This window comes from Paraburkholderia sp. (genome assembly GCF_035948235.1).
Classification (GTDB): domain Bacteria; phylum Pseudomonadota; class Gammaproteobacteria; order Burkholderiales; family Burkholderiaceae; genus Paraburkholderia.
This window is the reverse complement of record NZ_DASZJJ010000180.1, coordinates 1-55,967: the sequence shown is the minus strand read 5'-3', so window position 1 is coordinate 55,967 and position 55,967 is coordinate 1. Positions and strand designations below refer to the sequence as shown.

At 65.2% G+C, this 55,967-nt stretch carries 56 protein-coding genes (1 of these 56 running past the window's edge); 43 read left to right on the top strand and 13 right to left on the bottom strand.

The annotated features are described in order from the left end of the window. Positions 1-983: the 5' portion of an IclR family transcriptional regulator gene (locus VG320_RS15740; RefSeq protein ID WP_327201015.1), read on the bottom strand. It extends 22 nt beyond the left edge of the window; the window shows 983 of its 1,005 coding nt (coding positions 1-983); the start codon lies at positions 981-983; its stop codon lies beyond the left edge, outside the window. A 14-nt stretch (positions 984-997) separates the two neighbouring features. On the opposite strand from VG320_RS15740, the gene VG320_RS15735 reads away from it, so the two are divergent. The 6 genes from VG320_RS15735 to rfaE2 all read left to right on the top strand — a co-directional run bounded on the left by VG320_RS15735 (position 998) and on the right by rfaE2 (position 7,072). After that, the gene (locus VG320_RS15735) at positions 998-1,990 is read left to right on the top strand and encodes a fumarylacetoacetate hydrolase family protein (RefSeq protein WP_327201014.1); all 993 of its coding nucleotides are present in this window, start codon (positions 998-1,000) and stop codon (positions 1,988-1,990) included. 93 nt (positions 1,991-2,083) lie between these two features. Continuing rightward, positions 2,084-2,908 (top strand): enoyl-CoA hydratase/isomerase family protein, encoded by an 825-nt coding sequence (locus VG320_RS15730; protein ID WP_327201013.1) that lies wholly within the window; start codon positions 2,084-2,086, stop codon positions 2,906-2,908. A gap of 107 nt (positions 2,909-3,015) precedes the next feature. Next, on the top strand, positions 3,016-3,750 hold the full coding sequence (locus VG320_RS15725; protein ID WP_327201012.1) for a PhaM family polyhydroxyalkanoate granule multifunctional regulatory protein: 735 nt from the start codon (positions 3,016-3,018) through the stop codon (positions 3,748-3,750). 64 nt (positions 3,751-3,814) lie between these two features. Further along, entirely contained in the window at positions 3,815-5,029 is a 1,215-nt protein-coding gene (locus VG320_RS15720; protein WP_327201011.1) for a patatin-like phospholipase family protein, read from the top strand. A gap of 540 nt (positions 5,030-5,569) precedes the next feature. Then, complete coding sequence (locus tag VG320_RS15715) at positions 5,570-6,436, top strand: ferritin-like domain-containing protein (RefSeq protein WP_327201010.1); 867 nt, start codon at positions 5,570-5,572, stop codon at positions 6,434-6,436. Positions 6,437-6,586: 150 nt separating this feature from the next. Then, the gene (rfaE2, locus tag VG320_RS15710) at positions 6,587-7,072 is read left to right on the top strand and encodes a D-glycero-beta-D-manno-heptose 1-phosphate adenylyltransferase (protein ID WP_327201009.1); all 486 of its coding nucleotides are present in this window, start codon (positions 6,587-6,589) and stop codon (positions 7,070-7,072) included. A 40-nt stretch (positions 7,073-7,112) separates the two neighbouring features. Here the strand turns inward: rfaE2 and VG320_RS15705 are convergent, their stop codons facing one another. The 3 genes from VG320_RS15705 to VG320_RS15695 are packed head-to-tail and all read right to left on the bottom strand — an operon-like array spanning position 7,113 to position 9,170. After that, complete coding sequence (locus tag VG320_RS15705; RefSeq protein WP_327201008.1) at positions 7,113-7,352, bottom strand: hypothetical protein; 240 nt, start codon at positions 7,350-7,352, stop codon at positions 7,113-7,115. 52 nt (positions 7,353-7,404) lie between these two features. Continuing rightward, on the bottom strand, positions 7,405-8,247 hold the full coding sequence (locus VG320_RS15700) for a type III pantothenate kinase (protein WP_327201007.1): 843 nt from the start codon (positions 8,245-8,247) through the stop codon (positions 7,405-7,407). Next, positions 8,244-9,170 (bottom strand): biotin--[acetyl-CoA-carboxylase] ligase, encoded by a 927-nt coding sequence (locus VG320_RS15695; protein ID WP_327201006.1) that lies wholly within the window; start codon positions 9,168-9,170, stop codon positions 8,244-8,246. Before VG320_RS15695 ends, VG320_RS15700 begins: the two co-directional genes overlap by 4 nt. A 396-nt stretch (positions 9,171-9,566) precedes the next feature. Here VG320_RS15695 and VG320_RS15690 point away from each other — a divergent pair, with 396 nt between their 5' ends. The 10 genes from VG320_RS15690 (at position 9,567) to VG320_RS15645 (ending at position 18,671) form a co-directional block, all read left to right on the top strand. Next, on the top strand, positions 9,567-10,700 hold the full coding sequence (locus VG320_RS15690; protein ID WP_327201027.1) for an ABC transporter permease: 1,134 nt from the start codon (positions 9,567-9,569) through the stop codon (positions 10,698-10,700). Continuing rightward, positions 10,697-11,632 (top strand): ABC transporter ATP-binding protein, encoded by a 936-nt coding sequence (locus VG320_RS15685; protein ID WP_414696053.1) that lies wholly within the window; start codon positions 10,697-10,699, stop codon positions 11,630-11,632. Before VG320_RS15690 ends, VG320_RS15685 begins: the two co-directional genes overlap by 4 nt. A 64-nt stretch (positions 11,633-11,696) precedes the next feature. Further along, a complete protein-coding gene (locus VG320_RS15680; RefSeq protein WP_327201004.1) occupies positions 11,697-12,662 on the top strand; it encodes an MlaD family protein in 966 nt (321 codons plus the stop codon). 39 nt (positions 12,663-12,701) lie between these two features. Continuing rightward, on the top strand, positions 12,702-13,358 hold the full coding sequence (locus VG320_RS15675) for an ABC-type transport auxiliary lipoprotein family protein (RefSeq protein ID WP_327201003.1): 657 nt from the start codon (positions 12,702-12,704) through the stop codon (positions 13,356-13,358). Between the two features lie 48 nt (positions 13,359-13,406). Further along, on the top strand, positions 13,407-14,633 hold the full coding sequence (locus VG320_RS15670; RefSeq protein ID WP_327201002.1) for a VanZ family protein: 1,227 nt from the start codon (positions 13,407-13,409) through the stop codon (positions 14,631-14,633). A 155-nt stretch (positions 14,634-14,788) separates the two neighbouring features. Next, complete coding sequence (locus VG320_RS15665) at positions 14,789-15,124, top strand: (2Fe-2S) ferredoxin domain-containing protein (RefSeq protein ID WP_327201001.1); 336 nt, start codon at positions 14,789-14,791, stop codon at positions 15,122-15,124. A gap of 43 nt (positions 15,125-15,167) precedes the next feature. Then, entirely contained in the window at positions 15,168-15,800 is a 633-nt protein-coding gene (locus VG320_RS15660; RefSeq protein ID WP_327200999.1) for an alpha/beta hydrolase, read from the top strand. A gap of 347 nt (positions 15,801-16,147) precedes the next feature. Further along, positions 16,148-17,350, top strand: a complete 1,203-nt coding sequence (locus VG320_RS15655) for a D-alanyl-D-alanine carboxypeptidase family protein (protein ID WP_327200998.1) — start codon at positions 16,148-16,150, stop codon at positions 17,348-17,350. A gap of 23 nt (positions 17,351-17,373) precedes the next feature. After that, positions 17,374-18,378, top strand: coding sequence for a D-amino acid aminotransferase (locus VG320_RS15650; RefSeq protein WP_327200997.1), 1,005 nt, complete (start codon positions 17,374-17,376; stop codon positions 18,376-18,378). Next, positions 18,375-18,671, top strand: coding sequence for a DUF493 family protein (locus VG320_RS15645; RefSeq protein WP_327200996.1), 297 nt, complete (start codon positions 18,375-18,377; stop codon positions 18,669-18,671). Before VG320_RS15650 ends, VG320_RS15645 begins: the two co-directional genes overlap by 4 nt. A 68-nt stretch (positions 18,672-18,739) precedes the next feature. Here VG320_RS15645 and VG320_RS15640 read toward each other — a convergent pair whose 3' ends face one another. Further along, positions 18,740-19,717, bottom strand: a complete 978-nt coding sequence (locus VG320_RS15640) for a transcriptional regulator GcvA (RefSeq protein WP_327200995.1) — start codon at positions 19,715-19,717, stop codon at positions 18,740-18,742. A 99-nt stretch (positions 19,718-19,816) separates the two neighbouring features. Between VG320_RS15640 and VG320_RS15635 the strand changes: the two genes are divergently transcribed. The 6 genes from VG320_RS15635 (at position 19,817) to VG320_RS15610 (ending at position 27,417) form a co-directional block, all read left to right on the top strand. Then, complete coding sequence (locus tag VG320_RS15635) at positions 19,817-20,143, top strand: DUF2917 domain-containing protein (RefSeq protein WP_327200994.1); 327 nt, start codon at positions 19,817-19,819, stop codon at positions 20,141-20,143. 122 nt (positions 20,144-20,265) lie between these two features. Then, positions 20,266-21,081 carry a lipoyl(octanoyl) transferase LipB gene (gene lipB / locus VG320_RS15630; RefSeq protein ID WP_327200993.1) on the top strand — a complete coding sequence of 272 codons (816 nt, stop codon included), beginning with the start codon at positions 20,266-20,268 and terminating at the stop codon, positions 21,079-21,081. Positions 21,082-21,142: 61 nt separating this feature from the next. Next, positions 21,143-22,147, top strand: a complete 1,005-nt coding sequence (gene lipA, locus VG320_RS15625; protein WP_327200992.1) for a lipoyl synthase — start codon at positions 21,143-21,145, stop codon at positions 22,145-22,147. A 363-nt stretch (positions 22,148-22,510) separates the two neighbouring features. Continuing rightward, complete coding sequence (locus tag VG320_RS15620; protein WP_414696052.1) at positions 22,511-23,845, top strand: dicarboxylate/amino acid:cation symporter; 1,335 nt, start codon at positions 22,511-22,513, stop codon at positions 23,843-23,845. A gap of 203 nt (positions 23,846-24,048) precedes the next feature. Beyond that, positions 24,049-25,995: a sensor histidine kinase gene (locus VG320_RS15615; RefSeq protein WP_414696051.1), complete on the top strand. Its 1,947-nt coding sequence runs from the start codon at positions 24,049-24,051 to the stop codon at positions 25,993-25,995. Between the two features lie 60 nt (positions 25,996-26,055). Next, on the top strand, positions 26,056-27,417 hold the full coding sequence (locus tag VG320_RS15610; RefSeq protein WP_327200990.1) for a sigma-54 dependent transcriptional regulator: 1,362 nt from the start codon (positions 26,056-26,058) through the stop codon (positions 27,415-27,417). 62 nt (positions 27,418-27,479) lie between these two features. Here VG320_RS15610 and VG320_RS15605 read toward each other — a convergent pair whose 3' ends face one another. Continuing rightward, positions 27,480-28,010, bottom strand: a complete 531-nt coding sequence (locus VG320_RS15605; protein WP_327200989.1) for a TlpA disulfide reductase family protein — start codon at positions 28,008-28,010, stop codon at positions 27,480-27,482. 385 nt (positions 28,011-28,395) lie between these two features. On the opposite strand from VG320_RS15605, the gene VG320_RS15600 reads away from it, so the two are divergent. Further along, positions 28,396-28,815, top strand: coding sequence for a hypothetical protein (locus VG320_RS15600; RefSeq protein ID WP_327200988.1), 420 nt, complete (start codon positions 28,396-28,398; stop codon positions 28,813-28,815). A gap of 505 nt (positions 28,816-29,320) precedes the next feature. Here VG320_RS15600 and VG320_RS15595 read toward each other — a convergent pair. Further along, complete coding sequence (locus VG320_RS15595) at positions 29,321-30,862, bottom strand: YifB family Mg chelatase-like AAA ATPase (RefSeq protein ID WP_327200987.1); 1,542 nt, start codon at positions 30,860-30,862, stop codon at positions 29,321-29,323. A gap of 160 nt (positions 30,863-31,022) precedes the next feature. Further along, positions 31,023-31,292, bottom strand: a complete 270-nt coding sequence (locus VG320_RS15590; RefSeq protein ID WP_327200986.1) for an accessory factor UbiK family protein — start codon at positions 31,290-31,292, stop codon at positions 31,023-31,025. A 604-nt stretch (positions 31,293-31,896) separates the two neighbouring features. Here VG320_RS15590 and VG320_RS15585 point away from each other — a divergent pair. The 7 genes from VG320_RS15585 (at position 31,897) to ptsP (ending at position 39,902) form a co-directional block, all read left to right on the top strand. After that, on the top strand, positions 31,897-32,235 hold the full coding sequence (locus tag VG320_RS15585; protein ID WP_103702493.1) for a P-II family nitrogen regulator: 339 nt from the start codon (positions 31,897-31,899) through the stop codon (positions 32,233-32,235). A gap of 79 nt (positions 32,236-32,314) precedes the next feature. Further along, on the top strand, positions 32,315-33,817 hold the full coding sequence (locus VG320_RS15580; protein WP_327200985.1) for an ammonium transporter: 1,503 nt from the start codon (positions 32,315-32,317) through the stop codon (positions 33,815-33,817). Positions 33,818-34,210: 393 nt separating this feature from the next. Next, positions 34,211-35,500, top strand: coding sequence for a glutamate--cysteine ligase (gene gshA, locus VG320_RS15575; RefSeq protein ID WP_327200984.1), 1,290 nt, complete (start codon positions 34,211-34,213; stop codon positions 35,498-35,500). 117 nt (positions 35,501-35,617) lie between these two features. Further along, positions 35,618-36,571: a glutathione synthase gene (gene gshB / locus VG320_RS15570; RefSeq protein WP_327200983.1), complete on the top strand. Its 954-nt coding sequence runs from the start codon at positions 35,618-35,620 to the stop codon at positions 36,569-36,571. A 379-nt stretch (positions 36,572-36,950) separates the two neighbouring features. After that, on the top strand, positions 36,951-37,541 hold the full coding sequence (locus VG320_RS15565) for a PTS sugar transporter subunit IIB (protein WP_327200982.1): 591 nt from the start codon (positions 36,951-36,953) through the stop codon (positions 37,539-37,541). Positions 37,542-37,688: 147 nt separating this feature from the next. Continuing rightward, positions 37,689-37,958 carry an HPr family phosphocarrier protein gene (locus VG320_RS15560; RefSeq protein WP_167067247.1) on the top strand — a complete coding sequence of 90 codons (270 nt, stop codon included), beginning with the start codon at positions 37,689-37,691 and terminating at the stop codon, positions 37,956-37,958. A gap of 204 nt (positions 37,959-38,162) precedes the next feature. After that, a complete protein-coding gene (gene ptsP, locus VG320_RS15555; protein WP_327200981.1) occupies positions 38,163-39,902 on the top strand; it encodes a phosphoenolpyruvate--protein phosphotransferase in 1,740 nt (579 codons plus the stop codon). A 57-nt stretch (positions 39,903-39,959) separates the two neighbouring features. Here the strand turns inward: ptsP and VG320_RS15550 are convergent, their stop codons facing one another. The 3 genes from VG320_RS15550 to gpmA form a co-directional block, all read right to left on the bottom strand. Next, positions 39,960-40,715, bottom strand: a complete 756-nt coding sequence (locus VG320_RS15550; RefSeq protein WP_327201026.1) for a molybdopterin-synthase adenylyltransferase MoeB — start codon at positions 40,713-40,715, stop codon at positions 39,960-39,962. 156 nt (positions 40,716-40,871) lie between these two features. After that, positions 40,872-42,449: a S41 family peptidase gene (locus VG320_RS15545; RefSeq protein WP_327200980.1), complete on the bottom strand. Its 1,578-nt coding sequence runs from the start codon at positions 42,447-42,449 to the stop codon at positions 40,872-40,874. Between the two features lie 398 nt (positions 42,450-42,847). Continuing rightward, positions 42,848-43,594, bottom strand: a complete 747-nt coding sequence (gene gpmA, locus VG320_RS15540; protein ID WP_327200979.1) for a 2,3-diphosphoglycerate-dependent phosphoglycerate mutase — start codon at positions 43,592-43,594, stop codon at positions 42,848-42,850. Between the two features lie 203 nt (positions 43,595-43,797). On the opposite strand from gpmA, the gene VG320_RS15535 reads away from it, so the two are divergent. The 5 genes from VG320_RS15535 to VG320_RS15515 all read left to right on the top strand — a co-directional run bounded on the left by VG320_RS15535 (position 43,798) and on the right by VG320_RS15515 (position 46,815). Continuing rightward, positions 43,798-44,223 (top strand): rhodanese-like domain-containing protein, encoded by a 426-nt coding sequence (locus VG320_RS15535; protein ID WP_327200978.1) that lies wholly within the window; start codon positions 43,798-43,800, stop codon positions 44,221-44,223. Next, positions 44,220-44,483: a glutaredoxin 3 gene (gene grxC / locus VG320_RS15530; protein WP_027815727.1), complete on the top strand. Its 264-nt coding sequence runs from the start codon at positions 44,220-44,222 to the stop codon at positions 44,481-44,483. Before VG320_RS15535 ends, grxC begins: the two co-directional genes overlap by 4 nt. 222 nt (positions 44,484-44,705) lie before the next feature. Beyond that, on the top strand, positions 44,706-45,170 hold the full coding sequence (secB, locus tag VG320_RS15525) for a protein-export chaperone SecB (RefSeq protein ID WP_027815726.1): 465 nt from the start codon (positions 44,706-44,708) through the stop codon (positions 45,168-45,170). Positions 45,171-45,209: 39 nt separating this feature from the next. After that, complete coding sequence (locus VG320_RS15520; RefSeq protein ID WP_327200977.1) at positions 45,210-46,208, top strand: NAD(P)H-dependent glycerol-3-phosphate dehydrogenase; 999 nt, start codon at positions 45,210-45,212, stop codon at positions 46,206-46,208. Between the two features lie 73 nt (positions 46,209-46,281). Next, positions 46,282-46,815: an O-acetyl-ADP-ribose deacetylase gene (locus VG320_RS15515; protein WP_327200976.1), complete on the top strand. Its 534-nt coding sequence runs from the start codon at positions 46,282-46,284 to the stop codon at positions 46,813-46,815. 16 nt (positions 46,816-46,831) lie between these two features. Here the strand turns inward: VG320_RS15515 and trmL are convergent, their stop codons facing one another. Together trmL and VG320_RS15505 are read right to left on the bottom strand one after the other, a co-directional pair. Beyond that, positions 46,832-47,302, bottom strand: a complete 471-nt coding sequence (trmL, locus tag VG320_RS15510) for a tRNA (uridine(34)/cytosine(34)/5-carboxymethylaminomethyluridine(34)-2'-O)-methyltransferase TrmL (RefSeq protein WP_327200975.1) — start codon at positions 47,300-47,302, stop codon at positions 46,832-46,834. A gap of 44 nt (positions 47,303-47,346) precedes the next feature. Beyond that, positions 47,347-48,204 (bottom strand): ComF family protein, encoded by an 858-nt coding sequence (locus VG320_RS15505; protein WP_327201025.1) that lies wholly within the window; start codon positions 48,202-48,204, stop codon positions 47,347-47,349. 188 nt (positions 48,205-48,392) lie between these two features. Here VG320_RS15505 and VG320_RS15500 point away from each other — a divergent pair, with 188 nt between their 5' ends. From VG320_RS15500 to VG320_RS15465, 8 genes are all read left to right on the top strand, one after another. Next, the gene (locus VG320_RS15500; RefSeq protein ID WP_327200974.1) at positions 48,393-49,388 is read left to right on the top strand and encodes a methyltransferase domain-containing protein; all 996 of its coding nucleotides are present in this window, start codon (positions 48,393-48,395) and stop codon (positions 49,386-49,388) included. A 273-nt stretch (positions 49,389-49,661) separates the two neighbouring features. Beyond that, on the top strand, positions 49,662-50,138 hold the full coding sequence (locus VG320_RS15495; RefSeq protein WP_327201024.1) for a DUF2244 domain-containing protein: 477 nt from the start codon (positions 49,662-49,664) through the stop codon (positions 50,136-50,138). 94 nt (positions 50,139-50,232) lie between these two features. After that, positions 50,233-51,873: a cytochrome c oxidase subunit II gene (coxB, locus tag VG320_RS15490; RefSeq protein ID WP_327200973.1), complete on the top strand. Its 1,641-nt coding sequence runs from the start codon at positions 50,233-50,235 to the stop codon at positions 51,871-51,873. Between the two features lie 220 nt (positions 51,874-52,093). Continuing rightward, positions 52,094-53,707: a cytochrome c oxidase subunit I gene (ctaD, locus tag VG320_RS15485; RefSeq protein ID WP_327200972.1), complete on the top strand. Its 1,614-nt coding sequence runs from the start codon at positions 52,094-52,096 to the stop codon at positions 53,705-53,707. A gap of 188 nt (positions 53,708-53,895) precedes the next feature. Further along, positions 53,896-54,036 carry a cytochrome oxidase small assembly protein gene (locus VG320_RS15480; protein WP_327201023.1) on the top strand — a complete coding sequence of 47 codons (141 nt, stop codon included), beginning with the start codon at positions 53,896-53,898 and terminating at the stop codon, positions 54,034-54,036. Positions 54,037-54,076: 40 nt separating this feature from the next. Continuing rightward, entirely contained in the window at positions 54,077-54,658 is a 582-nt protein-coding gene (locus VG320_RS15475) for a cytochrome c oxidase assembly protein (protein WP_327200971.1), read from the top strand. A gap of 10 nt (positions 54,659-54,668) precedes the next feature. Continuing rightward, positions 54,669-54,893, top strand: a complete 225-nt coding sequence (locus tag VG320_RS15470; RefSeq protein ID WP_327200970.1) for a DUF2970 domain-containing protein — start codon at positions 54,669-54,671, stop codon at positions 54,891-54,893. Positions 54,894-54,962: 69 nt separating this feature from the next. Continuing rightward, positions 54,963-55,820, top strand: coding sequence for a cytochrome c oxidase subunit 3 (locus tag VG320_RS15465; protein WP_327200969.1), 858 nt, complete (start codon positions 54,963-54,965; stop codon positions 55,818-55,820). Positions 55,821-55,967 lie beyond the last annotated feature (147 nt).

The window sequence follows — 55,967 nt, the reverse complement described above, 5'->3', positions numbered from 1 at the left end:
CCCAATTCGTATGAGAGCTTGCGTGCGCATTCGCGCAAGGCCGTATCGACGGCGCCATTCCAGCCGCTGTCGAACGCGCCCTCGTGGCCCAGCGCGATCAGCCCAAGCGCAAGTTCGCCGCTCGCATCGAACACAGGCGTGCAGAACGCGTGGATGGTTGGCAGCAACATGCCTTCCACGCGGGCCGCGCCATGCTCGCGCACTTCGGCGAGCGTGGCTTCGAGGGCCTCGATACTGCGCGGCGTCGTGCCCCACGAGTAATGCTGCGCGCTGCCCAGTTCGCGCTCGATCATCGGCGCGGTCTTGCTGCGCGGCAGCCAGGCGGCGAACAGCAGGCCCGTTGCGGAGCTGAGCATCGGCATGACGTCGCCGAGCTTGAGCGATGCCTTGGCCGGATGGCTCGATTCCATCCAGTGCACCACGGTCGGCCCCTGGTTGCCCCACACGGCGATGCCGACGGTGATGTCGAGCGCGTCGCGCAGTTCGGCCAGCGCAATGCGCGCGAGTTTCACGCCGTCCACGCGGGCGAGGCGGGCCAGACCCAGTTGCAGCGCGAAGCCGCCCAGTTCGTAACGGCCCGACACGGGGTCCTGCGACACCACGCCCAGACGCAGAAAGCTCACGAGATAGCGATGCGCTTTCGCAGGGCTCATGCCCGCGCGCTGCGCGAGGTCGCGCAGCATCATGGCGCGCGGCTCGTTGGTCAGCACTTCGAGCAGGCGAAAGCCCACTTCGATCGACTGGATGCCTGAACGCAGCTTTTCTTCGCCGCCATCGTTCGTTGTTTCGTGCGGATTTTCGCTGACGTCGTCGGGTTCGATGCTTTCCTCGACGGCAGCATCAGCGGAACGGGACGACGAAGCAGAGCGGGTGGACGGCGGCATAAAGAGCGTTTGCAATGTTTGCGGAGTTTTGGCCTGACGCGATCCTTCCCTTGGGTCGCGTCGATTCACCATCGTAGAATACATTTCCTCTATCGTCATCCACGTCTCAATCCATGAAACTCGCCACGCTGAAGGACGGCACCCGCGACGGCCAGCTGATCGTCGTTTCCCGCGACCTGCGCAGCGCCGCCATCGCCGATGCGATCGCGCCCACGCTGCAGCGCGTGCTCGACGACTGGCGCTTCTACGCGCCGCAACTGCTCGACCTCTACGACGCGCTCAATCAGGGCCGCGCGCGCAATACCTTCAGCTTCGACGCACGCGATTGCATGGCGCCGCTGCCGCGCGCCTATCAGTGGGCCGACGGCTCCGCTTATGTGAATCACGTCGAACTCGTGCGCCGCGCGCGCGGCGCGGAAATGCCGCCCGAGTTCTGGACCGATCCGCTCATGTACCAGGGCGGCAGCGACGACTTCATCGGCCCGACCGACGATATCGTGTGTGGCTCGGAAGCCTTCGGCATCGACTTCGAGGCGGAAGTGGCCGTCATCACCGGCGACGTGCCGATGGGCGCGAGCGCCGATGAAGCGCTCAAGGCCGTGCGCCTCGTGGCGCTGGCCAACGACGTGTCGCTGCGCAATCTGATTCCCGCCGAACTGGCCAAGGGCTTCGGCTTCTTCCAGAGCAAGCCGGCCACGTCGTTCTCGCCGGTCGTCGTCACGCCCGATGAACTGGGTGAGCACTGGCGCGAAGGCCGCGTGCATCTGCCGATGCTGGTCTACTGGAACAACAAGAAGGTGGGCCAGCCCGACGCGGGCACGGACATGGTGTTTCACTTTGGCCAGTTGATCGCGCACGCGGCGAAGACGCGCAATTTGCGCGCAGGCGCGATCGTGGGCTCGGGTACGGTGTCGAACAAGGATGCGAAGCGCGGCTACTGCTGTATCGCCGAAAAGCGCTGTCTCGAAACCATCGAGCACGGCGAGGCGCGCACGGAATTCATGAAGTTCGGCGACAGTGTGAAGATCGAGATGCTCGATCCCGCGGGCCAGTCGATTTTCGGCGCGATCGATCAGGCCGTGGCGGCGCTGCACGAAGTGCAATAAGCGTGTGATAAGCATGCAATAAGCAGCAAGCGCCGCATCGACGCTACGATCGGCCCAGAATAAAGACAGAGACAGCACACAGGAGACAGTGCCATGAACGATCCTTTCTACGCCCGCTATCACGCGCTGCGCGTGCGGCGCCACGAGCACGGCATCGTCGAGATCGTGATGAGCGGCGAAGGCGCCAACAAGAGCAACCTCGCCACCGCCGACGCCAACATGCATCGCGAACTTGCGGAAATCTGGCGTGACGTGGACCGCGACCCGGACGCGCGCGTGGCGGTGATCCGTGGCGAGGGCAAGGGCTTTTCGGCGGGCGGCGATCTTGCGCTCGTCGAGGACATGGCCCTGCACTTCGACGTGCGCGCGCGCGTCTGGCGCGAGGCGCGCGACCTCGTCTACAACGTCATCAACTGCAGCAAGCCGATTGTTTCCGCGATGCACGGGCCGGCCGTGGGCGCGGGCCTCGTCGCCGGGCTGCTCGCCGATATCTCGATTGCCACCAAGACCGCGCGCATCATCGACGGGCACACGCGTCTGGGCGTGGCGGCGGGCGATCACGCGGCGATCGTCTGGCCGCTGCTGTGCGGCATGGCGAAGGCGAAGTACTACCTGCTGCTGTGCGAGCCGGTGAGCGGCGAGGAGGCGGAGCGCATCGGCCTCGTGTCGCTGGCCGTCGATGAAACCGATCTGCTGCCCAAGGCGTTCGAGGTAGCGAAGCGTCTGGCCAGCGGTTCGCAGACGGCGCTGCGCTGGACCAAGTACGCGCTCAATAACTGGCTGCGTCAGGCGGGACCGAACTTCGATACGTCGCTCGCGCTGGAATTCATGGGTTTTTCGGGTCCCGACGTGCGCGAAGGCGTACAGTCGCTGCGCGAGCGCCGTGCGCCCGAGTTTCCGGGCGGCGATCCGTTCTGAACGTGCGTCTGAATGCGCGTGAAGCGTGAGATCGCGCGCGGTATGATCGAAACGAGGCGTGTGCGCCACACCAGTCCAACACTGATTGCATTGCGAGGGAGATTGGCATGATCGATTCAGCAGGCTCCGTACCGCCGTTCCCGGGCTTTCCCGGCTTTCCGCCCGCCGAGATGCTCGACCGCATGTGGGGGATGATGCGCCTCACGCCGTTCGGCAGCGCCTTCCCAGGCAGCGAGCCGGGCGCGGCGCAGGGACTCGGGCCGTCGCTGTCGATGATGTCCGACATGATGACGCCGCTCACCAATATCGAAGAACTCGACAAGCGCGTGACCGATCTGCGCGCCGTCGAGCAGTGGCTCAAGCTCAACCTGAATATGCTGCAGTCGGCGATCCAGGCGCTCGAAGTGCAGCGCGCGACGCTTTCGACGCTGCGCGCGTTCGGCGCGTTCGCGCAGGCGCAGATGACGCCGCCGCCCGCGCACGAAGCGGCTTCATCGCATTCGACTCATTCGGCGCATTCAGCGCAAGCGGCGCGCGAAAGCGCTCAGGCAGGCGATGCCGATGCGTCGGCGGATGCGCCGCCGGCGGGTTTCGACGCATCGGCATGGTGGAACCTGCTGCAGTCGCAGTTCAACCAGCTTGCGCAGTTCGCGATGGCGCAGCCCGCCGCAGCGGCCCAAGCTGCGCAGGCCGCCGCCGAAGCAGCAACTGCAGCGGCAGGCGAATCCACAGCGCAAGCACAGCCGGCTGCAAAGCGCAGCAGCAGTGGCGGCGCAAGTGCGGGCGCGGCGGCAGGCAAGACGGCCGCGCGCGGCGCGAAGAAAGCGCCCGCACGTCCGTAGTAAGCGTCAGGCGTGCGCCGCGCACAGACGGCGGCGCACGAAGAAAAGCGGGGAGGTCGGCACCATGCGGCTGGCACTCGTGATGATGGGGGGCGGGGCACGCGCGGCCTACCAGGCCGGCGCGGTGCGCGCACTCGCGGAACTCGCCGCGCAGGCCGAACCCACTCGGCACGCGATGCCCTTCACCGTGATCTGCGGAACGTCGGCGGGCGCGATCAATGCCACGTCGATTGCCAGCCATGCCGATCAGTTTCTCAGCGGCGCCCAGCGTCTGGTCGATGTCTGGGCGCATCTGTCCGCCGATCAGGTCTATCGCACCGACTGGCCCGGCATTGCCGCAGCGGGCGCGCGCTGGCTCGGCGCGCTGGCATTCGGCTGGGCCACTTTCGGCATGACGGCGCGGCGCGCGCCGCGCACCCTGTTCGACAATGCGCCGCTCGCGCATTTCCTGGCCAGCACGCTCGACTTTCACCGCATCGAGCAGATGCTCGACCGGCGTGTGCTGCACGCGCTGGCGGTGAGTGCGCTGAGCTATTCGTCGGGACGCCATCTCACGTTCTATCAGGCGAGCGAGCCGATTCGCGCGTGGCGCCGCGCGCAACGCACGGCGCGCATGGTCGAACTCACGCCCGCGCATCTGCTGGCTTCGGCGGCGATTCCCTATGTGTTCCCCGCCGTGCGGCTCGAACTCGACGGCCACCACGAGTATTTCGGCGATGGCTCGATCCGGCAGATCGCGCCGTTGTCTGCGGCGATCCACTTCGGCGCCGAGCGCATCGTCGTGATCGGCGCCAACGCGAGCGCGCCCGAAGTGGCGACACGCAGCGATATCGACGCTTATCCGACGCTTGCGCAAGTAGGCCAGCAGGTGCTCGCGAGTGTGTTTCTGGACGCGCTGGGCGCCGATATCGAGCGCATCGAGCACGTCAACCGCATGGTGGAGCATCTGCCGCATACGGTGGAGCCGGAAAGCGGCTGGCGGCATGTCGACGTGGTGGCGATCGGGCCGAGCGAGCGCATCGAGCTGATCGCGGCGCGCCATCTCGGGCAATTGCCGTTTTCGGTGCGCGCGCTGCTGGGCGCGGTGGGCGGCAATCGCGCATCGGGCGCGGCATTTGCGAGTTATCTGTTATTCGAGCGCGCCTTTACGGAGGAACTGATCGAACTGGGTTATCGCGACACGCTGGCGAAAAGTGACGTTCTTTTGACTTGGCTCAAAGAGCCTTCCGGGATGCGCGCGGGCGCGGCGCTGGGCCATCCGCAGGCGCGCCGGAACTGAAAGATCGCCGTGCTATGATCGTGTAAGGTTTATCCGACCGTCTCGTGGGCGTCAGGTTGTTTTTGCGCATGCCGACCGACTCCCGAGGCGTTCCCCGTTTGCTTCCGGTCAAAGAGAGCCCGCATGTGCGCTTGCGCCGCGGCGGCCCGGCAGCAGCAGTCGAGAGAGGCGGGGACGGCGAGGGTGCCGTGCCGCGACAATCTGTCGCGGCATGTGCGGGCGACCCTCGCTGAACGGTCCGTCAGGTCCGCCGCGTGCCACGCGGGCGGGGCGGTCAGACGGCGCGGGCGGCTCCCCGCGGATTTTCAGGCAGCCGGGTTCCAGGCATGGTTCAGCTACCCAGAACTCATCACGGCGCCTTCCATTCCGGCATGGCGGATTGCTGCTCGACAGGAAGTAATCTGTTTAGCGCCTGTGCAATTGCGTCCAGAAGGCCGGTTACCGCGTAAAATTAAATGCTTTTCGCCTGCCGGCCGCGTGAGGACACGCGCCGCGGGCAGCACGCTACGAAGTCGTCATGCGCAGAACAGGGGCGGGACTATGAACACGATGCTTTATCCGGAACTTTACAAATCGCTCGAATCGGTCCGTTGGGACATGGAGAAGGACATTCCCTGGGACAAGTTCGACGGCTCGCTCCTGACCGACGAGCAGGCCGCGACCATCAAGATGAACGCGATCACGGAATGGTCGGCGCTGCCGGCCACGGAAATGTTCCTGCGCGACAACCATCATGACAGCGACTTTTCCGCCTTCATGAGCGTCTGGTTCTTCGAAGAACAGAAGCACTCGCTCGTGCTGATGGAATACCTGCGCCGCTTCAAGCCGGAAATGGTGCCGACCGAAGAAGAACTGCACGCCGTGCGCTTCACGTTCGACCCGGCGCCGCCGCTCGAAACGCTGATGCTGCACTTCTGCGGCGAGATCCGCCTGAACCACTGGTATCGCCGCGCCGCCGAATGGCACACGGAACCGGTCATCAAGGCCATCTACGAAACCATTTCGCGCGACGAAGCCCGTCACGGCGGCGCTTATCTGCGCTACATGAAGAAGGCGCTCAACAACGCCGGCGACGTCGCACGCGCCGCATTCGCGAAGATCGGTGTCCTGATGGCTTCGGCGCGCCGCACCGAAAAGCCGCTGCACCCGACCAACCTGCACGTGAACCAGTCGCTGTTCCCGCGCGACACCATCCAGTCGCGCCTGCCGGATCCGGAATGGCTCGAACGCTGGCTCGACGAGCAGATCCGTTTCGACGACGGCTGGGAGAAGAAGGTGGTCGAGCGTATCCTGCACAACCTGTCGATCCTGTTCGAGCGCACCTTCAGCACCGCGCAGGAACTGAACCGCTACCGCAAGGAAGTGGTGCTGCGCCTGCAGGCCGAACAGGGCGTGCAGCCGGCCTGATCATCGGCCTGAGTGCCGACATGATCGCCAGGCGCGCCCACCGCGGCGCGCGGCAGAACACCCAACGAAGCACACCGTAAAACGGCCCGGCACGCGCAAGCGCCCGGGCCGTTTTGCTAATCCGATTCACACCTATTCGAGTCTCATCCGATGCCCGCCTCCTTCGAACGCAAGATCACGACCCGTGAATCGCTCGCGCAACTGCGCGCCTCGCTGCCCGGTCCGGTGGTGTTCACCAACGGCGTCTTCGACATCCTGCATCGCGGCCACGTCACGTACCTTGCCGATGCCAAGGCGCTGGGCGCCACGCTTGTTGTCGGCGTGAACAGCGACGCTTCGGTAAAGATGCTCGGCAAGGGCGACGATCGTCCCATCAACAACGAAAACGACCGCATGGCGCTGCTGGCCGCACTGGAAAGCGTGGACTGGGTGGTGCAGTTCACCGAGCGCACGCCGATCGAGCTGATCGAAGCCGTGCGTCCGGACATCCTCGTGAAGGGCGGCGACTACGACATGGACGCGCTGCCCGAGTCGGCGCTGGTGCGTGGCTGGGGCGGACGGGCGCTTGCCATCGCGTTCGAGCATGACCGCTCTACCACCAAACTGCTGCAGAAGGTGCGCGCGCAACAGGAGTAACTGCGGGACTGATCGCGCGAGGTGGTTTGATCGTTGACGCTTACTGCGTCAGCGTCGTCGACTGGATGGCCGGGTCCGCGACCGGGCCGCCCACGATGGGCACGTCCACCGATTCGGACGGCTTGATGGCCCGCACGATCAGGCCGTCCGGATGGATCTGCCGGCCCAGTTGTTTGTGATCGAGCGTGCCCGATGCGGGCAGCGGCCCGAACAGTCCGCGAATCGCCCCGAGGGCGAACAGATTGGCAAGAACAAGAATGGCGATCAGGCCGCGCAGCATCGTATGAAGCTCCGTCGATATCGTTATTGAGAGCGAGCGTGTCCAGCTACGCTCAGGATTGCATCGCGATCAGCGCAAGGCCCGCCAGGACCAGCGCATCGTGGCGAGTATGCGGCACCTTCAGTGCCGCTGTCGCTTCAGTGGCGGCTCCGCCGCTCACCACCAGCCGCACCGGCATTTTCCACGCATCTTGCAAATCGGCCCAGGCGCGCTCGACGAGGCCCGCCTGCGCGAGCGCGCAGCCTGCCGCAATCGAGCGCTTCGTGTCGGTCGCGAAAAGCGGCGCGCGCCCGCTTTCTGGCGAATCTTGCTGACCGTGCGCGGTTTCGCCAAGGCCCGGCGCGTTATGCGCATCGAGTACGGGCAACTGTGCGGTGTGTTCGCCGAGCGAGCGCATCATCAGCGTCCAGCCCGGCGCGATCAGGCCGCCGACGAAAGTGCCGTCGGCGCGCAGCGCTTCGAGCGTGGTCGCCGTGCCGAAGGTCGCGATCAGCAGGGGTTCGCCAGGAAACGCCGCGCGTGCGCCGATCATGCCGGCCCAGCGGTCGCTGCCCAGCGCATCGGGCGTCGTGTAGCCGTTGGTGACGCCACATTGCTGTTGCGCCGAGCGGATCACCGTGCGTGCAAGACCAGGCCAGTGCGTGTCGAGCGCGGCGTCGATGCGCTGCGCGACGGTTGCGCCCGCCACGTTCGAAATCCACGCCCCGCCAGGCGTTGGCAGTGCTGACCAGGCGGCGAAATCGGGCGTTCCCGTTGCTGGCGGCGCATCGTCATGACTTGCCGCGCCCGCAAACAGCCGCGCGCCGTCGGCGGCGACGAGCGCCCACTTGATCCGGCTATTGCCGGCGTCGATCAGGAGAAACGGAAGCGGCCCGGAGTGTTGCGCGCCGCTCATGCGCCGCCGCCCGCGAGCCTCAGCGAGACGTCGCCGGTCGTGACGGCTTCGCGGCCATGCGGGGTTTCGACGAGCAACTGGCCGCGCTCGTCCACGCCCACGGCCACGCCACGCATCAGTTCGGCGCCCTGTTCGTAGAGCGCGATTTCGCGGCCAGCGTAGGCGTGGCACGCGTTCCAGCGCGCCTGGAACGGCGCGAAGCCGTTGGCGCCGAAGCGCTCAAGCGCGCCTTCGAGTGCGTTGAGTTCGGCGGCCAGTACGTCGGTGAGATTGGCGCCGGGCCAGGCGCGCGAGAGCGCGGTGGGCGTCGTGCCAGGCACCGGCGCGGCCTGCTGCGCGGCGGCGTCGGCGTTGAGCGCCTCCACTTTCTTCGCGAGGGCGTCCGCGCCGCGCACATTCGTGCCGATGCCGATCACCACCGCTGAAGCGTCCGGCGTGCTCCACGCGCTTTCCACCAGAATCCCCACCAGTTTGTCGCCTTCGAGCAGCACGTCGTTCGGCCACTTCAGCGCGATCTGGCCGGGCGCGGCCACGGGCAGCGTGCGCAGGCCGTCCACCAGCGCCGAACCGATCGCGAGGCTCAAACCCGCAAGCCCTTCGAGCGGGCGCGGCAGCACGCAGGCGAGCGAGAACAGCAGCGCGTCGCCGGGCTGCGCGACCCAGCTGCGGCCGCGTCGTCCACGGCCAGCCGTTTGCAGGTAGGCGACCCGCACGATCGGCCGCGCGAGCGCGTTGGCGCGATGCGGCAGCGCCTTGAGGCGCGCCATCAGGTCGGCGTTGGTCGAGCCGGTTTCCTCGACGATTTCGATGGGCCAGTCGTTGGCCGCCGGGCCGAACAGTGTCACCGCGCGGTCGCGGTCGATACGCCAGTCGTCGGGGCGCGGAGTCTCGGGGTTGGCGGGGGAGGTGGGGGTAGCGTTCATGGTGCGTATTGTAGTGGCTCGCTGGCGCTCTGACGGATGCAGCCGGCACCCAGTCGGCAACCCAGTCGACGTGATCGAGGCAGGCCGCGAGGCGACCTGTCGGGCGGGCGAAATCTGCTTATTTTTTATGCAATTCACAGCCGATCCACAAGCCGCCAACAGGAAATCCACAGAATCATCCACAGGCGGCGATCGGGGTACGGCGCAGAATCCCACTTGCTTGCTGGATAATCGATCCACATCCAACCCACAGCCTGCCAACAGCTTATCCACATAATTGCCCACAGGCCTGGGTGGACAAAAGCATGCATGCGACCCGGGTGCGCTTCTGTACCGACGAAACAGGGCGCGTTCGCTACAATGACTGATCATCCCTCCCCGCCCGAGCGCCCCGCCTTGACTCATGAAACGCCGCCCGGCCTCGACATCGCGGCCGGCAACCAGGGAAAAATCGTGCGCCTGTCCGGCCAGTGGACCGCGCTTGCACTCGCGCGCGACCGCGATCAGGGCGGCGCGGTGCGGCGGCTTCGCGCGCTCGCCGGCGAGCGCATCGGCCAGTGGGATCTGTCGAAGGTCGAGCGCATGGACCACGTGGGCGGTCAGGCGCTGTGGCGCTTCTGGGGCCACAAGCTGCCCGCCGATCTGGTCGCGCTTTCGGACACCCAGCGCGATATCTTCGAGCGCATCGCCTTGCTCGACTCGGTGCGCGAGCCGGTCGAGCGCGTCGTGCGCGTCGACCCCGTCACGCAGCTGGGTCTGGGCCTTTTCGCGTTCTGGGACCACCTGTACGGCGGCCTGTCGATGCTCGGGCGCGTGGTGCTCGATCTGCTCTTCATCTTGCGCAAGCCCAGGGCGACGCCGTGGGTGGAAATATCGGCGAACGTCTATAACGCAGGGGCGCGTGCCTTGCCGATCACGGCGATGGTGGCGTTCCTGATCGGCATCGTGCTGTCGTATCTCTCGGCGCAACAATTGCGCCTTTTTGGCGCGAACCAGTTCATCGTCAATATCCTGGGCCTTGCGGTGATCCGCGAACTCGGCCCGGTGCTGGCGGCGATCCTCGTGGCCGGTCGCTCGGGATCGGCGATCACGGCGCAGATTGGCGTGATGCGCGTGACCGAAGAACTCGACGCCATGCGCGTGATGGGCATTTCGCACGGGCTGCGGCTGATCCTGCCGCGCGTGATCGCGCTTGGCGTGGCGATGCCGCTCCTCGTGATCTGGACCGACATCATTGCGTTGCTGGGCGGGGCGCTCGCGGCCAAGGCCGTGCTTGGGATTGATATGTCGTGGTTCATCCGCTCGCTGCCGAGCGTGGTGCCGATCGCGAATCTCTGGATCGGTCTTGGCAAGGGTGTGGCGTTCGGCATGCTGGTGGGCATCGTCGGCTGTCACTTCGGCTTTCGGATCAAGGCGAATTCGCAGAGTCTCGGCGAAGGCACGACCACTTCGGTCGTGACCTCGATCACCATCGTGATCCTCGCCGACGCCGTGTTCGCGATCCTGTTCCAGAACGTGGGGCTGTCATGAGTACCTTGGGCACCGCAGGCGCGATAAGCACGATCAACACGACCGGCGCCATGAGCACGCCGCTGAAGGAAGCCGTCGAAGACCTGCCGCTGCCGGCCATCGGCGAGCCGATCATCGAGGTGCGCAATCTCACCAAACGCTATGGCCGCAACATCGTCCATCAGCATCTGAATCTGGACATCCGGCGCGGCGAAATCGTCACCATCGTCGGGGGATCGGGCTCGGGCAAGACCACCTTGATACGCCAGATCCTCGGCCTGGAGCGGCCCACCTCCGGCACCATCAAGATGTTCGGCGAGGACATCGCCACGATCGAGCCGGAGCGCGCGCGCCTCATGCGCACGCGCACCGGCATGCTGTTCCAGCATGGCGCGCTGTTCTCGTCGCTGTCGGTGTTCGACAACATCGCGCAGCCGGTGCGGGAGCTGGGCAAGGTGCCTGGCGACCTGCTGCGCGAGATCGTCATGCTCAAGCTGGAAATGGTGGGCCTGCCGTGCAAGCACGCCTCGAAGATGCCGGCGGCGCTCTCGGGCGGCATGGTCAAGCGCGTGGGTCTCGCGCGCGCGATCGTGCTGGAGCCGGAACTGCTGTTTCTCGACGAACCGACCGCCGGGCTCGATCCGCGCTCGTCGGACGAAGTGGTGGAACTGATCAGCACGCTGCACCGGGCGCTTGGCCTGACCGTCGTGTTGGTCACGCACGATCTGGACGCGATGGTCGCGCTGTCCACGCGCGTGGCCGTGCTGGCCGAGCGCAAGGTGCTGGTGGCCGCGCCCGTGGAGGAGGCGGCCGGCGTGGACGATCCGTTTATCCGCGAATACTTTCTGGGCATGCGCGGACGGCGCGCCCTGCAGGCGCTGCCGCCCGAGCGCCGCGCGAAGCTGCCGCCCGCGGCACTCGCGCCGGCGTCGGTGGGCGTGAAGCCATGTTGAACATGATGGGAACGATAAAGCGGGCCGCGGCCATCGAAATAGCCGTCAACGAGGAAATCTGACGATGGAAAACAAACCGCATGCGTTCTGGGCCGGTCTTTTCACGATCGGCCTGCTGGCTGCGATCGCGCTGGCGGTCTTCTTCTTTAGCGCCGATCATCGGGTGCGCGTGCCTTACGACCTGATCTCGCACAGCAGCGTGACCGGGCTGTATCCGGATGCGGCCGTGCGCTATCGCGGCATCGACGTGGGCAAGGTGCAGTCGATCCAGTTCGACGCGAATCATCCGGGGCAGATCCGCATTCGCGTACTGATCGACCAGAAAGCGCCGATGACGCGCTCGACTTTCGGCACGCTGGCGCTGCAGGGCGTGACGGGCATCGCCTTCGTGCAGCTCGACGACAACAATCTCGATCTGTCGCCGCTGCCGTCGTCGGAGAAGAGCGTCGCCGAGATCCCGCTGCGCCCCGGTCTGCTCGACCAGCTCCAGCGGCGCGGCGACGCGCTGCTGCGCAAGCTCGACAACATCGCCAGCGACGTGGACGCGATGCTCAGCGAGGACAACCGCAAGCAGGTGATGGCGACCGTCGCGACCTTGCAGCAGGCCGCGAGCAGCGTGAATGTGCTCGCGCAGCAACTGCAGCCGACCACCCAGCGTCTGCCAGGCGCAGTCGCCGATCTGCAGAAGACGCTGCAATCGACCAACCAGCTCGTCACGATGGTGAACAAGCCTGACGGCCCGTTCCAGGTGAATCTGAACAAGGCCGGCACGGCGGCTCAGCAGGCCGGGCAGGCGCTCGCGTCGATGAACGAGTCGATCGCGCAGCTTTCCGCGCGGGTGGGCTACGACACGCTGCCGCGCGTCGATTCGCTGACCGACGACGTGCGCTCTGCAATGCGTTCGGTGGACCGCGCGGCGGGCACCTTCACGACCAGCCCGCGTAGCCTGCTGTTCGGCGGCGCGCCGCTGCCCGCGCCGGGGCCCGGCGAGCCGGGCTTCTCGTGGCCCGCAGGCGCGGCTGGAAAATAGCCAATCCGCAGCAATCGCAGCACACAGAAGGAATCTGTCATGTCACGCCAAGCCACTTCGTCACGTCCGCTTTTGAGCCTTGGCCGCGCCTTGCTGGCCGCGCTCGTTGCCAGCACGCTCGGCACGCTGGTCGCGGGGTGCGCGGGCAACCAGGCCGCGTTCACGGATGTCCGCTACGACTTGGGGCCGCTCGAAGCGCAGGCCGCGCCTGCTGCATCTGCCTCGCCTGCGTTACCGCCGCTCAAGGTCCTCGAGGTGAGCGCGCCGCCGCCGCTCGATAACGACGGCATCCTCTACCGCATCAGCGGCGACGCCCAGCGCGAAAGCCGCTACGCCAACAGCCGCTGGGCCATGTCGCCCGCGCGCCTGCTCACGCAGCGTCTGCGCTCCTCGCTGGCTTCGCGTGCGACGGTGCTCTCCGGCGCCGACGCCGTGCCCGCACCCATGCTCAAAGTCGAGTTGAATGAGTTCGAACAGGTGTTCGACAGCGCGACGTCCAGTTCCGGCGTGCTGGCCGCGCGCGCCACGCTGATGCAGGGCGGCAAGGTCATTGCGCAGCGCTCGTTCATCGCACGCGCCCCGGCCAGCTCGCCCGACGCGGCGGGCGGTGCTGCTGCGCTGCGCGCGGCGAGCGACGATTTCGCGGGCCAGATCGGCACGTGGTTAAGCGGGCAGGCGCTGGCCGGCACGCCTTGAGGTGCGCCGCACTCGCCGCACGTGGCGGGTGGCGGCAAGAGTAGTGAAATGAGCGGCGACAGCACGTCCAATCCCTCCCCCGATGTTTCCCCCAGCGGCGAGCGCGAAGCCCGCGCGCCCGAGGCGCTGCCGCGCCACGGCTCCACGCTCTCGCGCCAGTCCTTCGCGCTGTACGCGGCGCTGATCGTCTACGGCTCCTGGTATCCGTTTTCGGGCTGGCGCTCGCTTGGCTTGAGTCCCTTTGCGTATCTCGGCGATCCGTTTCCGCGCTACTGGACCGTTTTCGACGTCGTCACCAACGTGCTCGGCTATATGCCGTTCGGTGCGCTGGCGGTGCTCGCCGTGTGGCCGCGCTGCCGCGGGCTGCTGGCGGTGGCGCTGGCGACGCTCGGCGGTACGCTGCTCTCCAGCGTCATGGAGGCGGTGCAGACGTATCTGCCCACGCGCGTGGCGTCCAATCTCGATCTCGCCACCAATGCGCTCGGGGCGCTGCTGGGCGCGGCGCTCGCGGCGCCGTTCACCGGCGCGCTGCTGGAGCGCGGCTTCCTGCGGCGGCTGCGCTTTCGCTGGTTCGAGCGCGACGCCGGGGCGCTGATGGTACTGGCCGCGCTCTGGCCGTTCGCGACCATGTTTCCCGCGCCGCGCCTCTTCGGCATGGGCGACTGGCCGCGCGCGCTCTGGCAGCGCTTCGACGCGTCGATGCAGGACGCCGTGCTTGCGTGGACGCCCGCCGCCTGGCATCTGCGCACCTTGCCCGATGCGCTGGTCGCGCGCCTGCCCGAGAGCGACTGGGAAGCGCTCGTGACGACGCTGAACCTGTTCGGCGCGGCGGCCTTCGCCTCGCTGCCGATGCGCGAGCGCGCGCCGCGTGCGCGGCTCATCGTGCTGCTGCTCGCAATCACGGTGGTGGTGAAGGCGGGCGCGACCTTCCTGCAATCGCAAAGCGGCCTGCTGTTCGACTGGGCGACGCCGGGCGCGCTCGCGGGCCTCGTGTGGGGCACGCTAGCCGCGTTTCTGGCGCTGCGTCTGCCGCGCACGGCGCGTGCGGCGGCGGCCACCGCGGCGCTGGCGGTCGCGCTCGTGCTGGTGAACCTGTTGCCCGTGAATCCGTATTTCGATGTCGTGCTGGCTGACTGGCGCCAGGGCCGCTATCTGCATTTCAATGGTCTCGCGCGCTGGCTCGCCTGGACCTGGCCGTGGGCCGCGCTCGGCTGGACGGCGTTTTCGCTGGAGCGCGCCTGGCTCGCCCGGCGCGCGCGGGCGCGGCAACCATGACGTCAACGCGCTGAGCGGCAACGCCTACGCCAGGCCGGGAACGATCGCGCTGCGCTCGCTATAATCGACCGCATCCCCCATACACGGCAGGCAGCCGCCGTATCGCGCAGGCCGCGCCGCTTCGGCTTCCCCCGTCCCCACCGGTACCCCACGCCATGACCGATTCCTTCTACAAGCACCACGTTTTCTTCTGCCTGAACCAGCGCGATCCCGGCGCCGAGCGTCCGAGCTGCGCGAGCTGCAACGCCCAGGCGATGCAGGAGTACGCGAAAAAGCGCGTCAAGCAACTGGGCCTCGCGGGCCCGGGCCAGGTGCGCATCAACAAGGCGGGCTGCCTCGACCGCTGCGAGGAAGGCCCCGTCATGGTGGTCTATCCCGAAGGCACCTGGTACACCTACATCGACGAAAGCGACATCGACGAAATCGTCGTTTCGCATCTGCAGAACGGCCAGGTGGTCGAGCGTTTGATGATCGATCGCCAGGAAGTCTGATTTCAGTCCGGGTGCCCGTACAACGTAAAAAAACCGCAGAACGATGAACGCACAAACCGAGAAGTTTCATATCGACGGCCCGGTCGGCAAGATCGAATGCGCGCTCGACCGGCCGGACGCGGGCACGCCCGTGCGCGGCATCGCGCTGGTCGCACATCCGCATCCGCTCTTTGGCGGCACGATGGACAACAAGGTCGCGCAGACGCTCGCGCGCACGCTTGTGCAACTGGGCTACGTGGTCTATCGCTCGAATTTTCGCGGCGTGGGTACGACGGACGGCACGCACGACAACGGCATCGGCGAGCAGGACGATCTGCTCGAACTGCTCAAGCACATGCGCGCGCAGCCAGGTCAGGGCGATGTGCCGCTGGTGCTCGCGGGCTTTTCGTTCGGCACCTTCGTGCTCTCGCACGTCGCGAAGCGCTATCAGGAAGCGGGCGGCGCAATCGAGCGCATGGTGTTCGTCGGCACGGCGACGAGCCGCTGGGAAGTCGCGCCCGTGCGCGAGGACACGCTCGTGATTCACGGCGAACTCGACGACACCGTGCCGATTCTCTCGGTGTACGAATGGGCGCGCGAGCAGGAATTGCCGATCGTCGTAATTCCGGGGGCAGAACACTTCCTGCATCGCAAGCTGCACGTTCTCAAACGCATCATCGTCGACGCCTGGCGCTGAGTCTTAAGCGAGCGTCATTGCCGCCGCGCGCGCCTGCTGCAAGGCGCGCGTTTGCTGCGCGAACGCGATCGTCAGCCATTCTTGAGAAAACTTGAGAAGCACACCGAAAAACACGAGCGCACAATTCGCGACGCGTGAAAAATGCACGACAGGTACGCTTAAACGAGTGGCTTCAACAAAAATCGCCTCTACGTGGCGCGTATAATGAGCGCTCTTTTTGCGGCAGCCGCGCCCGTCTGGACTTGAGTCCTGGCGCGTGAGCGAGGCGCCGCAATCCGGCTCACCCGACTGTGCGCCGCATGGCGCGCACCGTTCGTCCTGACCCCAATCCCGTCCGACCTGAACCTATGCGTTTTCTCTCCAACGGCCAGCAGTCCTCCTTCGTTTCTCCCTCCATCGTTCGTACCCTCACGCTCGGCGCTACGCTGCTCGCGAGCGCATCGGCCTTCGCGCAGGTGCCCCCGCCCGCAGTGAATGCCCGCTCGTGGGTGCTGGTCGATGCGACCGCCAATCAGGTGCTTGCTTCGGGCAACGCCGACGAACGCGTCGAACCGGCATCGCTCACCAAGCTGATGACCGCGTACCTCACGTTCGAGGCGCTGCAGACCAAGAAGATTTCGATGGAGCAGATCGTCACGCCGAGCGAAGCTGTGCGCCGCGTGAAGACCGACGAATCGCGCATGTTCATCGAGGCGAACAAGCCGGTGTCCGTGCACGATCTGGTCTACGGCATGATCATCCAGTCGGGCAACGACGCGGCCATCGCGCTGGCCGAACTGGTCGGCGGCAGCGAGTCGAACTTCGTCAACATGATGAACGCCGAAGCGCAGAAGCTCGGCATGTCGCACACGCACTTCGCCGACGTGAACGGGATGCCCGACCCGAATCACTACACCACGGCCGGCGACCTCGCCACGCTCTCCGCGCGCCTGATCCGCGACTATCCCGAGTACTACAGCATCTTCTCGGTGAAGGAGTTCAAGTACAACAACATCAAGCAGCCGAACCGCAACCGCCTGCTGTGGATCGACCCGACGGTCGACGGTCTGAAGACCGGCCACACGCAAGCTGCGGGCTACTGCCTGATCGCATCGGCCAAGCGTCCGATGGCGGGCGGCGGCGATCGCCGTCTGGTCTCGGTGATGATGGGCGAGCAGAAAGAGCACGACCGGGTGCAGGACAGCCTGAAGATGCTCAACTACGGCTATAGCGCCTACGACACCACGCGCATCTACGGCGCGAACCAGGCCGTCGCCACGCCGCGCGTCTACAAGGGTGCGGCGGACAGCGTGAAGGTCGGCGTCAAGAAGGATCAGTTCGTGACGCTGCCCAAGGGCGCGGCCGACAAGGCCAAGCCGCAGATCGAGATCACCAGCCCGCTGATCGCGCCGCTCGCGAACGGCCAGCAGGTCGGCACGGCGAAGTTCGTCGGCGCGGACGGCAAGGTGCTCGCGCAATTCCCGCTGGTCGCCCTCGACGCGGTGCCGCAGGCCGGCATCGTGGGCCGCGTGTGGGATTCGCTGATGCTCATGTTCAACAAGAAGAAGTAACTCGCGCGAGCTAGCCCACGCCCATGTCCCCGACTTCGACGACGAACGAAGCCGCCGAGCCCATCGTCTGGCTCAACGGCGAACTCACGCCGCTTTCCGAAGCGCGCGTGCCGGTGCTCGACCGCGGTTTTATCTTCGGCGACGGCATCTATGAAGTGGTGCCCGTCTATGTGCTCGAAGCGGGGGATGAGGGCGATGAGTGCGACGCGCGGGAGCCGGTGCGCGTGCCGTTTCGCATCGCCCAGCATCTGGCGCGGCTGGCGCGCTCGCTCGACAAGGTTGGCATTGCCAACCCGTTCGACGAGGCGGGCTGGCGCGCGCTGATCGCGCGGGTGATCGAGGCGAACGAAGCGGCGGGCGTGCTCACGCGCGACGCGCATGCGAACGTCTACGTGCAGGTGACGCGTGGCGTCGCGAAGCGCGGCCACGCGTTTCCGGCCGGCATCACGCCGACGGTGTTCGTGATGGTCAATCCGCTTGTGATGCCCGGCGACGCGCAGCGCGCGGCGGGCGTGGCCTGCGTGACGGCCGAAGACCGCCGCTGGCTCAATTGCGACATCAAGGCGACTTCGCTGCTCGGCAATGTGTTGATGGCGCAGAACGCCGTCGAACACGGCGTGTTCGAGACGATCCAGTTGCGTGACGGCTGGCTGACCGAGGCGTCGTCGTCGAACGTGTGGATCGTGAAGGACGGCGCGCTCTACGCGCCGCCACGCAGCAACAAGATCCTCGAAGGCATCCGTTACGGGTTGATCGAGGAGCTGGCGCTGGATTGCGGCCTGCGCTTCGAGGCGCGCGAGATCGACGAAGCGACGCTGCGCAGCGCCGACGAACTGCTGGTATCCTCGGCGACCAAGGAAATTTTGCCCGTGGTCGCGCTCGACGGCGCGGCGGTGGGCAATGGCAAACCGGGGCCGGTTTATGCCGCGCTCTACGAGGCTTATCAGCGTGCGAAAGCGCGTGAGGCGCGCGCGGTGCGTGAGACCCGGCGAGCCACGCGAAACACGCTACAGGAAGTGGAAAAATGACTGCAACACAAGTGATCGGCGCAAACGCCGAAGCCAAAGAATCGCTGATCGAATTCCCCTGCGATTTCCCTATCAAGGTGATGGGCAAGACGCATCCGGAATTCGAATCGACCATGATCGCGGTGCTGCGCGAATTCGACGGCAATTTCGACGAAAAGACCATCGAAAAGCGCCCGTCGAGCGGTGGCAACTACACCGGCCTCACGGTGACGGTGCGCACGACGAGCCAGGCGCATCTGGACGATATCTACCGCGCGCTTACCGGTCACCCGATGGTGAAGATCGTGCTGTAAAGACTGACGCGAGCCGTCGAGTCGTGTGAAGAGGGCTGCTTTCGGGCGGCCCTTTTTCATTGGCGATTTTAGACCGTATCGCCTTCGCTGGCGCGCAAGGCGGCTGCCGCGGCTGTCATCAGCGGTCCGGCTTCGCAGGCGTCCTCGTAAAGGCGGCGGAAACGCGCGACTTCGTCGAATACCCACGCGCGAAACGCCTGCACGCGTTCGGTCTGCAAACGCTGCGGCGTGCTGATGAGGTAGTAGCGCCACGGGCTGGGCCCGTCGATGTCCTTGAAGAGGCGCACCAGGCGCCCGCGCGTGATCTCGTGCATCGCCAGCGAGCGGCGCACCAGCGCGATGCCCTGGCCGTCCATCGCGGCCTGCAGCAGGTTCGACGAATCCTGATAGAGCACGCCGCGCTTGGGCTCGGGCATGTCCTGCATGCCGGCGGCGTCGAACCACGGGCGCCAGAGTTCGTCGTCGGAGCGCAAAAGCGGCAGCCTGGTCATTTCACGCGGGTCCGCCGGCAGCTTGCCGTCGCGGAAATCGGGCGAGCAGGCCGGGAAGAAGATTTCGTCGAGTAAAAGTTCGGCGTGCAGACCCGGATAGTGGCCGTAGCCAAAGCGGATCGCCACATCCACGTCGTCGCGCGCGAAATCGGTGAGCGAATTGGTGGATTGCAGCTCCACATCCCACTGCGGATGGGCCTCGATAAAGCGGCCGATGCGCGGCGTCACCCAGCGCGCCGCGAACGACGACAGCATCGACACGACCAGACGCCGGTCGCGGTCGCCCGCGCGGATTTCCTGGGTGGCGTGCGCAAGCTGGCCGAGCGCGTCGCGCACCTGGCCGGCGTAGCGGCGCCCCGTGTCGGTCAGACGCACGCGCTTGCCGTCGCGCGCGAACAGCGACACGCCCAGTTCCGCTTCGAGCGCGCGAATCTGGTGACTGACCGCGCCGTGGGTGACGAAGAGTTCGTCGGCGGCGCGCGAAAAACTTTCGTGGCGGGCGGCGGCTTCGAAGGCCTTGAGCGCGTTGAGCGCCGGTAGTGTGCGCAGGTCCATCGTACTTTTTCTCACATAGCCGTGAAAAATGATCGTTTTGCCCGATCCCTTGTGTTGTCTACGATTGTAGCCATCAGAGCAGGGCCTTCGGAGGCTGAAATGAGAGAAATTTCTTCAGATATCACGTTCGAAGTCGAGGCAAATCAAGTCGCATCGGTGCGCGTGTCGCGCAGCACGCGGCTGACGGTGCACTGCGGCGCGGTGTGGGTCACGCGCAGCGACGATACCGCCGACTACTGGCTGGAGCCGGGCCACACGCTGCGTTTGCGGCGCGGCGAGCGTCTGTGGATCGGCGCGGAAAAGGGTGCGGCGGCGTGGGTGGCGTTCGCCACGCCTTCGCGCATTGGCGAGCGCGCACTCGACTGGGCCGCACGGCAGGCGGCGCGCGTCGGGCTGCATGCGGGCGACGGCTGGCGCACTGTCTGAAATTGCATGGGGGCGGGCGCTCACCGGATGAGGCGCCCGTTCTGTTTTTCTCGATATGCGCAAGATACCGTTCGTCGCAGACCTCGGCGCGCTTGTCCCGTTTTCGGTAAACTCCGGAAATCATGTGCGCCACCCCGGTTTCATCCCCGTCCAATCACTCCGACCCCGTCATCGCGCCCGTTGTCATGCGCTGGCGCGGCACCGAGGCCTACCAGACCAGTTTCGACGCCATGCGCGAGTTCACCGCGCAACGCGACGAGCACACGCCCGACGAAATCTGGCTGGTCGAACACCCGCCCGTCTTTACGCTCGGCCAGGCCGGCAAGCCCGAACATCTGCTGATCGCCAATAGCGGCATTCCGCTCGTGCAGATCGACCGTGGCGGCCAGATCACGTATCACGGGCCGGGGCAGGTGGTGGCCTATCTGCTGCTCGATCTGCGCCGCCGGAAACTGATGGTGCGCGAGCTGGTCACGCTCATCGAGCAGGCCGTGATCGAAACACTGGCGGCGTATAATCTCGCCGGTGAGCGCAAGGACGGCGCGCCCGGCATTTACGTGCCAGATGACGCCCCGGGCGCAAGCGCGGCCCACCGTGGCGCCAAGGTCGCCGCGCTGGGCCTGAAGATCCGCAACGGCTGCAGCTACCACGGCGTGAGCCTGAATGTGTCGATGGATCTGAGCCCGTTCCTCGCGATCAATCCTTGTGGCTACGCGGGCCTTGAAACCGTCGATATGGCGACGCTCGGCGCGCGCGCGACGTGGCGCGAAGCGGCGCAGACGCTGGCGGCGCGGCTCGAAGCGAACCTGGCTGAACATGCCACCGCGCAGGCCGCCAGGCAGGCAGCGCAAGCAGAAACTCTTCCGGCAGCCGAAGCGGCTGTCGCAGACCCCGCGGCCGAAGCGGCCGCCGTGGACCCGGCCGCTCGCGCGGTCTGACGGCGGGCAACCGCCACAACCGCAGGCTGGCGTTCCCCGGCGGCCTGACTGGATCGAAAGCATGACTGACGTGATTGCCAACCCCGCAGTGAATCCCACGGCGAACTCCGGTGCCGACGCCGTTCCGTACGACGCCACCGCGAAGCAGAAAGCGCAGGCCAAGACCGCGCGCATTCCCATCAAGATCATTCCCATCGAGAAGCTCAAGAAGCCCGACTGGATCCGCGTGAAAGCGGCCACGGGCAACTCGCGCTTCTACGAAATCAAGAACATCCTGCGCGAGCACAACCTGCATACGGTGTGCGAGGAAGCGAGCTGCCCGAACATCGGCGAATGCTTCGGCAAGGGCACGGCCACGTTCATGATCATGGGCGACAAGTGCACGCGCCGCTGCCCGTTCTGCGACGTGGGCCATGGCCGTCCCGATCCGCTCGATCCGGAAGAACCGGGCAACCTCGCGCGCACCATCGGCGCGCTCAAGCTCAAGTACGTCGTGATCACGAGCGTCGACCGCGATGACCTGCGTGACGGCGGCGCCGGCCACTTCGTCGAATGTATCCGCCAGGTGCGCGAGCATTCGCCGGAAACCCGCATCGAAATCCTTACGCCCGACTTCCGTGGCCGTCTGGACCGTGCGCTCGGCATCCTGAACGCCGCGCCGCCCGACGTGATGAACCACAACCTCGAAACGGTGCCGCGCCTCTACAAGGAAGCGCGCCCGGGTTCGGACTACGCGCACTCGCTCAAGCTGCTTAAGGACTTCAAGGCGCTGCATCCCGAAGTCGCGACCAAGTCGGGCCTGATGGTGGGTCTGGGCGAAACCGAGGAAGAAATCCTCCAGGTGATGCGCGACCTGCGCGCGCACGACGTCGACATGCTCACGATCGGCCAGTATCTGCAGCCGTCGGAGCACCACCTGCCGGTGCGTTCGTACGTCCACCCGGACACCTTCAAGATGTACGAGGAAGAGGCGTACAAGATGGGCTTCACGCACGCCGCCGTTGGCGCGATGGTGCGTTCGAGCTATCACGCCGATCTGCAGGCGCACGGCGCGGGCGTGGTCTAAAGCCGCCGCGCAGGTTTCTGCCTGATCTGAAAAAGCCCGCCTTGCGCGGGCTTTTTTGCGTCTGCTTTGGCGTCTGCCGTTCCGGATTCCCGGACGCATTCATTCCGCATTTCTGGAAATCCAGATTGCGCGCTTTCCGCACTTCGGCAAAAGCCTTGTAAATCAAGGCTGGCGCGGCATTGCGCCGCTGGCATCAACCTTGCAAATAAGAGCGCGCGGCCAACCCCCGGCCGCGACATAAAAAAGCAGCGATGCATGGGACCAGAGTAAGCCGCTAAAGCGGCAACTCTGGTCGACAGGAGACAGCCGATGTCCGATTACCTCTGCCGGTTTCGCTGATTCCCCGTTTCGACCTGTCGCGGCATGGCGCTCGAAAAGCGCGGCCATCGGCTTAACTCATTGCAGGCACCCAAAGTGAAGAAACCTCTCCACAAAGTCCTCTACTTCCAGGTGATCGTGGCGATCGTCGTCGGCGTGGTTCTCGGCCATTACTGGCCGGCCATCGGCATCGACATGAAGCCGCTCGGCGACGCCTTCATCAAGCTCATCAAGATGGTGATCGGCCCGATCATCTTCTGTACCGTCGTGACCGGCATCGCCGGCATGGAGGACATGAAGAAGGTGGGCCGCGTGGGCGGCAAGGCGCTGCTCTACTTCGAGATCGTTTCGACCTTCGCGCTGGTGCTGGGCCTGATCGCCACGCACGTGCTCAAGCCGGGCGCGGGCTTTAACGTCGACGTGAGCACGCTCGACGCCAAGGCCGTGGCCAGCTACGCCGAAAAGGCGCATGGCCAGAGTTCGGTCGACTTCCTGATGCACATCATTCCGGACACGATCTTCTCGGCGTTCGCGCAGGGTGAGATCCTCCAGATCCTGCTGATCGCGATGCTGTTCGGCGCGGTGCTGGCGCAACTGGGTGAGCGCGGCCGCGTGGTGACCGATCTGATCGACGGTCTGTCGGGCGTGCTGTTCGGCGTGGTCAAGATCGTCACGAAGCTCGCGCCGATTGGCGCGTTCGGCGCGATGGCCTTCACCATCGGCAAGTACGGCGTGGGCTCGCTCCTGCCGATGCTCAAGCTGATCGGCACGTTCTATCTGACCTCGATTGTGTTCGTGCTGGTCGTGCTGGGCGCGATTGCGCGCTTCGTCGGCTTCTCGATCATCCGCTTTGTTTCCTATATCAAGGAAGAGCTGCTGATCGTGCTGGGCACGAGTTCGTCGGAATCGGCGCTGCCGCAACTGATGCAGAAGCTCGAACGCCTTGGCTGCTCGCGCTCGGTGGTGGGCCTCGTGGTGCCGACCGGTTATTCGTTCAACCTCGACGGCACCAACATCTACATGACGATGGCGGTGCTCTTCATCGCCCAGGCGACCAACACCGATCTCACGTGGACGCAGCAGCTCACGCTGCTCGCCGTGACGATGCTGACCTCGAAGGGCGCCAGCGGCGTGACCGGCGCGGGCTTCATCACGCTGGCGGCGACGCTGGCCGTGGTGCCGACCATTCCGCTCTCGGGCATGGTGCTGATTCTCGGCATCGACCGCTTCATGAGCGAGTGCCGCGCGCTGACCAACATCGTCGGCAACGGCGTGGCGACGGTGGTCGTTTCGGCATGGGAGAAGGAACTCGATCGCAACAAGCTGCGCGCCGTGCTGGCGGGCGAGTCTTCTGAAGTGAAGGAAAGCGCGGGCGTGTAAGTCTGCGTGGCCGGGCGGCGCGTTGTGTGCGCGCCGTCTGACGAATAGCTGTCGTACCGGTTGTACCTGCTGTACCCGTTGTACCGGCAGTAAGCGGCGCAAGCCGTTGGACGGTGCGTTGTTCCCCTGCGATGTGCCGCCCGCTAATTCCCTCCTGTTTTCCCGGCGCTCACCGCCCTCCACGATCGGCCGCCTCGCGCGGTATGCGTGTGCCACAATCCCACCCATCCCCGCTCGATCATCCGGAAGCTTCATCCGTGACGCGCCGTCTCCTGCTGCTTTTCGCGCTCGCCATCGGGCTCGCACTCGTGTGCGCGCTCGTGTGGACGCTCGCCTGGCAGACCGGCATCGACGCGCTGCGCCAGAACGCGGCGGTGCGCGGCGACCGCACCACCGCCGCGCTCAAGAGCACGCTGGAGCGCTACGAATCGCTGCCCTATCTGGTGGGCGCGCATCCGCTCGTGCAGGACGCGCTGGCCGATCCCAATCCCGCACGCGTGGCCGCCGCGAACCGCTATCTGGAAGACGTGAACCGCCACGCACGCGCGACGACCACCTACATCATCCGCGCCGACGGCATCTGCATCGCGGCCAGCAACTGGCGCGGCGCGGACAGCTTCGTGGGCGTCGAATACCGCTTCCGGCCGTATTTCATCGAAGCGGCGAAGGGCGACGTGGGTCGTTTTTTCGGCATCGGCACGATCTCGCGCGATCCGGGCTACTACATCTCGCAGCCGGTGCGGCGCAACGGCCAGATCGTCGGCGTGGCGGTGGTGAAGCTCAATCTCGAATGGTTTCCGGGCACCGACGCCTCCGAGCCGCTGCTCGTCACCGACGATCACGGCGTGATTTTTCTGTCGTCCGTGCCCGCCTGGAAGTACCGCACGGTGCGGCCGCTGCCGACCGACATCGTCGCCTCGATCGACCAGACGCGCCAGTACGCGCGCCAGGACATCGCGCCGCTGCCCGCAAGCGTCGAGCGCGTGCTGGAAGGCGACGCCGATATCGTGCGCATCGGCAGCGGCCTGCGCGCGCCGCGCTATCTGGAGACGCGCCGCTCGTTGGGCGAACCGGACTGGCATCTGGTGACGATGTCGCCGGTCGCGCCGGTGCTCGACGCCACCCGCAACGCCACCATCATGACGGGCTTCGGCTATGTGTCGCTGTGCCTGCTGGGCTTCTACTGGCGCATGCGTCGCGCGCGCGTGCGCGAAGTGGTGAAGAGCCGCGCAATGCTGCAAAAGGCCTACGCGATGCTCAACGACCGCGTGGCCGAGCGCACCGCCGATCTCTCCCAGGCCAACGAGCGCCTGCAACGCGAAGTCGCCGAGCGCACGCGCACCGAACAGGAATTGCGCGCGACCCAGGACGAGCTGATACAGGCGAGCAAGCTGGCCGCGCTCGGGCAAATGGCGGCGGGCATCACGCACGAACTGAATCAGCCGCTGGCCGCGCTGCGCAGCTTTTCGGACAACACGCGCGTGTTTCTGGAGCGCGGCCAGTACGACGCGGCGCACGAAAATCTGGAGGCGATCGGCTCGCTCACCGAGCGCATGGGCAAGATCGTCAATCAGCTCAAGCTGTTCGTCGGGCGCGCGAAACCGCGCGGGCAGCGCTCGCCGGTGGCGCGTGCGGTGCGCAATGCGCTGGCGCTGCTGGGCAAGCGGCTCGAAGGCGTGTGCGTCGAACTCACGCTCACCGATGGCGATGCCGCGAGCGTTGCACTCGATCCGCATGGTGAGTATCCCGAACTGATCGCGCAATGCGACGATCTGCGGCTCGAACAGGTGCTCATCAACCTGATCGGCAATGCGCTCGACGCGGTGGCGGGTTTGCCTGGGCCGCGCATCGTCATCGACGTGCGGGCGCTGCCGGCGACACTGGAAATCTCGGTGCGCGACAATGGGCCGGGGATTCCCGCCGATGTCATGCCGCGCCTCTTCGAGCCGTTTTTCACGACGAAGGAGATGGGGCAGGGGCTGGGGTTGGGCCTGGCGATTTCCTCGTCGATTGCGCGTGACTGCGGCGGTACGCTGGCTGCGCACAATGCCGGGGGCGACGCGTGCAACGGCGGTGCGGTGTTCGTGCTGACGTTGCGGCGCTCGCGCGTGAATGCGGCGGGCAGCGTGGTCGATGCGCCGCGCGCGTAGCATTGAAGCCGCGCAGCAAAGCCTTATCGGCACCAGAAACAACAAGGAAGACAAACGAACATGGTCAGTTCAACGCCCGGCCGGGTGCTCTATATCGAGGATGACGAACTGGTGCGTCGCGCCGGCGTGCAGAGCTTGCAACTCGCCGGCTTCGAAGCCACCGGCTACGCCAATGCCGAAGCCGCGTTGCCGCTCGTCGATGCGGGCTTTCCGGGCATCGTGGTGAGCGATATCCGCCTGCCGGGCATGAGCGGGCTGGACCTGCTCGCGCAGTGTCACGAGCGCGCGCCGGATGTGCCGGTGATCCTCGTGACCGGCCACGGTGATATCTCGATGGCGGTGCAGGCGATGCGCGACGGCGCTTACGACTTCATCGAAAAGCCCTTTGCTTCGGAGCGGCTGATCGAGACCGTGCGCCGGGCGCTGGAGCGCCGCACGCTGATGCTCGAAAACCTTGCGCTGCGCCGCGAACTGGCGGGGCAGAACACGCTCGCGCCGCGCATCATCGGCAAGAGCCCGGCGATCGAGCAGGTGCGCCGCCTGATCGCGAACGTGGCGCCCACGGATGCGTCCGTGCTCATCAACGGCGACACGGGCGCGGGCAAAGAACTGATCGCGCGCAGTCTGCACGAGCTGTCGCCGCGCCGCGACAAGCCTTTCGTGGCGGTGAACTGCGGCGCGCTGCCCGAGCCGATGTTCGAATCGGAGATGTTCGGCTACGAGCAGGGCGCTTTCACGGGCGCGGCCAAACGGCGGATCGGCAAGCTCGAACATGCGGCGGGCGGCACGCTCTTTCTCGACGAGATCGAGAGCATGCCGCTCGCGCTTCAGGTGAAGCTGCTGCGTGTGCTGCAGGACGGTGTGCTGGAGCGGCTGGGTTCGAACCAGCCGGTGCGCGTCGATCTGCGCGTGGTTGCGGCGGCCAAGGGCGACATGAATGAACACGTCGCGGCGGGGACGTTCCGGCGCGACCTGCTGTATCGGCTGAATGTGGTGACGATTGCGCTGCCGCCGCTGGGCGAGCGTCGCGAGGACATCGTGCCGCTGTTCGAGCATTTTCTGCTGGACGCGGCGGTACGCTACCAGCGGCCCGCGCCGCTGCTGACCGAGCGCGACCGCATGCGCCTCGCGCAGCGCGACTGGCCTGGCAATGTGCGCGAGCTGCGCAACGCGGCGGATCGTTATGTACTAGGGATTCCCGACGATGTCGCGCCGCCCTCGCAGGCCGGCGCCGACGATGCCTTGCCGCTCAAGGAGCGCGTCGAGCAGTACGAGCGCGCGCTGATCGCCGATGCGCTGCAGCAGACGCACGGCGCAGTCGCCCAGGCTGCCGAGCGCCTGCAGATGGCCAAGGCCACGCTGTACGAGAAGATCCGGCGTTACGGGCTGGTTGCGCGTCAGGAGAGCGACACGCGCGGGTGAGGGCGGCTAAAAAGCAAAACGGCAGCGAAATTCGCTGCCGTTTTTTATTTGGGTGCGTGCGCTTACGTCGACAGCGCTTTCTTCAGCAGTTGGTCGAGTTCCGCGAACTGCGGCTCGCCGACGTAGCGCTTGAGGATCTTGCCGTTGCGATCGACCACGAAGGTCGTGGGCGTGAGCTGCACGTTGCCGAACTGCTTCGCCGCCGATCCATCGTCCATCGCCACCTTGAAGGGCAACTGACGCGTCTGTGCGTAGTTGGCGACGTACATCGGCGCATCGTAGTTCATCGCCACGGCGACGAATTCCAGGCCATCACCCTTGAAGCGGTTATAGGTCTGGATCATCTGCGGCATTTCCTGCATGCAGGTGGCGCAGCTCGTCGCCCAGAAGTTGATCAGATAGACCTTGCCCTTGAGGTCGGCGGTGGAGACCTTCTGGCCCGACAGCAGCGTGAAGGTCGCGTCGGGCACGCGCTGCTGGCTGCCGAAGAAGGCGAAGTAGCCGGCCACGGCAATAGCGACGACGACGATCGCTGCGGCGATGTTTCGAATGGCGCCGGTGCGCGCTTTCGGGGTGTTCTGCGATGCGGACATGGGTGAAGCCTCAGGCGCCGACGGGCGCGCAACGTTGCTGATCTGGCTGAGCCAGTCTATCTCGCAATGGCTCGGGCGAACATTGTAGCGCCGAATTTCCCGGCATAGCGGTTGCGACGGCACGCGCAGGCGCGCTCGCAGGATAATGGCCGACGCTATTGCGCCCTTTCATTTCACGGTCTGATTTCGCCCTTTTTTTGCCCCAATCACGGATCTCATGTCCAGAGACGCGCTTAATACTGTTCGCTCGCGAATCCTGTCATCGTCCCTACGTCCGCTGGCCGCGAGCGCGCTGTTAGCCGCGGTTTCCAGCGCACTCATCGCCTGCTCGCCGACTTACGACTGGCGCACGATTTCAAACAACGCAAACGGCTACAGCGTCGATATGCCCGCCAAGCCCGGCTCCGACGCGCGCAGCATCGACGTGGACGGCATGCCGATGCAAATGCACATGCAGACCGCCGAAGTGCGCGGCGCGGTCTTCGTGATCGGCACGCTTGATTTGCCCGATGCGCAGCCGGCCACGCAACAGAAGGCGCTGACCTTTCTGCGCGACGGCCTCGCCCGCAATGTCGGCGTGCCGCCCGACGCTCATGGCGTCGCCGTACCGCTCGCGGCCGGCGGCAGCGTGCCGGGCTTCGATATGGAGCTTGCGGGCAAGGCTGGAGCGAACGAAGAAGCGCGCACCATTCACGCCCGTCTCGTCGCGAAGGGAACGCATGCTTACCAGCTCGCAATCGTGGGACGCGAACAGCCCGCGGCCGAACAAGTCGATCAGTTCTTCCAATCGTTCAAACTGTATTGAGGAGAGCCGAGCGTCTGAACGCTAACGCGGCAAATTGCACAGCCTTTTGCGCGTCAAAGTGAAAGTGCTCTCCTGGGTTTACGAGCTATCTGTTGGATTTGATTGAGGGTTTACGGGTTACCCACAGGTGTTGTGGATAACTTTGTGGGTAACACGGCGCCGACGCCCGCAAAAGGCCGTGCTGTGGGCTTTTTGTTAGTTTTGGCGGCTTCTGGTGTTTTTATGAAATGCAGAAGAATCAATGACTTGCGTTTTGAATCGTCGCGAAATGCGAATCGTATCTCAAAAGGCTGCCAATACAACGAAGTGTGCATAAGTCAAGTCTTGACTTCGAATTATTGATCCATCAGACGGATTGAGCGGGCGGCGCGGCGCAGGTTTTTCGCGCACGCTGGCCGGCTAAATGGCTGGATTGACGGCGTAACGAGAGGCGTTCGCGTGACGCGCAACGAGGCATCACGACGTGCGCAGAAGCGGCCCGATTAGTCCGCCCGATTAATCCGCACTACTGATCGCTGAAAGCCCGCCGATACTGCACCGCTTCCGCCACATGCGCGGCCTCGGGCATCGCGGCTCCAGCCAGGTCCGCGATCGTGCGCGCGACCTTGAGCGCGCGATAGTACGCGCGCGCCGACCACCCGAAGCGCTCGCCCGCTTCGCGCAGCAACGCCTCGCCTGCGCTATCCGGGCGGCAGACTTCGTCGGTTTCGCGGCCGCTCAACTCGCGGTTGGTTTTGCGCTGGCGGGCCAGCTGGCGCCTGCGTGCCGCCGCCACGCGCGCGGCAATCAAGGCGCTCGGCTCGCCGGGCGTGGCGGCGCGCGAGGCCAGTTCGGCGGGCGGTAGCGCCGGCAGCTCGATCTGGATGTCGATACGGTCGAGCAGCGGTCCGGACAGCTTGCGCCGATATCGCGCTGCGCCTTCGGGCGTGCAACGGCAGCGCCCCGACGGATCGCCGCGCCAGCCACACGGGCAGGGGTTCATCGCAGCGACGAGTTGGCACGCGGCGGGAAAGTCGGTTTGCCAGGCCGCGCGCGAAATGGTGATCGAGCCGGCTTCCAGCGGCTCGCGCAACGTCTCCAGAACATGCCGGTCGAATTCCGGCAACTCGTCGAGAAACAGGACGCCCAGATGCGCGAGCGTGATTTCGCCGGGTTGCGGAGGGTTGCGCCCGCCGATCAGCGCCGCCGCGCTCGACGAATGATGTGGGGCGCGAAACGGCCGACGCCGCCACTGCTGCGGTGAAAATCCGATCGCGCTGGCCGACAGCAGCGCGGCGCTGGCTAGCGCTTCTTCGTCGCTCATTGGCGGCAGCAGGCCTGGGAGGCGTGCTGCGAGCATCGACTTGCCAGCGCCTGGCGGCCCGACCATCAGTAAATGGTGGCCGCCCGCCGCCGCCACTTCGAGCGCGCGCCGTGCGCCGCGCTGGCCGATTACATCGGCCATGTCGGGAGCGGGCGTCGAGCTTGCCGGATCGAGTGGATAAGCCCGTTCGGGACTCAGGCGCGCATCCTCCGCGCGGGCGAGGTGGCCGCAGAGCGCCCGCAGGTCTGTGACGGCGTAGACGTCCACGCCGGGGACGAGTGCGGCTTCGGCGGCGTTATCGGCGGGCAGGTAGAGCTCGGGCGATGCCGCGTCTGCGCAGGCATGCGCGCGCGCCGTCCCGCAGGCCATCGCAAACGCCCCGCGCATGGGTCGCACGGCCCCGGTGAGCGAAAGCTCGCCCGCGAACTCTCGCGTGGCCGGGAGCGAGGCGGCGGGAATCTGCCCGCTCGCCGCGAGGATGCCCAGCGCGATGGGCAAGTCGAAGCGACCCGACTCCTTCGGCAAATCGGCCGGAGCGAGATTGACCGTGATGCGCCGGACGGGGAAGTCGAAGCCGCAGTTCGAGAGCGCGGCGCGCACGCGCTCGCGGCTCTCGCGGACTTCGAGGTCGGGCAGGCCGACGATGGAAAACGACGGCAGCCCATTAGCGAGGTGAACTTCGACAGTGACTTCAGGCGCGCGGCCAGCAGCCGGCGCGCGGCTTTTCACCACGGCAAGCGACATGGAAATCTCCGAAAGGCGGCGCATGCCTCAAAGCATTGCTGCGGCTTTGCCGCAATTTTCCGCATGCGCCAGGCTGGTGAAGCGCGTGCCCCTTTACGGTTCCATTGCTAAACCGTTACGGCTCGCTTGCCCTATGGAATACGAAGGAAGGTGAAATTAATCAGGACGACTGGCCAGTGGACGGTGCGCTCACTGGCAGTTTCTGTTCGAGTTCGGCCACGCGGCGCTCGAGTTCTTCCAGGCGTTGGCGCGTGCGCACCAGCACCTGCGTCTGCGCGTCGAATTCCTCGCGCGTAACGAGTTCGAGCTTCGAAAAGCCTTGCGAGAGCATGGCGCGCACGTTGCGCTCCACATCGCGCGCCGGCGAGTTCTGCAGGAGTTCGCTGACCTTCGACTGCAGATCGTTAAATACGTCGTTCGGTTGTTTCATTCGGTTTCCCCTTCGCTGCACAAAAAATGTGCAGATTTCGTTTCGACTGTGCCTCGACCCGGATCGTGATCGATCTTGGTGCGAGACCCGCGAAGCCCCTGATGGCCATGTGCGCATCTGGTGCGCGGTGTTCGACCGCGCGCCGCGTGCCAGGCGTGAAGCGCGTCCAGCGTTGCCGGGCCGGCACCGCGTGTGTCCTTCACGGCCCGCCGCGCTTCGTTCTCACGCCTATTCGCGTGCATCTGAAGCGATCCGGTCGTGCCTTGATCCTTGAGAACACTCTAGCAACTCTGGCCTGGCCTCGCTACCGCTCAAGGCCTGCGCTGGCCGTTCGGCCAGGGCCTTGGGCGGCCCGCACGGCGCGGACTTCGACGCGCGGACCGGCATTGTCCACGGGATGCGCGCTTCGTGCATCGAACTTCGTCGCAAGGTCCGCAAGAAAGCCCGTCGATCACGCGTCGATCGAATTGGCACGGGTGTTGCTAATAACCCCCCGCGCACCGAACAACGGCTGGCTCGCGGTGCGTCGGCGGGGCGAGACCCGCACCGCAGGCGCCCGTTGCAGAAGTGAATACGGGATGAAAGCAACCACAGCGAGGACTACATGAAACTGATTACAGCAATCATCAAGCCGTTCAAGCTCGATGAAGCACGCGAGGCTCTTTCGGCCATCGGCGTGTCGGGGATCACGGTCACGGAAGTGAAGGGCTTCGGCCGTCAGAAGGGCCATACCGAGCTGTATCGCGGTGCGGAATACGTCGTCGACTTCCTGCCGAAGGTGAAGATCGAAGCGGCCGTGACCGACGACATCGTCGACCAGGCCATCGAATCGCTCGAACGCGCGGCCCGCACCGGCAAGATCGGCGACGGCAAGATTTTCGTCACGCCGATCGAGCAAGTCATTCGTATCCGTACCGGCGAGACCGGCTCCGACGCCCTGTAACGACAAACAGCGACCAGGGGCCAGATGAGGCGCAAAAGCGCCGACGCTGGCCGACACAAAGAGACAAGAGGAACCCGAGATGCGCAAACTTTTGATGTCCTTGCTGATGGCCGGCTCGCTGCTGGCCGGCGGCATCGGCGCCGCACTGGCGGACGATGCGTCCGCCCCCGCCGCGGCATCCGCACCCGACGCATCGGCCGCAGCCATGGCCTCCGCGCCTGCCGCCGATGCGGCATCGGCGCCGGCCGCCGCAGCTTCGGCACCGGCAGCAGCCGCAGCCAGCGCACCGGCTGACGCGTCGGCCGCCGCCGCCGCGGCAGCAGCACCGGCCGCACCGACCGCGCCGTTCTCGGTCGATTCGTCGAAGATCAATTCGGGCGACACCGCGTGGATGCTGACCTCCACGGCACTCGTCCTGTTCATGACGATTCCGGGCCTCGCGCTCTTCTACGGCGGCATGGTCCGCAAGAAGAACGTGCTCGCGACGCTCATGCAGAGCTTCGCCATCACCTGCGTGGTCACGGTGATCTGGACGGTGGTGGGCTACAGCCTCGCGTTCACGCCGGGCAACTCGTTCATCGGCGGCTTCTCGCGCGTTTTCCTTGAAGGCATGAACTACATCAAGGGCGACAAGGCGACCACGCTGACCGTGAGCCACCTGGCCACGACGATTCCGGAGACCGTGTACTTCGTCTATCAGATGACGTTCGCGATCATCACGCCGGCGCTCATCACGGGTGCGTTCGCTGACCGCATGAAGTTCTCGGCGATGCTGGTGTTCATGTCGCTCTGGTCGATCATCGTCTACTCGCCGATCGCCCACATGGTGTGGGAGCCGACCGGCTGGCTGGCAAGCGCAGGCATCCTCGACTTCGCAGGCGGCACGGTGGTGCACATCAACGCCGGTATCGCCGGTCTGGTTTGCTGCCTCGTGCTCGGCAAGCGCGTCGGTTATGGCCGCGAAGTCATGGCTCCGCACAACCTGGTTCTGACGCTGATCGGCGCGGCCATGCTGTGGGTGGGCTGGTTCGGCTTCAACGCAGGTTCGGCCGTGGCGGCTGACGGCCGTGCCGGTTTCGCGATGCTCACGACGCAGATCGCCACGGCATGCGCGGCGCTCGGCTGGATGTTCGCGGAGTGGATTGCCAAGGGCAAGCCGTCGGTGCTGGGTATCGCTTCGGGCGCGGTCGCGGGTCTGGTTGCTGTGACGCCGGCTTCGGGTTTCGTCGGCGTGATGGGCGCGATCGTGATCGGCGTGGTGGCAGGCGTGGTCTGCTTCTGGTCGGCTACGTGGCTCAAGCACAAGTTCGGCTATGACGATTCGCTCGACGCCTTCGGCGTGCATGGCATCGGCGGCATCATCGGCGCGATCCTGACGGGTGTGTTCGCGGTGCACGACATCGGCGGCGCCGACGGCAACGTGATCCTGCAGGTCAAGGGCGTGCTCACGACCCTGATCTACAGCGGCGTGGTCAGCTTCATCCTGCTGAAGGTGATCGACATGGTCATGGGCCTGCGCGTGACGGAAGAAGAAGAACGCGAAGGTCTCGACGTGATCCTGCATGGCGAGCGCGTCGAATAAATGCATGAAATTGCACGGGGTGGCAGTGTCGTACCGCAGTAAGCAGTGGCAGTAGCAGTACTGGAGCACAGCGACTTGGGCCCGCCTTCATGGCGGGCCCTTTCTTTTTTCGGGCGTGCGGTTTGCAGAGGGAATAAGGCGCGGATTCGAGCGTTACTCCGTTGACCCTTCAATTCGTGCGGCCCCATTGCGTGTAATGGGGCGCGCGGTTCAGAATGGATATTCGATGTGGATAACGGGGGCAGTTCCGCGCGCAACGGGGTGGAGCAGCGCTGGATCGGCAAGTAACCCTATGGAACGTAAGGGAAAACATCTTGTAATGGGCGCAATCGTCCCCAGTTAAGCTCCCGGTTTTCCTACAATCAACTAGCTTTTGTCCGCGAGTAATACCTTATGGTCCCGCATCTGGTTACGGCGTTGAATGGTCCGCTCCTTGAGCTGGAGCAGCGCATCCTCGACGCGACGCCGGCCATCGAGCGCTGGTTCCGCCTCGAATGGCAGGAACACACGCCGCCGTTTTACGCGTCGGTGGACCTGCGCAACGCGGGCTTCAAGCTCGCGCCGGTCGACACCAACCTTTTTCCTGGCGCCTTCCATTGTCTGCCGATGGAAGTGCTGCCGCTTGCCGTGCAGGCCGCCATGGCCGCCGTCGAGAAGATCTGCCCGGACGCCAAGAATCTGCTCGTGATCCCCGAGCAGCACACGCGCAACGCCTTCTATCTGGAAAACGTCGCGCGCCTGGCGACCATCATGCGTCAGGCGGGTCTGAACGTGCGCTTCGGCACCTTCGACGAGAACATCGCCGGGCCGGTCACGATCTCGCTGGCGGACGGCCAGAAGATCGTGCTCGAACCGCTGGAGCGCTCGCAGCGCCGCCTGGGGCTGAAGAACTTCGACCCGTGTTCGATTCTTCTGAACAACGATCTGTCGGGCGGCATTCCGCCGGTGCTCGAAAACCTGCACGAGCAATACCTGCTGCCGCCGCTGCACGCAGCCTGGGCGGTGCGCCGCAAGTCGACGCACTTCTCCTGCTATGACGACGTGGCGAAGAAGTTCGCCAAGATGGTCGGCGTTGATCCGTGGATGATCAACCCGTACTTCGCGCACGTGGAAAACGTCGATTTCGAGGCGCGCACGGGCGAGGAGCAACTGGCCACGTCGATCGACGCGGTACTCAAGAAGATCGCCAAGAAGTACCGCGAGTACGGCATCACCGAAAAGCCCTACGTGGTCATCAAGTCCGACGCCGGCACCGACGGGCGCGGCGTGATGACGGTGCACGACGCCTCCGAGGTCGCCGCACTCACCAAGCGCGAACGTGCGAAGATGTCGGCCACGAAGGACGGGCTGGAAGTGCGCGACGTCATCGTGCAGGAAGGCGTGTACACGTTCGAGCACATCGGCGAGGAAGTGGCCGAGCCGGTCGTCTACATGATCGACCGCTACGTGGTGGGAGGCTTCTACCGCGCGCACGGTAGCCGCGAGCGCGACCAGAACCTGAACGCGCCGGGCATGCACTTCGTGCCGCTGGGCTTCGAGCACACGGCGCTGCCCGATACGCGCGCCAAGCCCGGCGCCGCGCCGCCGAACCGCTTCTACATGTACGGCGTGGTGGCGCGTCTGGGGCTGCTGGCGGCGTCGGTGGAGCTGGAAAAGACCGACCCCGAGGCGATCCAGGTTTAAGGGTTCAAGGCCCGGTCACTGCGATAACAACCTCTGCTGCGCCCGCCCCGAGCGGGCGCAGCCGTCATCAAGGCCGGAAAATATCCGGCACAACATCCAATTTGCTGCAGGGACGACATGGACATTCTCTTCATCGCCGATCCGCTCGAGCGGTTCAAGATCTACAAGGATTCGACCTACGCGATGATGGCCGAGGCCGCAAAGCGCGGCCACACGCTCTACGCCTGCGAGCCGCAGCACCTCGCCTGGGTGAACGGCCAGGTCGAAGCCGATGTGCGGCGCTTCGAGATCGTCGGCGATACGGCGGACCTGCATCGCCAGACGTGGTTCAAGGACACGCCCGATTCGCGCGCGCTGACCGGTTTCGACGCCGTCATCATGCGCAAGGACCCGCCCTTCGACATGGAGTACGTCACCTCGACGTGGCTGCTGGAGATCGCCGAGCGCGCGGGCGCGAAGATCTTCAACAAGCCGCAGGCGATCCGCGATCACTCGGAAAAGCTCGCCATCGGCGAGTTTGCGCAGTTTGTCGCGCCCACGCTCGTCACGCGCGACGCCGCGCGCCTGCGCAAATTCCACGAAGAGCATCAGGACGTGATCCTCAAGCCGCTCGACGGCATGGGCGGCATGGGCGTGTTCCGCGTCAAGGCGGACGGTATGAACCTCGGCTCGATCATCGAGATGCTGAGCCACGACGGCGCGCGCAGCGTGATGGCGCAGAAGTTCATCCCCGAGATCAAGGCGGGCGACAAGCGCATTCTGCTGATCGGCGGCGAACCGGTGCCGTATTCGCTCGCGCGCATTCCGCAGGGCAACGAGGTGCGCGGCAATCTGGCCGCGGGCGGTCTGGGCGTGGCGCAGCCGCTCACCGCGCGCGACATGGAGATTGCAAAGACGCTGGGGCCGAAGCTGGTCGAGCGCGGGCTGCTGCTGGTGGGGCTCGATGCGATCGGCGACTGGCTCACCGAGGTCAACGTGACGAGCCCGACGTGTTTCCGCGAGATCATGGAGCAGACCGGCTTCGACGTGGCGGCGATGTTCATCGACGCGCTGGAGCGCGCGGCGGCGTGAGAAAACGCCTATAAATCGTTTGAGGAGTCCCTCGAAACGCGGCAGCGGGGCGCTTGATTCCCGCGGCCGCGCCGGCATCTTCTAGCTGCGGATGCGCGCTTGCGTGCTGCGAGGCACAAAACCTGCGCATTCGTAGGTGGAAACTGGAAGCGAGCCGCGAGCAAAACCGCATGGTCGACACGAAAATGACCCTGCTACAATGCCGCGACCCGCACCTGGATTTTGCGCTGCGACGCCATAAACGCCGCGACAACGCAAAACCCGGCGCATGTTCCGACCCTGATGGCCCACGGCTGGCCGCAGGTCGGCGCTGTCGGACGCGATCGTCGAAGATCGGCCCAAGGCATCAACCGAAGCCGTTATTTGTAGTCACGCTGACATGGCAGGGATTCTGATCATCGCTCACGCACCGCTCGCTACTGCGCTGCGCGAATGTATTGCCCACATCTATGGCGGTTGTCCGGCGCGCATCGGCGCGCTCGACGTGCTGCCCGACAGCGACCCCGCCGTGGTCGTCGCTCAGGCGAACTCCGAAATCGAGCGCCTGCGCGAGGAAAACGGGGCGCTCGTGCTGACCGACATGTTCGGCGCCACGCCTTCTAATATCGCCGCGCGTCTGGCCACGGTGCCTCAGGTGCGCGTGCTGGCGGGCGTCAATCTGCCGATGCTGGTGCGCGCGGTCTGCTACCGGGCCACGCCGCTCGACACGCTGGTGGAAAAGGCGCTGGCGGGCGCGAGCAAGGGCGTCCAGCCGATCGGCCCGAGCACGCCGGCCCAGATCAACGATTGCGGCTGCGCGCCCACGCCCTGCGCCGAAGCGGCTTCCGAAGCCGTGGCCAAGGCGGCGGTGAGCGCCGCTGCCGCGAGTAGTGCGGCCAAAACCGCGGCGAGCGCCACCAATGCTTCGAGCAATGCCGGCGCGCCGTCGGTAGCGCCGGCGCTGGCGTTCAAGCCTGCCGGCACAGCCTGAGCTGGAACGACCCGGCTTGGGCGCATTTCATTCTGCAAGCCCCCGGCGCACGCCCACGCGCGTGCCCGGACGCCCAGCGTGCGCGTCTTGCGCGCGCGACGCACAATCCCACTGCATCACTTCCACACACAGCGCCTGGATCGACCTATGCTGCAACAAGAAACGACCATCGTGAACAAACTCGGCCTGCATGCGCGGGCGTCGGCGAAGCTGACGCAACTGGCGGGCAACTATCAGTCGGAAATCTGGATGAGCCGCAATGGCCGCCGGATCAACGCCAAGAGCATCATGGGCGTGATGATGCTGGCGGCGGGCATCGGCAGCACGGTGCTGATCGAAACCGAGGGCCCGGACGAGTCCGATGCGATGAGCGCGCTGCTCAAGCTGATCGCCGACAAATTCGGCGAAGGCCAGTAAGCAGCCCCAGGCATCTCGCGTCCGTTCCGGCGGGCGAGACGACCCGTTTCATCCGACGCCGCGTCTTGACGCGGCGTTTTCGTTGCCGGAACACGATGACCCCACAGAACATCCGGGCGCTGCGGAATTTATAATAAGAGGCGGGGTCAGAGAGAGCGCATTGCAGCGGTTTGCCGCGGCATCACATAACCAGAGGAGGTGCGCGTGCCGTTCACGCTGCATGGAATTCCCGTATCACGCGGTATCGCCATCGGGCGGGCGTATCTGATCGCGCCGGCCGCGCTCGACGTCGACCACTATCTGGTGGAACTCGCGCAGATCGAAGACGAAATCGAGCGCTTCCGGGCCGCGCTCAAGCTCGTCGAGCAGGAGCTCGACACGCTGCGCGCCGACCTCGCCGCCGACGCGCCCAGCGAAATGGGCGCGTTCATCAGCGTCCACCTCATGATCCTGAACGACGTGATGCTCGTGCAGGAGACCATCGACCTCATCCGCACGCGCCGCTTCAACGTGGAGTGGGCGCTCACCGAGCAGCTCGAACGCCTTTCGAAGCACTTCGACGATGTCGAGGACGAATACCTGCGCGAGCGCAAGGCCGACATCGAGCAGGTCGTCGAACGCGTGCTCAAGGCGCTCGCGGGCGCCTCGCCGCCCGCGCTGCACGGCAGTTGCGACGAAATGATCGTGGTGGCCCACGACATCGCGCCCGCCGACATGCTGCAGTTCAAGGGCCAGACGTTTCAGGGCTTCGTCACCGATCTGGGCGGGCGCACCTCGCATACGGCGATCGTCGCGCGCAGCCTGGGCATTCCGGCGGCGGTGGGCGTGCAGCAGGCGAGCGCGCTGATCCGTCAGGACGATCTCATCATCGTCGATGGCGATCACGGCGTGGTGATCGTCGATCCCGCGCCCATCGTGCTGGAGGAGTACACCTACCGGCAAAGCGAGATGGCGCTTGAGCGGCGCAAGCTCCAGCGCCTGAAGTTCTCGCCCACGCAGACGCTGTGCGGCGCGAAGATCCAGCTCTGCGCGAACATCGAACTGCCCGACGACGCGCAGGCCGCGCTCGATTCAGGCGCGACCGGCGTGGGCCTGTTCCGCACCGAGTTCCTGTTCATGAACCACAAGCATCACTTGCCGGAAGAGGACGAGCAGTTCGAGGCCTACAAGCGTGCGGCGCAGTTGATGAACGGGCTGCCCGTGACGATCCGCACTATCGACGTGGGCGCGGACAAGCCGCTCGACGCCATGAGCGCGAGCGACGGCTACGAGACCGCGGCCAACCCGGCGCTGGGCCTGCGTGCGATCCGCTGGAGCCTGTCCGAGCCGCAGATGTTCCTCACGCAGTTGCGCGCGATCCTGCGCGCTTCGGCGCTCGGCACGATCAAGATCCTGATTCCGATGCTCGCGCACGCGCAGCAGATCGACCAGACGCTCGATCTGATCCGCGAGGCCAAGCGCCAGCTCGACGATGCCGGCCTTGCCTACGATCCGAACGTGCAGGTGGGTGCGATGATCGAGATCCCGGCAGCGGCGCTGGCCTTGCCAATGTTCCTGCGGCGTCTGGATTTCCTGTCGATCGGCACCAACGACCTGATCCAGTACACGCTCGCGATCGACCGCGCCGACAACGCCGTGGCCGATCTCTACGATCCGCTGCATCCGGCCGTGCTGCAGCTCATCTCGCACACGCTGCGCGAGGCGAAGCGCGCGGGTGTGCCGGTGTCGGTGTGCGGCGAGATGGCGGGCGACCCGCAGCTCACGCGTCTGCTGCTGGGCATGGGACTCACCGAGTTCTCGATGCATCCTAGCCAGTTGCTGGTGGTGAAGCAGGAGATCCTGCGCTCGCAGTTGAAGGCGCTGGAAAAGCCGGTGGCCGATGTGCTGGCGGCCTACGAGCCCGAAGAACTGGAGGCGGCGCTGGGTCGTCTGGCGATGGCCTGAGCCAGCGGGGCGCAGACGCGTCGCGATGTAGAAAAGCCCCGGCATGCCGGGGCTTTTTTATGCGTGCCGTTCGCCGCAGACGGGGCAGTCGGGCTGGCGCGCGATGCGCATCGTGTTCCATTCCATGCGCAGCGAGTCGAGCATCATCAGTCGCCCGACCAGCGGCGTGCCGATGCCGCCGATCACGCGCAGCGCCTCGGCCGCCTGCATCGCGCCGATGATGCCCACCGTTGGCGCGAACACGCCCATGGTCGAGCACGCGACTTCCTCGAACGGCTGATCTTCCGGGAACACGCAGGCGTAGCAGGGCGAGGTCTCGTCGCGGAAATCGAAAGTGCTGATCTGGCCGTCGAAGCGTAGCGCCGCGCCCGACACCAGCGGCACGCCATGCTTCACGCAGGCGCGGTTGATGGCGTGGCGCGTGGCGAAGTTATCGGTGCAGTCGAGCACGACGCTCGCGCGCGGCACCTGTTCGTCGAGCCAGGCGTCGTCGATGCGCGCCTGCACGGCGTTCACCTTCACCTCGGGATTCAGGCGCGCGATGGCGTCGCGACCCGACTCGACCTTGGCGCGGCCAACCGATGCCGTCTCGTGCATGATCTGCCGCTGCAGATTGGTGAGATCGACCGTGTCGTTATCGACGAGGGTGAGCGTGCCCACGCCCGAGGCCGCCAGATACATGGCCGCCGGCGAGCCCAGGCCGCCCGCGCCGATCACGAGCGCGTGTGCGTCGAGAAAGCGCTGCTGCGCCTCGATGCCGATCTCGTCGACGAGGATATGGCGGGAATAGCGGAGGAGTTGGTCGTCGTTCATCGCGTAGCGCACGGTGCTGGCGCTGCGATCGGGCCGGAAGGCCACGACGCGCGCCGGAAGTACAGACTGCTTATTGTACCGGCGCTTGAGGAAACGTCCTTGCGGTCACTGGCGCGATGCGCTCAGGACCGCAAGGACGGTACGACTTTGACTGCTTTACTTCGCCGGAGCGGGAGCCGAGGCCGGAGCCGGCGTCGATGCGCCCGGCACGGCCGAAGCCGACGGCTTCACCGCGATCGGCGCCGAAGCGGACGTGGGCGGCTTGGCTTGCGCGAGGCGGCGCTCCATCGGCGACTTCGATTCCGTCACCGGCTTGCCCTGCAGCTTGTTGAGCGCCTGCTGGAGCATGAAGTCGTCGGTCGAGCCGAACTCGACCGGCTTGCGGTCGCGATCCTTCTGGCGCTGTTCCGGCGTCTTCTTGTCGTTCTGCTCTTCGAGCTGGCGCAGCATGTCCATGCGTTCCTGCTCGCGCAGATCCTGCTCCTTCTTCTCGTCCGGATCCTGCGTGTTCGCAAGGTGGTTCGAGTAGTCGACTTCGCGCGTGACGAGTGCGTCGTCCGGATCGCCGTCCGAGTACTGATCGACCGCAACGTCAGGACGGATGCCCTTGTTCTGGATCGAGCGGCCGCTCGGCGTGTAGTAGTACGCCGTGGTCAGACGCAGCGCCGTGTCGGCCGTCATCGGACGCACCGTCTGCACCGAACCCTTGCCGAACGTGGTCTTGCCGATGATGAGCGCGCGCTTCTGGTCCTGCAGCGCGCCCGCGACGATTTCCGACGCCGACGCCGAGTAGGCGTTGGTCAGCACGATCATCGGCACGGTCTTGAACTCGGCCGCTTCGCCCTTGAGCGGATCGCCGTCGAACGACGGCAGGCGGTAGTTCTCGTAGTTGTCGCGATAGACCTGCTTCGAGTCCGGGATCTGACCGTTGGTCGAGACCACGACCGAGTCCGCCGGCAGGAATGCGCCCGCAACGCCGACCGCGCTCTGCAGCAGACCGCCGCCGTTGTTACGCAGGTCGAGGATGAGGCCCTTGAGGTTCGGCTCCTGACGCGCGATGTCCTGCAGCTTGGCTGCGAGGTCAGGCGTGGTGCGTTCCTGGAAGCTCGTGATGCGGATGTACGCATAGCCCGGCGCCAGGATCTTCGACTTCACGCTCTGCACCTTGATGATGGCGCGAGTGATCGTGAGCGGGAAGGTGCGGTCGTCGGTCTTGCGGAAGATCGTGAGCGTGACCTTCGTGCCCGGGTCGCCGCGCATCTGCTTGACCGCCTGGTCGAGCGTCATGCCGCGCACGGGCTTGTCGTTGATACGCGTGATGAGGTCGCCCGGACGGATGCCGGCGCGGAACGCGGGCGTGTCCTCAATGGGCGAGATCACCTTGATCAGGCCGTCTTCCGAGGAAATCTCGATGCCGAGGCCCGCGAAGCGGCCCTTGGTCTGTTCCTGGAGTTCCTGATAGTCGGTCTTGTCCAGATACGACGAGTGCGGGTCGAGGCTCGACACCATGCCCTTGATGGCAGCGGTGAGCAGCTTCTTGTCGTCGACCGGCGTGACGTACTCATGCTTGATCTGGCCGAACACTTCGGCGAAGAGCCGGAGCTGGTCGAGCGGCAGCGGCTCGATCACGGTTTGCTGGGTCTGCTGCGCCGAGGCGGAAATCTGCAGGGTTGCAAAGACGCCGGTCGCGAGGCCAGCGGCGATCAGGCCGATATTTTTAAGGTTCTTTCGCATAGAGGTTGTTGCGTGCGGTCGAAAGGCGCGTGGCAGCGTCTAATGGAAAAGCGACGGACAAGTATAACTGCACACTCGGCCGCCCTGTGTATAAGGCGCGATGTGGGGACGAACGTTGCGGGTTCGACAGTCGGAACGCCAGCCAGTTCGCAAGGCGCGTGCCGCAAAGCCTTGCTGGATGCGGGGCTGGCGTGGGAGTGACGTGAAGATGGCAGGTCTGCCAGACGGTGAGGTGAAATCGGCGGGGAATGCCTGAACGCGCCCGAGCACGCAAGGCGCGTGCGCAAATGGGCACAACGCCCGCCGCGGTGCGAACAAACCGGCGGGTAAACCGATCGGCCGCCGGCCCACGCAAACGCGCAGGCCGGCGGCCGGGAAGTGCGACGGCAGAGATAGGCTTAAGCCTTCTTGCCCTGGTTGGCCACCGCGGCCTGAGCCTTGGCGATGGCGTCGGCGTCGCCCAGATAGTAGTGCGTGATGGGCTTGAGGTTCTCGTCCAGTTCATAGACGAGCGGCACGCCGTTCGGGATGTTCAGGCCGACGATGTCGGTGTCCGAAATATCGTCGAGGTACTTCACCAGCGCGCGGATCGAGTTGCCGTGCGCGGCGATCACGATCTTCTTGCCTGCCTTGATAGCCGGTGCGATCGACTCGTTCCACAGCGGCAGCACGCGCGCCACGGTGTCCTTCAGGCATTCCGTGAGCGGCAGCTCTTCGCGCGGCACCTTGGCATAGCGCGGGTCGTTGTAGGCCGTGCGATCGTCCGTCGGTTCCAGCGCGGGCGGCGGCGTGTCGTAGCTGCGGCGCCAGACCAGCACCTGTTCGTCGCCGTATTTGGCGGCCGTTTCCGCCTTGTTCAGGCCCGAAAGCGCGCCGTAGTGGCGCTCGTTCAGACGCCACGAGTGCACGACCGGCAGGTACATCTGGTCCATCTGGTCCTGGACGTGCCAGAGCGTGCGGATCGCGCGCTTGAGCACCGACGTGTAGGCGATGTCGAACGCATAGCCGGACGCCTTGAGCAGCTGGCCGGCCTGCTGGGCTTCGCGGTTGCCCTGTTCGGTCAGGTCGACGTCCACCCAGCCGGTGAAGCGGTTTTCCTTGTTCCAGGTCGATTCGCCGTGGCGGATAAGTACGAGTTTGTACATGTGGATGACGGTCGGTAGTGAGGGAAGCGGTAATCGGGGACGGGGAACGTCGGTGATACGGCTAGCTCGCGAACGCTGCCCGGTCCAGCGGGTTGCAAGCCCGGGCTTGGGGGCGGCAACCCTGCGACAAACGGTTATTTTATAATGGCTGGATTGTCTGAACTGGATTTCCCTCGATTTCTCTTTTTCCCGGCGGCTCATCCGTGACGTTCTTTACCAATTACATCAACCTTGTACTCATCGCGATCGTCCTCATCTCTGGAGGGTTGCTGCTGTGGCCGACGCTCAAACGCGGTGGCCGGGGCGGGGTTTCCGCCGCCGAGGCGACGCAGATGATCAATCGCCGCAACGCGGTGGTGATCGACGTGCGTTCGGCCGACGAATTCGCCAAGGGCCATTTGCCCGCTGCCCGCCACCTGCCGTTTGGCGAGTTGCAGGGCAAGGTCGCGCAGTTCGTCAAGAACAAGAGCAACCCGGTGTTGCTGGTCTGCCAGACGGGCCAGCAGTCGCACAAGGCCGCGAGCCTCGTGAAGGAAGCCGGTTTTGCCGAAGTCCACGTGCTGGACGGCGGCGTGAACGCCTGGCAGCAGGCCGGTATGCCGGTCGTGAAACAAGGAGGTACGAAGTGAGCAAGGTTGTCATGTACAGCACCCAGGTGTGCCCGTATTGCCAGATGGCCGAACGTCTTTTAAAGTCGCGCGGCGTCGAACACATCGAAAAAGTGCTGATCGACCGGGATCCGGCGCGGCGCGAGGAAATGATGACGCGCACGGGCCGTCGCACCGTGCCGCAGGTTTTCATCGGCGAGACGCATGTGGGCGGTTACGATGACCTTTCCGCGCTCGATCGTGCCGGCGGCCTGATGCCGCTGCTCGAAGCGGCGGCTTGAGTTTTCCGGCGTCGCATGTTGTGACGCCGCGTCGCGGCTGGCGTCGCGATTTTTTCGCCCGTGCGGGCCGGTGAGGCGCGCGCGGGCTTGCTGTCGTTTGTTGCTGTCATCGCTGCTCATTGCGGCTGTGCAACGAAATTTCACCATTGTCCGATTTCCGGCAGGGCGAAGCATCGTGATACTGCGCAACTGCAACTTCATTTAATCAGGAAGCCAAACACCATGTCTGACGAGAATAACCAGCCGTTCTTCAACATCCAGCGCATCTACCTCAAGGACCTTTCGCTGGAGCAGCCGAACTCGCCGGCCATCTTCCTCGAGCAGGACATGCCTTCCGTGGAAGTGGAAGTCGACGTCAAGGCCGAGCGCCTCGCGGAATCGGTGTTCGAAATCCTCGTGACCGGCACGGTCACCGCCAAGGTCAAGGAAAAGGTCGCTTTCCTGATCGAAGCCAAGCAAGCGGGCATTTTCGACATTCGCAACATCCCGGCTGAACAGGTCGATCCGCTGGTTGGCATCGCCTGCCCGACGATCCTGTTCCCGTACCTGCGCTCGAACATCGCCGACGCGATCACGCGTGCCGGTTTCCCGCCGATCCACCTGGCCGAAATCAACTTCCAGGCGCTCTACGAGCAACGCCTGCAGCAGCTCGCGCAGCAGCAAGGCGCCAGCAACGCCACGCATTGATTGAGCGCTGAAACCTCACAACCGGTGCGGAGTACTGGAATGAAAGTCGCCGTTCTCGGCGCCGGAGCGTGGGGCACCGCGCTGGCAGGGCATCTCGCCCAGGCGCATGACACGTTGTTGTGGGCGCGCGATGGCGCGCTCGTGGATACCCTGCGCCAGACGCACGAGAACGCCCGCTATCTTGCGGGCGTCTCGCTGCCACCCTCTCTTAAGTACGAGACCGATTTAAGCGCCGCGCTCGAACATGCTTCGGGCGAGGCGGATCTCGTCGTGCTCGGCACGCCCGTCGCGGGTTTGCGCGACATGTTGCGCACGATGCGCGATATGGGCCAGGTGCCCGCGCACTTCGTCTGGCTCTGCAAGGGCTTCGAAGCCGATTCGCAACTCATGCCGCATCAGGTGGTGGCCGCCGAACTGCCCGGCCACGCCAGCAACGGCGTGCTGTCCGGCCCGAGCTTCGCGCGCGAAGTGGGCGACGGCCTGCCCGTTGCGCTGACCATCGCGAGCGCCTCGGCCGATTGCCGCGAGCGCACGCTCGACGCCTTCCACCATCGCGCGATGCGCATCTACACCGGCGACGACGTCGTGGGCGTGGAAGTGGGCGGCGCGGTCAAGAACGTGCTGGCGATCGCCACGGGCATTTCGGATGGTTTGGGCCTCGGCCTGAACGCGCGCGCCGCGCTGATCACGCGCGGTCTCGCGGAGATGACGCGCCTCGGCGTGACGCTCGGCGGACGTGCGGAAACCTTTACGGGTCTCACGGGCCTCGGCGACCTGATACTCACCGCAACGGGCGATCTTTCGCGCAACCGCACTGTGGGCAAGCAGCTTGCAAGCGGGCGCACGCTCGACGATATTCTCGGCGCGCTGGGCCATGTGGCCGAAGGCGTGCGCTGCGCGCGTGCCGTGGCGGCGATCGCTCGCGCTCATCAGATCGACATGCCGATCACCGAAGCGGTATGCGCCGTGCTGTTCGACGGCGTGGCGCCGCGCGATGCGGTGAGCGCGCTGCTCAGACGCGACGCGAAGGCGGAGTAGGGCGCGGTACGGGCTTTGCGCCGCCGCTGCCGCGTTTGACCAAACGGCGCGCGAACGCGCAGGAGGCCCCGTCATGACCACCGTCAAAACTATCGGTAATTGCCGCATCGAAGCGAGAGTCGTCGACATCACGACTTTGCGCGTCGATGCGATCGTGAATGCGGCCAATACGTCGCTGCTAGGCGGCGGTGGCGTGGACGGCGCGATTCATCGCGCGGCGGGCCCCGAGCTGCTGCGCGAGTGCGAAACGCTCAACGGCTGCCCGACCGGCGACGCCAAAATCACCGCCGGCTACAAACTTCCCGCCAGACATGTGATCCACACCGTCGGCCCCATCTGGAACGGCGGCGGGCGCGACGAGGCGTTTCCGCTTGCCTCGTGCTATCGGCGCTCGCTTGAAGTGGCGCGCGAGGCAGGTGTGACGAGCATCGCGTTTCCGGCGATCAGTTGCGGCGTGTATCGCTTTCCGCCCGATGAGGCCGCGAAGATTGCGCTCGCAACCGTCGTGGATGCCTTATCCGCTTATCCCACGCTCGAACAGGTGATCTTTGCCTGCTTCGACGATGCGATGCTCGCGCGTTACCAGCGCGAACTCGACGCGCTCTGACGAGCGCGCCTCGCGTTTATTCCCCGCCTTCGAACCCCGCCTGCCGCCACGCCTCGAACACCACCACCGCGACGGTATTGGACAGATTCAGGCTGCGGTTGCCGGGCCGCATCGGCAGGCGCACGCGCTGTTCGGGCGCGAAGCGGTCGAGCACCGTGTCGGGCAGCCCGCGCGTTTCTGCGCCGAACACAAACCAGTCGCCCGGCAAGAACGCGTGATCGTGAAAACGGCCCGAGCCGCGCGTGGTGAACGCGAACATGCGCGCCGGGTCAGGCGTTTCCTTTGCGAGAAACGCGTCCCAGTCGCTGTGCACATTCATCTGCGCGTATTCGTGATAATCCAGGCCCGCGCGGCGCAGTTTGGTGTCGTCGAGCGGAAAACCGAGCGGCTCGATCAGGTGCAGGCGCGCGCCCGTGTTGGCGCACAGGCGGATGACATTGCCGGTATTCGGCGGGATTTCCGGTTCGACGAGAACGACGTTGAACATGACGATAAAAACCGTGAAGAGAACTGGGTAACGAAAGAAGGATGTCAGTCCTTCGGAGTGCGCAAGGCGACGAAATTTGTCACGCGCCGCGCGCCCGCGGCCTTGAGCGTGTGCGCGAGGGCGTCGAGCGTCGCGCCCGAGGTCATGACATCGTCGACCACGCCGATGTGCAGGCCCTGCAGCGCGCAACCATCATCTTTCAGGGCAAACGCGCGGCCCACGTTGCGACGGCGCGTGTCGCGATCGAGTCGCGACTGCGCCGCCGTGTGCAGCGTGCGGCGCACGAGCGTGGCGTCGGCGCGCGTGCCGAGCGCGCGGGCGAGCGGCTTCGCAATCTGCCACGCCTGGTTATAGCCGCGCGCGATCAGGCGCTCGCGCGAAAGCGGGACCGGCACGATCAGCGCGGGCGTATCGGCTGGATCGAGCAGGTCGTCGGCGGCGCTTGCGAGACGCGCCGCGAATTCTTCGCCAAGACCAAGCCGCGCGCGAAACTTCAGGCCGCGGACGAGCGCGTCGAGCGGCGCGCGATAGTCGGCCAGCGCGATCGTCGCTTCGAAAGCGGGCGGCGTTTTCACGCAGGCGTTGCATCGGTAGCCGTTGTGTCCTCGCGTGCTGCGACCGCTTGCAAGCGGCAGCGCGCAGACCGTGCAGCGCAGCCGGGCCTCGTTCCAGTACGCCGCGTCGCAGGCCGCGCAGAGCAGCGAATTCACGCCAGAGCGCAGCCCGGACGCGCGTCTCCGGGCAGTGCGCACCCCGCGCGAGCGTCGCGGCAAATTGCCGCATAATGGGCACGCACTGGGCAGCAAGCGCGGTAGCAGATCCGGCAGTAGATCCGACAGCACGAACTGAACGAGCCGTGGCCAACGCGCCCGCCCGTCAGGCTTATCCCGATAAGCGCGCATCGCCAGATGATGGCAGGCGCGTCGCGGGGCAGGCGACGGGTTGGACGTCACTGAAGACGTCGAATAATCCGACTGATCGGGCGGCAGCGGCATCGTAGGACGGCCCTGAACGGGCCCCAAGCGGGCGAGTGAACTGAAAGGATGGGAGTGAGCGAGTATACTTCGCAGACTTCGCCAATACGACCGACATGTCCCCGTCTCACCCCAGACCCGGCCGTCCGGCCTATGATCCGCGCTATCTGCAGCGGATTTTCGATCGCCGTGCGGCGACTTTCGACCAGGTCGCGTTCCTGCCGCGCGAAATCGCTGAGCGCATGCGCGAGCGCCTCGAATACATCAAGGTGAGCCCTTCGTGCGTGCTCGACCTGGGCTGCGGCCCCGGTGACGATCTCCCGCGTTTGCGCGAGCGCTTCCCTGAAGCGCCCGTGTTCGGCGCCGATCTCTCCTTCGCCATGCTCGAGCGCGCCCGCGCGCACGACGCCGGCGACACGAGCTGGCGGCGCTTTCTCCCCGCCTCGATCGGACGCGCGCTCGGTTCGCGCGGGCCGCGCTTCGCACAGGCCGATTTCGCCGCGTTGCCGTTTGCGCATGGCGCCTTCGAGCTGCTGTGGTCGAACCTCGCCTTGCACTGGCATCCGCGTCCGGACCTCGTGTTCGGCGAATGGCAGCGCGTGCTCAAGGTCAACGGCCTGCTGATGTTCAGCACGCTCGGGCCGGACACGTTCAAGGAATTGCGCGGCGCCTACGCCGAAGTCGAGGCCGCGCATGGCGTGCCGATGCAGCCGCATGTGATCGATTTCGTCGATATGCACGATCTCGGCGACATGCTGGTCGAGAACGGCTTCGAGATTCCGGTGATGGATCAGGAAACGCTCACCGTCACCTACAAGACGCCGGAAAAGCTGCTCGCCGACGTGCGCCGCTGGGGCGCGTACCCGTTCGCGCGGGACTTCGGCGAGGGCGATGAGGCCGGGCAGCCTGGCGCGTCGCGGCGTCTGTATCGCGCGCTGCTGGCCGCACTCGAAGCACGGCGTCTGAGCGATGGCCCGAACGCCGGCACGATCCCGCTCACCTTCGAGATCATCTACGGCCATGCGTGGAAAGCGGTGCCGCGCACGACCGCCGAAGGCCACGGCATCGTGCGGATCGAAGATATCGGCCGAGGTTCGGCAAGGAATCGTTGACGTAATAAGGGGGCTTTCGTTATGCCTGAAATTAGCGCCTGAAAAGCCCTCGAAAATTTGTCGAAAAATCGCTGGAAGGCCCGTCGGTATTGGGTTTTAGGCCGATTGGGGCTTGCTTGTGGGGCCTGGGGATCGCGCCTATAATGCGTCGGTCTGCAGGCGGCGGGGCGCGATGAGTTTGCGCGCAACACCGTGCTGACTCCGGATGTCCCGCAGTTGTGCAAGGCGCAAAGCGGCGATAGTCTGAGGATGTTGCAGTGGGGGAAACGAGCGATGCAGACGTCTGATCTGCTGGCGAACCCGGAGCCGGTCCTCAAGGACTGGACGATGAAGCGCAATTGTTCGGTTTCGCCCAGGCAATTCGTGTTGTTCTATTTGTCGCTGGCGCTGGTCTCCATCGCGATCGCCGTTCTGCTGTTGATCCACGGCGCCTGGCTGGTTTTGCCGTTCACTGGTATCGATCTGTTGGTCGTTGGAGGCGCCTTCGCCATCTATGCGCGCCATGCTGTCGATTACGAACGTATCAGGCTTTATCCGAACCGGCTGGTGATCGAGCAGATGAGCGCCGACGCGCTCACGCAGTTCGAATTCAATCCCCGCTGGGTCCGGGTCGAGCCGGGCGCCACCCCACGCGACCCGGTGCGTCTCGTGTCCCGCGGCCAGGCGGTCGCGGTCGGTTTGCATTTGCCGCAGTATCGGCGTGCGCAGTTCGCGCGGGAACTGCGCTCGTGGCTTGCGCGCGCGATTTGAATGGATGCGTGCTGTGAGCGAATCACGGTGCGGCGTGTGCGCCCCCCAGGGCGTGACCTGGTTGCAAAACCTTCCTGCGGGGTCGAGGGTTTGAATGGAAATTATGGGTAAGGAAGCTATGAAAACAATCAAGCGAGCCCTACAGGGCGTGCTGGCGTGCAGCGGACTTCTCGTCGCCGGCGCGGCACTCGCAGTCGGAGACAGTCCGGGCGGCCCAGCGGTCAACGAGATCAATCTCCAGCCGCCCGTCACGCGCATCGCAGAAGAGCTTTACGACCTCCATACGATGATGCTGATCCTATGCACGGTGATTTTCATCGGCGTATTCGGCGTCATGTTCTATTCGATTTTTGCGCATCGCAAGTCGAAGGGCCATCAGGCTTCGCATTTCCACGAAAGCACGACCGTCGAAATCATCTGGACGATCGTGCCGTTCATCATCGTCGTGCTGATGGCGCTGCCGGCCACCAAGGCCGTTGTCGCCATGAAGGACACCACCAACGCCGATATCACCGTGAAGGTCACGGGCTATCAGTGGAAGTGGGGCTACGACTACGTGAAGGGGCCGGGCGAGGGCATCAGCTTCCTCTCCACGCTCACCACGCCGCGCAGCGAAGTGAACGGCCTTGCGCCGATCACCGATACGTACCTCCAGGAAGTCGATAACCCGCTGGTCGTGCCGGTCAACAAGAAGATCCGCGTGATCACGACGGCCAACGACGTGGTGCACTCGTGGTACGTGCCCGCATTCGGCGTGAAGCAGGATGCGATTCCGGGCTTCGTGCGCGATACGTGGTTCAAGGCTGAAAAGGTGGGCACCTATCGCGGCTTCTGTACTGAGCTTTGCGGCAAGGAGCACGCATACATGCCGGTAGTGGTCGAGGTCCTCTCCGACGACGACTACGCGAAATGGGTCTCGACGCAGAAGGCGAAGATGGCCGCGGCCAACGACGACCCGAACAAGACCTACACGATGGCCGAACTCAAGGAGCGCGGCGAGAAGGTCTACGCGTCGAACTGCGCGGTGTGCCACCAGCCGACCGGCAAGGGCGCGGGCGCGTTCCCGGCGCTCGACGGCAGCAAGGTCGCCAACGGTCCGATCGCCGAGCACGTGAGCATCGTGCTCAAGGGCAAGGCGGCGATGCCGTCGTGGGCGCCTACGCTCAACGACGTCGAAATCGCTTCGGTCATCACCTTCGAGCGCAACGCGTGGGGCAACCACACGGGCGACATTCTGCAGCCTCGTCAGGTGGCCGATGCGCGCAACGGCAAGATGCCCGAAGGCGGCGGCACGACGGCGGCGGCAGGCGCGGATCAGGCCGCTTCTGGCGGTGCTGCGAGCGGCGCGGCTGAAGCCAGCGCACCGGCTGCTGCGGCAAGCGGCGCGGACCAGGCCTCAGGCGCGACTGCGGCCACCGCATCGCTGCCCGCGAGCGTCTACTTCGAAGTGGGCAAGAGCACGCTGCCCGCCGACGCGAAGGACGCCATCCAGGCGGCGGCCGATTACGCAAAGGCGCATCCTGACGCGAAGTTCACGCTCTCGGGTTACACCGACGCGAGCGGCAAGGCCAGCGCCAACGCGGAACTGGCCAAGCACCGTGCGCAAGCCGTGCGCGACGCCCTCAAGGCCGCAGGCATCGCCGAAGATCACATCATCCTGAAGAAGCCGGAAACCGTCACCGGCGGCACGGACGCGAAGGAAGCGCGTCGCGTGGAAATCGGCCCGGCTGCATAAAACGCATCCGTTGAGGCCCAGGCGGGCCACAAGCAGTCCATAACGAATTCGATAACAAGAAACTCGCAGTACGCTGTAAAAAAGCGGGCACGAGCAGCGGCGACGCAGAGCTTGCCAACACTGCAGTAAGAGACGCAAAGCAATTTGCTTCAGCAACTAAATTGCATGGGGCTAGAGTCAGGCGCTTAGGCGCCAACTCCGGCCGACAGGAGAAAGAGTCATGTCTAGCATCGGACACGATGTAGCTGGGGGGCACGGTCACGTGCATGGCGACCACGCCCACGCGACGCCACACGGCTGGCGCCGCTGGCTGATGGCCACCAACCACAAGGACATCGGTACGCTGTACCTGCTGTTCTCATTCGTGATGTTCCTGTCGGGCGGCGTGATGGCGCTAGGCATCCGCGCCGAGCTGTTCGAACCGGGCCTGCAGATCATGCGCCCCGAGTTCTTCAACCAGCTCACCACGATGCACGGCCTGATCATGGTGTTCGGCGCGATCATGCCGGCCTTCGTGGGCTTCGCGAACTGGATGGTGCCGCTGCAGATCGGCGCATCGGACATGGCCTTCGCGCGCATGAACAACTTCAGCTTCTGGCTGCTGCCCGCCGCCGCCTGTCTGCTGGTCGGTTCGTTCTTCGCGCCGGGCGGCGCGACCGCCGCGGGCTGGACGCTCTACGCGCCGCTGTCCACGCAGATGGGTCCGGGCATGGACCTGGCGATCTTCGCGGTCCACATGATGGGCGCCTCGTCGATCATGGGTGGCATCAATATCGTCGTCACCATCCTGAACATGCGCGCACCGGGCATGACGCTCATGAAGATGCCGATGTTCGCATGGACGTGGCTCATCACCGCTTATCTGCTGATCGCCGTGATGCCGGTTCTGGCGGGCGCGATCACCATGCTGCTGTTCGATCGTCACTTCGGCACGAGCTTCTTCAATGCGGCGGGCGGCGGCGATCCGGTCATGTACCAGCATATCTTCTGGTTCTTCGGCCACCCCGAGGTCTACATCATGATCTTGCCGGCGTTCGGGATCGTGTCGCAGGTGATTCCGGCGTTCTCGCGCAAGCCGCTGTTCGGCTATAGCTCGATGGTGTACGCCACGGCATCGATCGCGATTCTCTCGTTCATGGTCTGGGCGCACCACATGTTCGCTACGGGCATGCCGGTCACGGGTCAGCTGTTCTTCATGTACGCGACGATGCTGATCGCGGTGCCCACGGGCGTGAAGGTGTTCAACTGGGTCGCCACCATGTGGCGCGGCTCGCTCACCTTCGAGACGCCGATGCTGTGGGCCGTGGGCTTCCTGATCGTGTTCACGTTCGGCGGTCTGTCGGGTCTGATGCTGGCGATGGCGCCGCTCGACATCCAGTATCACGGCACTTACTTCGTGGTCGCGCACTTCCACTACGTGCTGGTGGCGGGGTCGTTATTCGCGCTGTTCTCAGGGTGGTACTACTGGTCGCCCAAATGGACCGGCTGGATGTACAACGAGATGCGCGGCAAGATCCACTTCTGGTGCTCGCTGGTGTTCTTCAACGTCGCCTTCCTGCCGATGCACTTCGTGGGTCTGGCCGGCATGCCGCGTCGCTATGCCGACTATCCGGCCCAGTTCACCGACTGGAACCAGGTCATCACGATCGGCGCATTCGGTTTCGGGCTTTCTCAGGTGTACTTCCTGTTCTTCGTCGCGCTGCCCGCGTATCGCGGCGGCGGCGAGCTGGAAAAGGCTGGCGACAAGCCCTGGGATGGCGCAACCGGCCTCGAATGGACCGTGCCGAGCCCGGCGCCGTTCCACACCTTCGAGAATCCGCCGACGGTCGAATAAGACCCGCTCGACATACGGTGTCCGGTTGTATCGCCTGATAGGCCGATAAGCCGGACACGAACCGAAGCCGCGATGCTCACGCTGTTATCGACGGCCAGCACGAGGAGCGATACACGATGCCCGAAGTGGCGCAAGAAGTGGTGCAACTCGCGATGGACGCCGAAGCCGCGGCCAACCGTACTGCAAGCATGACCCGCAACTCTCAAAAGCCACGCACGCGCGAACAGATTCGCGCCGGCAATCTGCGGCTCGGTTTGATTTTGCTGGCGGTCGCCGCGGTGTTCTTTCTGGGCGCCGTCGTGAAGCAGGTGTATTTCTCCGGACCCTGACGCGCAGGCGTCGGGCCGGCACACTGTTCGAGGTAGTCCGATGTCCACGCAGCATGCAGGTAGCGACCGCGCCTTCAACCGCTCGATGCTCATCAAGCTCGTGGTGGTGGCGCTTTTGATGTTCGGCTTCGGCTGGGCGCTGGTGCCGATGTATCGCGCGATCTGCGAGGTCACGGGCGTCAACAATCTGGTGCAGCGCGACACCACTGCACGCGAAGCGCGCAACACACAGGTGGACATGACGCGCACGGTGTCAGTGGAACTGGACGCCAACGCGCGCGGACTGCTGGGCTTCAAGCCGGAGCAGAGCAGCATCGATGTGCATCCCGGTGAAGTCATGACGGTGATGTACGACATTTCGAACAACGAAGGACGCACGATCGACGCGCAGGCGATCCCGAGCTACGCACCGAAACAGGCGACCGAATTTTTCCGCAAGATCGAGTGTTTCTGCTTCACGCAGCAGACCTTGCAGCCGAAGGAGACGAAGCGCATGCCGGTGGTGTTCGTGATCGATCCGAAGCTGCCGAAGGACGTGAAGACGATCACGCTGTCGTACACCTTCTTCGAGCTGAATAAACCGGCCGTGCCGCAGCCGCCGAAGCAGGCAGCGGGAGCGTGAGGCGCGAAACATGAACGAAGAAAGCGGCGCAAGACCAGCGAAGGCGAAGAAAAACAGCGTGCTGCAACTGGTGAAGGCAGTGGCGTGGTCGTTTCTTGGCGTGCGCAAGCGCGCCGACCTCGAATCCGACGCCGCGCAACTGCATCCGCTGGCGCTGATCGCGGCGGGCATTATCGGCGCGATTCTGTTTATCGTCGTGCTGCTGCTGATCGTCCACGCGGTCGTGGGCAAGTGAGCGGCCAACAATGAATAACGTAGAGACACCGGCCGAGTCCGGGAGCAACTGGAAACTGGAGAAACAGGCATGAGCGGCCAAAACGATAGCCCGTACTACTTCGTACCGCACCCGTCGCGGCATCCGATCAGCGCGTCCATTGGCCTGCTGGTCATGCTGTCGTCGCTCGCGTCGTGGATCAATGGCGACTCGTGGGCGCCGATCGGCGTGGTTGTCGGTCTCTTGTGGTTGCTTTTCACGCTCTGGCACTGGTTCGGCGACGCGATCTCCGAATCCGAAGGCGGCATGTACGGCAAACGCGTCGACGTGTCGTACCGCTGGAGCATGAGCTGGTTCATCTTTTCTGAGGTGATGTTCTTCGGCGCATTCTTTGGCGCATTGTTCTACGCCCGCCAGATCGCGCTGCATCAGCTCGGCAGCCTCGACTTCAAGCTGATCTGGCCGGACTTCGCGGCGGTATGGCCCAACAACGGTCCGGCGGCGCTGGTTTCCCACTTCCGCTCGATGACGCCGTGGCCGGTTCCGACCATCAACACGGCGCTGCTGCTTTCGTCAGGCGCGACGCTCACCGTGTCGCACCACGCGCTGCGCGACAACCATCGCCGCAAAGCCATCGCGTGGCTCGCGGGCACGCTGGTACTGGGGATCTGCTTCCTCTGCCTGCAGGCCTTCGAATACATCCATGCGTACAACGAACTGAATCTGACGCTCGCTTCCGGCATCTACGGTTCGACCTTCTTCCTGCTGACGGGCTTCCACGGCTTTCACGTGTTCCTCGGCGGCACGATGCTCGCTGTCGTGATGGTCCGGATGATTCGCGGACACTTCACGCCCGAGCATCACTTCGCGTTCGAAGGTGCGGCCTGGTACTGGCACTTCGTGGACGTGGTGTGGCTCGGTCTCTACGTGGTGGTGTACTGGCTGTAACGCGTGCGGCGCGCGCGCCGTTTGAGCGCCGCGGGCCTGAAAACACGAAGGCGCCGCTCCGACATGGTCGGCGCGGCGCCTTGGCTTTTTTGCGGGTCCGGCGTATGCGCCGGACTATGAAACTCGCGTGGCGTCGATCAGCGGCCG

Bases quoted from the DNA above. Each gene is read 5' to 3' on its own strand.
- VG320_RS15600 (WP_327200988.1), top strand. From the start codon at position 28,396: ATGCCCGCCAAGCCCGGCTCCGACGCGCGCAGCATCGACGTGGACGGC.
- VG320_RS15590 (WP_327200986.1), bottom strand. From the start codon at position 31,292: ATGAAACAACCGAACGACGTATTTAACGATCTGCAGTCGAAGGTCAGC.
- VG320_RS15520 (WP_327200977.1), top strand. From the start codon at position 45,210: ATGAAAGTCGCCGTTCTCGGCGCCGGAGCGTGGGGCACCGCGCTGGCA.
- VG320_RS15700 (WP_327201007.1), bottom strand. From the start codon at position 8,247: ATGAGCGGCGCGCAACACTCCGGGCCGCTTCCGTTTCTCCTGATCGAC.
- VG320_RS15635 (WP_327200994.1), top strand. From the start codon at position 19,817: ATGAGAGAAATTTCTTCAGATATCACGTTCGAAGTCGAGGCAAATCAA.
- VG320_RS15605 (WP_327200989.1), bottom strand. From the start codon at position 28,010: ATGTCCGCATCGCAGAACACCCCGAAAGCGCGCACCGGCGCCATTCGA.
- coxB (WP_327200973.1), top strand. From the start codon at position 50,233: ATGGAAATTATGGGTAAGGAAGCTATGAAAACAATCAAGCGAGCCCTA.
- VG320_RS15675 (WP_327201003.1), top strand. From the start codon at position 12,702: ATGTCACGCCAAGCCACTTCGTCACGTCCGCTTTTGAGCCTTGGCCGC.
- gshB (WP_327200983.1), top strand. From the start codon at position 35,618: ATGGACATTCTCTTCATCGCCGATCCGCTCGAGCGGTTCAAGATCTAC.
- VG320_RS15480 (WP_327201023.1), top strand. From the start codon at position 53,896: ATGACCCGCAACTCTCAAAAGCCACGCACGCGCGAACAGATTCGCGCC.
- lipB (WP_327200993.1), top strand. From the start codon at position 20,266: ATGTGCGCCACCCCGGTTTCATCCCCGTCCAATCACTCCGACCCCGTC.
- VG320_RS15685 (WP_414696053.1), top strand. From the start codon at position 10,697: ATGAGTACCTTGGGCACCGCAGGCGCGATAAGCACGATCAACACGACC.
- VG320_RS15615 (WP_414696051.1), top strand. From the start codon at position 24,049: ATGCGTGTGCCACAATCCCACCCATCCCCGCTCGATCATCCGGAAGCT.
- VG320_RS15505 (WP_327201025.1), bottom strand. From the start codon at position 48,204: ATGCGCGCTTATCGGGATAAGCCTGACGGGCGGGCGCGTTGGCCACGG.
- VG320_RS15470 (WP_327200970.1), top strand. From the start codon at position 54,669: ATGAACGAAGAAAGCGGCGCAAGACCAGCGAAGGCGAAGAAAAACAGC.
- VG320_RS15500 (WP_327200974.1), top strand. From the start codon at position 48,393: ATGTCCCCGTCTCACCCCAGACCCGGCCGTCCGGCCTATGATCCGCGC.
- VG320_RS15550 (WP_327201026.1), bottom strand. From the start codon at position 40,715: ATGAACGACGACCAACTCCTCCGCTATTCCCGCCATATCCTCGTCGAC.
- rfaE2 (WP_327201009.1), top strand. From the start codon at position 6,587: ATGCCCGCCTCCTTCGAACGCAAGATCACGACCCGTGAATCGCTCGCG.
- VG320_RS15560 (WP_167067247.1), top strand. From the start codon at position 37,689: ATGCTGCAACAAGAAACGACCATCGTGAACAAACTCGGCCTGCATGCG.
- VG320_RS15660 (WP_327200999.1), top strand. From the start codon at position 15,168: ATGAACGCACAAACCGAGAAGTTTCATATCGACGGCCCGGTCGGCAAG.
- gshA (WP_327200984.1), top strand. From the start codon at position 34,211: ATGGTCCCGCATCTGGTTACGGCGTTGAATGGTCCGCTCCTTGAGCTG.
- secB (WP_027815726.1), top strand. From the start codon at position 44,706: ATGTCTGACGAGAATAACCAGCCGTTCTTCAACATCCAGCGCATCTAC.
- VG320_RS15655 (WP_327200998.1), top strand. From the start codon at position 16,148: ATGCGTTTTCTCTCCAACGGCCAGCAGTCCTCCTTCGTTTCTCCCTCC.
- VG320_RS15670 (WP_327201002.1), top strand. From the start codon at position 13,407: ATGAGCGGCGACAGCACGTCCAATCCCTCCCCCGATGTTTCCCCCAGC.
- VG320_RS15665 (WP_327201001.1), top strand. From the start codon at position 14,789: ATGACCGATTCCTTCTACAAGCACCACGTTTTCTTCTGCCTGAACCAG.
- VG320_RS15640 (WP_327200995.1), bottom strand. From the start codon at position 19,717: ATGGACCTGCGCACACTACCGGCGCTCAACGCGCTCAAGGCCTTCGAA.
- VG320_RS15715 (WP_327201010.1), top strand. From the start codon at position 5,570: ATGAACACGATGCTTTATCCGGAACTTTACAAATCGCTCGAATCGGTC.
- VG320_RS15650 (WP_327200997.1), top strand. From the start codon at position 17,374: ATGTCCCCGACTTCGACGACGAACGAAGCCGCCGAGCCCATCGTCTGG.
- VG320_RS15565 (WP_327200982.1), top strand. From the start codon at position 36,951: ATGGCAGGGATTCTGATCATCGCTCACGCACCGCTCGCTACTGCGCTG.
- VG320_RS15695 (WP_327201006.1), bottom strand. From the start codon at position 9,170: ATGAACGCTACCCCCACCTCCCCCGCCAACCCCGAGACTCCGCGCCCC.
- VG320_RS15585 (WP_103702493.1), top strand. From the start codon at position 31,897: ATGAAACTGATTACAGCAATCATCAAGCCGTTCAAGCTCGATGAAGCA.
- VG320_RS15495 (WP_327201024.1), top strand. From the start codon at position 49,662: ATGCAGACGTCTGATCTGCTGGCGAACCCGGAGCCGGTCCTCAAGGAC.
- VG320_RS15610 (WP_327200990.1), top strand. From the start codon at position 26,056: ATGGTCAGTTCAACGCCCGGCCGGGTGCTCTATATCGAGGATGACGAA.
- trmL (WP_327200975.1), bottom strand. From the start codon at position 47,302: ATGTTCAACGTCGTTCTCGTCGAACCGGAAATCCCGCCGAATACCGGC.
- VG320_RS15705 (WP_327201008.1), bottom strand. From the start codon at position 7,352: ATGCTGCGCGGCCTGATCGCCATTCTTGTTCTTGCCAATCTGTTCGCC.
- VG320_RS15595 (WP_327200987.1), bottom strand. From the start codon at position 30,862: ATGTCGCTTGCCGTGGTGAAAAGCCGCGCGCCGGCTGCTGGCCGCGCG.
- VG320_RS15465 (WP_327200969.1), top strand. From the start codon at position 54,963: ATGAGCGGCCAAAACGATAGCCCGTACTACTTCGTACCGCACCCGTCG.
- VG320_RS15580 (WP_327200985.1), top strand. From the start codon at position 32,315: ATGCGCAAACTTTTGATGTCCTTGCTGATGGCCGGCTCGCTGCTGGCC.
- VG320_RS15735 (WP_327201014.1), top strand. From the start codon at position 998: ATGAAACTCGCCACGCTGAAGGACGGCACCCGCGACGGCCAGCTGATC.
- gpmA (WP_327200979.1), bottom strand. From the start codon at position 43,594: ATGTACAAACTCGTACTTATCCGCCACGGCGAATCGACCTGGAACAAG.
- ctaD (WP_327200972.1), top strand. From the start codon at position 52,094: ATGTCTAGCATCGGACACGATGTAGCTGGGGGGCACGGTCACGTGCAT.
- VG320_RS15645 (WP_327200996.1), top strand. From the start codon at position 18,375: ATGACTGCAACACAAGTGATCGGCGCAAACGCCGAAGCCAAAGAATCG.
- VG320_RS15545 (WP_327200980.1), bottom strand. From the start codon at position 42,449: ATGCGAAAGAACCTTAAAAATATCGGCCTGATCGCCGCTGGCCTCGCG.
- VG320_RS15475 (WP_327200971.1), top strand. From the start codon at position 54,077: ATGTCCACGCAGCATGCAGGTAGCGACCGCGCCTTCAACCGCTCGATG.
- VG320_RS15680 (WP_327201004.1), top strand. From the start codon at position 11,697: ATGGAAAACAAACCGCATGCGTTCTGGGCCGGTCTTTTCACGATCGGC.
- VG320_RS15730 (WP_327201013.1), top strand. From the start codon at position 2,084: ATGAACGATCCTTTCTACGCCCGCTATCACGCGCTGCGCGTGCGGCGC.
- VG320_RS15515 (WP_327200976.1), top strand. From the start codon at position 46,282: ATGACCACCGTCAAAACTATCGGTAATTGCCGCATCGAAGCGAGAGTC.
- lipA (WP_327200992.1), top strand. From the start codon at position 21,143: ATGACTGACGTGATTGCCAACCCCGCAGTGAATCCCACGGCGAACTCC.
- VG320_RS15720 (WP_327201011.1), top strand. From the start codon at position 3,815: ATGCGGCTGGCACTCGTGATGATGGGGGGCGGGGCACGCGCGGCCTAC.
- VG320_RS15725 (WP_327201012.1), top strand. From the start codon at position 3,016: ATGATCGATTCAGCAGGCTCCGTACCGCCGTTCCCGGGCTTTCCCGGC.
- VG320_RS15620 (WP_414696052.1), top strand. From the start codon at position 22,511: ATGGCGCTCGAAAAGCGCGGCCATCGGCTTAACTCATTGCAGGCACCC.